General features: G+C 67.5%; 59 protein-coding genes and 1 pseudogene (1 of these 60 running past the window's edge). 48 read left to right on the plus strand and 12 right to left on the minus strand.

Annotation, left to right across the window (positions count from 1 at the left end; genetic code table 11):
* Positions 1-126: 126 nt before the first annotated feature.
* A complete protein-coding gene (locus SGCZBJ_RS17280) occupies positions 127-1,539 on the plus strand; it encodes a helix-turn-helix domain-containing protein (RefSeq protein WP_101719225.1) in 1,413 nt (470 codons plus the stop codon).
* Positions 1,540-1,542: 3 nt separating this feature from the next.
* Here the strand turns inward: SGCZBJ_RS17280 and SGCZBJ_RS17285 are convergent, their stop codons facing one another.
* The 5 genes from SGCZBJ_RS17285 to SGCZBJ_RS17305 all read right to left on the minus strand — a co-directional run bounded on the left by SGCZBJ_RS17285 (position 1,543) and on the right by SGCZBJ_RS17305 (position 6,265).
* Positions 1,543-1,752, minus strand: coding sequence for a hypothetical protein (locus SGCZBJ_RS17285; RefSeq protein ID WP_101719226.1), 210 nt, complete (start codon positions 1,750-1,752; stop codon positions 1,543-1,545).
* A gap of 40 nt (positions 1,753-1,792) precedes the next feature.
* The gene (locus tag SGCZBJ_RS17290) at positions 1,793-3,463 is read right to left on the minus strand and encodes an MFS transporter (RefSeq protein WP_101719227.1); all 1,671 of its coding nucleotides are present in this window, start codon (positions 3,461-3,463) and stop codon (positions 1,793-1,795) included.
* A 181-nt stretch (positions 3,464-3,644) separates the two neighbouring features.
* The gene (locus tag SGCZBJ_RS25720; RefSeq protein WP_165799355.1) at positions 3,645-4,355 is read right to left on the minus strand and encodes a gamma-glutamylcyclotransferase; all 711 of its coding nucleotides are present in this window, start codon (positions 4,353-4,355) and stop codon (positions 3,645-3,647) included.
* A gap of 3 nt (positions 4,356-4,358) precedes the next feature.
* Positions 4,359-5,060 carry an alpha/beta fold hydrolase gene (locus SGCZBJ_RS17300; protein ID WP_101719228.1) on the minus strand — a complete coding sequence of 234 codons (702 nt, stop codon included), beginning with the start codon at positions 5,058-5,060 and terminating at the stop codon, positions 4,359-4,361.
* The gene (locus SGCZBJ_RS17305) at positions 5,057-6,265 is read right to left on the minus strand and encodes an MFS transporter (protein WP_101719229.1); all 1,209 of its coding nucleotides are present in this window, start codon (positions 6,263-6,265) and stop codon (positions 5,057-5,059) included. Before SGCZBJ_RS17305 ends, SGCZBJ_RS17300 begins: the two co-directional genes overlap by 4 nt.
* Positions 6,266-6,340: 75 nt before the next feature.
* On the opposite strand from SGCZBJ_RS17305, the gene SGCZBJ_RS17310 reads away from it, so the two are divergent.
* From SGCZBJ_RS17310 to SGCZBJ_RS17330, 5 genes are all read left to right on the plus strand, one after another.
* A complete protein-coding gene (locus tag SGCZBJ_RS17310; protein WP_101719230.1) occupies positions 6,341-7,225 on the plus strand; it encodes a LysR family transcriptional regulator in 885 nt (294 codons plus the stop codon).
* Between the two features lie 86 nt (positions 7,226-7,311).
* Positions 7,312-8,673 (plus strand): glycoside hydrolase family 53 protein, encoded by a 1,362-nt coding sequence (locus SGCZBJ_RS17315; protein ID WP_101719231.1) that lies wholly within the window; start codon positions 7,312-7,314, stop codon positions 8,671-8,673.
* 204 nt (positions 8,674-8,877) lie between these two features.
* Positions 8,878-11,586 carry a TonB-dependent receptor gene (locus SGCZBJ_RS17320; protein WP_101719232.1) on the plus strand — a complete coding sequence of 903 codons (2,709 nt, stop codon included), beginning with the start codon at positions 8,878-8,880 and terminating at the stop codon, positions 11,584-11,586.
* Positions 11,587-11,798: 212 nt separating this feature from the next.
* Positions 11,799-14,312: a beta-galactosidase GalA gene (gene galA, locus SGCZBJ_RS17325; RefSeq protein ID WP_101719233.1), complete on the plus strand. Its 2,514-nt coding sequence runs from the start codon at positions 11,799-11,801 to the stop codon at positions 14,310-14,312.
* Between the two features lie 229 nt (positions 14,313-14,541).
* Positions 14,542-16,617, plus strand: a complete 2,076-nt coding sequence (locus tag SGCZBJ_RS17330) for a S9 family peptidase (RefSeq protein WP_101719234.1) — start codon at positions 14,542-14,544, stop codon at positions 16,615-16,617.
* Between the two features lie 208 nt (positions 16,618-16,825).
* On the opposite strand, the gene SGCZBJ_RS17335 is transcribed toward SGCZBJ_RS17330, so the two are convergent.
* Positions 16,826-19,684, minus strand: a complete 2,859-nt coding sequence (locus tag SGCZBJ_RS17335) for a TonB-dependent receptor domain-containing protein (RefSeq protein WP_101719235.1) — start codon at positions 19,682-19,684, stop codon at positions 16,826-16,828.
* Between the two features lie 345 nt (positions 19,685-20,029).
* Between SGCZBJ_RS17335 and fdhD the strand changes: the two genes are divergently transcribed.
* The 5 genes from fdhD to SGCZBJ_RS17360 all read left to right on the plus strand — a co-directional run bounded on the left by fdhD (position 20,030) and on the right by SGCZBJ_RS17360 (position 26,234).
* Positions 20,030-20,845, plus strand: coding sequence for a formate dehydrogenase accessory sulfurtransferase FdhD (gene fdhD / locus SGCZBJ_RS17340; RefSeq protein WP_101719270.1), 816 nt, complete (start codon positions 20,030-20,032; stop codon positions 20,843-20,845).
* A complete protein-coding gene (locus tag SGCZBJ_RS17345; protein WP_101719236.1) occupies positions 20,845-23,154 on the plus strand; it encodes an FdhF/YdeP family oxidoreductase in 2,310 nt (769 codons plus the stop codon). The genes fdhD and SGCZBJ_RS17345 overlap by 1 nt, the downstream gene beginning before the upstream one ends.
* Before the next feature lie 51 nt (positions 23,155-23,205).
* Complete coding sequence (locus SGCZBJ_RS17350) at positions 23,206-24,369, plus strand: GNAT family N-acetyltransferase (protein ID WP_165799356.1); 1,164 nt, start codon at positions 23,206-23,208, stop codon at positions 24,367-24,369.
* 16 nt (positions 24,370-24,385) lie between these two features.
* Positions 24,386-25,291 carry a transcriptional regulator gene (locus tag SGCZBJ_RS17355; RefSeq protein ID WP_240621550.1) on the plus strand — a complete coding sequence of 302 codons (906 nt, stop codon included), beginning with the start codon at positions 24,386-24,388 and terminating at the stop codon, positions 25,289-25,291.
* A gap of 103 nt (positions 25,292-25,394) precedes the next feature.
* Positions 25,395-26,234: a GIN domain-containing protein gene (locus SGCZBJ_RS17360; RefSeq protein ID WP_101719237.1), complete on the plus strand. Its 840-nt coding sequence runs from the start codon at positions 25,395-25,397 to the stop codon at positions 26,232-26,234.
* Between the two features lie 207 nt (positions 26,235-26,441).
* Here the strand turns inward: SGCZBJ_RS17360 and SGCZBJ_RS17365 are convergent, their stop codons facing one another.
* On the minus strand, positions 26,442-27,194 hold the full coding sequence (locus SGCZBJ_RS17365; RefSeq protein WP_101719238.1) for a hypothetical protein: 753 nt from the start codon (positions 27,192-27,194) through the stop codon (positions 26,442-26,444).
* Between the two features lie 625 nt (positions 27,195-27,819).
* On the opposite strand from SGCZBJ_RS17365, the gene rpsJ reads away from it, so the two are divergent.
* The 27 genes from rpsJ (at position 27,820) to rplQ (ending at position 42,291) form a co-directional block, all read left to right on the plus strand.
* Positions 27,820-28,128: a 30S ribosomal protein S10 gene (rpsJ, locus tag SGCZBJ_RS17370; protein WP_004616952.1), complete on the plus strand. Its 309-nt coding sequence runs from the start codon at positions 27,820-27,822 to the stop codon at positions 28,126-28,128.
* A gap of 14 nt (positions 28,129-28,142) precedes the next feature.
* Positions 28,143-28,907: a 50S ribosomal protein L3 gene (gene rplC / locus SGCZBJ_RS17375; RefSeq protein WP_101719239.1), complete on the plus strand. Its 765-nt coding sequence runs from the start codon at positions 28,143-28,145 to the stop codon at positions 28,905-28,907.
* A complete protein-coding gene (gene rplD, locus SGCZBJ_RS17380; protein WP_101719240.1) occupies positions 28,907-29,545 on the plus strand; it encodes a 50S ribosomal protein L4 in 639 nt (212 codons plus the stop codon). The genes rplC and rplD overlap by 1 nt, the downstream gene beginning before the upstream one ends.
* Positions 29,545-29,841 carry a 50S ribosomal protein L23 gene (locus SGCZBJ_RS17385; protein WP_058348433.1) on the plus strand — a complete coding sequence of 99 codons (297 nt, stop codon included), beginning with the start codon at positions 29,545-29,547 and terminating at the stop codon, positions 29,839-29,841. Before rplD ends, SGCZBJ_RS17385 begins: the two co-directional genes overlap by 1 nt.
* A 3-nt stretch (positions 29,842-29,844) precedes the next feature.
* A complete protein-coding gene (gene rplB / locus SGCZBJ_RS17390) occupies positions 29,845-30,681 on the plus strand; it encodes a 50S ribosomal protein L2 (protein ID WP_058348434.1) in 837 nt (278 codons plus the stop codon).
* A gap of 3 nt (positions 30,682-30,684) precedes the next feature.
* Positions 30,685-30,963, plus strand: a complete 279-nt coding sequence (rpsS, locus tag SGCZBJ_RS17395; protein WP_012285669.1) for a 30S ribosomal protein S19 — start codon at positions 30,685-30,687, stop codon at positions 30,961-30,963.
* A gap of 2 nt (positions 30,964-30,965) precedes the next feature.
* The gene (gene rplV, locus SGCZBJ_RS17400) at positions 30,966-31,346 is read left to right on the plus strand and encodes a 50S ribosomal protein L22 (RefSeq protein ID WP_058348435.1); all 381 of its coding nucleotides are present in this window, start codon (positions 30,966-30,968) and stop codon (positions 31,344-31,346) included.
* Positions 31,346-32,095 carry a 30S ribosomal protein S3 gene (gene rpsC, locus SGCZBJ_RS17405; protein WP_058348436.1) on the plus strand — a complete coding sequence of 250 codons (750 nt, stop codon included), beginning with the start codon at positions 31,346-31,348 and terminating at the stop codon, positions 32,093-32,095. Before rplV ends, rpsC begins: the two co-directional genes overlap by 1 nt.
* Before the next feature lie 12 nt (positions 32,096-32,107).
* The gene (rplP, locus tag SGCZBJ_RS17410) at positions 32,108-32,539 is read left to right on the plus strand and encodes a 50S ribosomal protein L16 (RefSeq protein WP_058348437.1); all 432 of its coding nucleotides are present in this window, start codon (positions 32,108-32,110) and stop codon (positions 32,537-32,539) included.
* A 5-nt stretch (positions 32,540-32,544) separates the two neighbouring features.
* A complete protein-coding gene (gene rpmC, locus SGCZBJ_RS17415; RefSeq protein WP_101715812.1) occupies positions 32,545-32,736 on the plus strand; it encodes a 50S ribosomal protein L29 in 192 nt (63 codons plus the stop codon).
* Positions 32,737-32,746: 10 nt separating this feature from the next.
* Complete coding sequence (gene rpsQ / locus SGCZBJ_RS17420; RefSeq protein ID WP_101715813.1) at positions 32,747-32,986, plus strand: 30S ribosomal protein S17; 240 nt, start codon at positions 32,747-32,749, stop codon at positions 32,984-32,986.
* 18 nt (positions 32,987-33,004) lie between these two features.
* Positions 33,005-33,373, plus strand: coding sequence for a 50S ribosomal protein L14 (gene rplN, locus SGCZBJ_RS17425; protein WP_058348440.1), 369 nt, complete (start codon positions 33,005-33,007; stop codon positions 33,371-33,373).
* Entirely contained in the window at positions 33,373-33,687 is a 315-nt protein-coding gene (rplX, locus tag SGCZBJ_RS17430; protein WP_101719241.1) for a 50S ribosomal protein L24, read from the plus strand. The genes rplN and rplX overlap by 1 nt, the downstream gene beginning before the upstream one ends.
* Positions 33,680-34,237, plus strand: coding sequence for a 50S ribosomal protein L5 (rplE, locus tag SGCZBJ_RS17435; protein ID WP_101719242.1), 558 nt, complete (start codon positions 33,680-33,682; stop codon positions 34,235-34,237). Before rplX ends, rplE begins: the two co-directional genes overlap by 8 nt.
* A 23-nt stretch (positions 34,238-34,260) precedes the next feature.
* Entirely contained in the window at positions 34,261-34,566 is a 306-nt protein-coding gene (gene rpsN / locus SGCZBJ_RS17440; protein ID WP_058348443.1) for a 30S ribosomal protein S14, read from the plus strand.
* Between the two features lie 10 nt (positions 34,567-34,576).
* Positions 34,577-34,975, plus strand: coding sequence for a 30S ribosomal protein S8 (rpsH, locus tag SGCZBJ_RS17445; protein ID WP_058348444.1), 399 nt, complete (start codon positions 34,577-34,579; stop codon positions 34,973-34,975).
* An 18-nt stretch (positions 34,976-34,993) separates the two neighbouring features.
* Positions 34,994-35,527, plus strand: a complete 534-nt coding sequence (rplF, locus tag SGCZBJ_RS17450) for a 50S ribosomal protein L6 (RefSeq protein WP_101719243.1) — start codon at positions 34,994-34,996, stop codon at positions 35,525-35,527.
* 3 nt (positions 35,528-35,530) lie between these two features.
* The gene (rplR, locus tag SGCZBJ_RS17455; protein ID WP_058348446.1) at positions 35,531-35,881 is read left to right on the plus strand and encodes a 50S ribosomal protein L18; all 351 of its coding nucleotides are present in this window, start codon (positions 35,531-35,533) and stop codon (positions 35,879-35,881) included.
* A 10-nt stretch (positions 35,882-35,891) separates the two neighbouring features.
* The gene (gene rpsE, locus SGCZBJ_RS17460) at positions 35,892-36,497 is read left to right on the plus strand and encodes a 30S ribosomal protein S5 (RefSeq protein ID WP_058348447.1); all 606 of its coding nucleotides are present in this window, start codon (positions 35,892-35,894) and stop codon (positions 36,495-36,497) included.
* 3 nt (positions 36,498-36,500) lie between these two features.
* On the plus strand, positions 36,501-36,686 hold the full coding sequence (gene rpmD / locus SGCZBJ_RS17465; protein WP_058348448.1) for a 50S ribosomal protein L30: 186 nt from the start codon (positions 36,501-36,503) through the stop codon (positions 36,684-36,686).
* Between the two features lie 130 nt (positions 36,687-36,816).
* On the plus strand, positions 36,817-37,302 hold the full coding sequence (rplO, locus tag SGCZBJ_RS17470; protein ID WP_101719244.1) for a 50S ribosomal protein L15: 486 nt from the start codon (positions 36,817-36,819) through the stop codon (positions 37,300-37,302).
* A gap of 295 nt (positions 37,303-37,597) precedes the next feature.
* Positions 37,598-38,956: a preprotein translocase subunit SecY gene (secY, locus tag SGCZBJ_RS17475; protein ID WP_101719245.1), complete on the plus strand. Its 1,359-nt coding sequence runs from the start codon at positions 37,598-37,600 to the stop codon at positions 38,954-38,956.
* 123 nt (positions 38,957-39,079) lie between these two features.
* Complete coding sequence (locus SGCZBJ_RS17480; protein WP_101719246.1) at positions 39,080-39,649, plus strand: adenylate kinase; 570 nt, start codon at positions 39,080-39,082, stop codon at positions 39,647-39,649.
* A 172-nt stretch (positions 39,650-39,821) separates the two neighbouring features.
* Positions 39,822-40,190, plus strand: coding sequence for a 30S ribosomal protein S13 (rpsM, locus tag SGCZBJ_RS17485; RefSeq protein WP_058348452.1), 369 nt, complete (start codon positions 39,822-39,824; stop codon positions 40,188-40,190).
* A gap of 13 nt (positions 40,191-40,203) precedes the next feature.
* Positions 40,204-40,593: a 30S ribosomal protein S11 gene (gene rpsK, locus SGCZBJ_RS17490; protein ID WP_058348453.1), complete on the plus strand. Its 390-nt coding sequence runs from the start codon at positions 40,204-40,206 to the stop codon at positions 40,591-40,593.
* A gap of 73 nt (positions 40,594-40,666) precedes the next feature.
* Positions 40,667-41,683, plus strand: coding sequence for a DNA-directed RNA polymerase subunit alpha (locus SGCZBJ_RS17495; protein ID WP_101719247.1), 1,017 nt, complete (start codon positions 40,667-40,669; stop codon positions 41,681-41,683).
* 194 nt (positions 41,684-41,877) lie between these two features.
* Positions 41,878-42,291, plus strand: a complete 414-nt coding sequence (gene rplQ / locus SGCZBJ_RS17500) for a 50S ribosomal protein L17 (RefSeq protein WP_101715823.1) — start codon at positions 41,878-41,880, stop codon at positions 42,289-42,291.
* Positions 42,292-42,354: 63 nt separating this feature from the next.
* On the opposite strand, the pseudogene SGCZBJ_RS17505 reads toward rplQ, so the two are convergent.
* The 4 genes and pseudogenes from SGCZBJ_RS17505 to SGCZBJ_RS17520 form a co-directional block, all read right to left on the minus strand.
* Positions 42,355-42,507, minus strand: a pseudogene (locus SGCZBJ_RS17505) (hypothetical protein); the annotation flags it as partial.
* Positions 42,504-43,118: a hypothetical protein gene (locus tag SGCZBJ_RS17510; protein ID WP_101719249.1), complete on the minus strand. Its 615-nt coding sequence runs from the start codon at positions 43,116-43,118 to the stop codon at positions 42,504-42,506. The gene SGCZBJ_RS17510 and the pseudogene SGCZBJ_RS17505, both read right to left, overlap by 4 nt.
* A gap of 50 nt (positions 43,119-43,168) precedes the next feature.
* A complete protein-coding gene (locus SGCZBJ_RS17515) occupies positions 43,169-43,975 on the minus strand; it encodes an ABC transporter permease subunit (RefSeq protein WP_101719250.1) in 807 nt (268 codons plus the stop codon).
* Entirely contained in the window at positions 43,965-44,867 is a 903-nt protein-coding gene (locus tag SGCZBJ_RS17520) for an ABC transporter ATP-binding protein (protein ID WP_101719273.1), read from the minus strand. Before SGCZBJ_RS17520 ends, SGCZBJ_RS17515 begins: the two co-directional genes overlap by 11 nt.
* A gap of 160 nt (positions 44,868-45,027) precedes the next feature.
* On the opposite strand from SGCZBJ_RS17520, the gene SGCZBJ_RS17525 reads away from it, so the two are divergent.
* The 10 genes from SGCZBJ_RS17525 to SGCZBJ_RS17570 all read left to right on the plus strand — a co-directional run bounded on the left by SGCZBJ_RS17525 (position 45,028) and on the right by SGCZBJ_RS17570 (position 53,560).
* Positions 45,028-46,293, plus strand: coding sequence for an alkaline phosphatase family protein (locus tag SGCZBJ_RS17525; RefSeq protein ID WP_101719251.1), 1,266 nt, complete (start codon positions 45,028-45,030; stop codon positions 46,291-46,293).
* Positions 46,294-46,406: 113 nt separating this feature from the next.
* Positions 46,407-46,850, plus strand: a complete 444-nt coding sequence (locus SGCZBJ_RS17530; RefSeq protein ID WP_101719252.1) for a VOC family protein — start codon at positions 46,407-46,409, stop codon at positions 46,848-46,850.
* A complete protein-coding gene (locus SGCZBJ_RS17535) occupies positions 46,847-47,188 on the plus strand; it encodes an MmcQ/YjbR family DNA-binding protein (RefSeq protein ID WP_101719253.1) in 342 nt (113 codons plus the stop codon). Before SGCZBJ_RS17530 ends, SGCZBJ_RS17535 begins: the two co-directional genes overlap by 4 nt.
* Entirely contained in the window at positions 47,185-47,511 is a 327-nt protein-coding gene (locus tag SGCZBJ_RS17540; protein ID WP_101719254.1) for an ArsR/SmtB family transcription factor, read from the plus strand. The genes SGCZBJ_RS17535 and SGCZBJ_RS17540 overlap by 4 nt, the downstream gene beginning before the upstream one ends.
* Complete coding sequence (locus SGCZBJ_RS17545) at positions 47,508-47,987, plus strand: SRPBCC domain-containing protein (protein ID WP_101719255.1); 480 nt, start codon at positions 47,508-47,510, stop codon at positions 47,985-47,987. The genes SGCZBJ_RS17540 and SGCZBJ_RS17545 overlap by 4 nt, the downstream gene beginning before the upstream one ends.
* A gap of 74 nt (positions 47,988-48,061) precedes the next feature.
* Positions 48,062-49,327: a TCR/Tet family MFS transporter gene (locus tag SGCZBJ_RS17550; protein ID WP_101719256.1), complete on the plus strand. Its 1,266-nt coding sequence runs from the start codon at positions 48,062-48,064 to the stop codon at positions 49,325-49,327.
* A 101-nt stretch (positions 49,328-49,428) separates the two neighbouring features.
* A complete protein-coding gene (locus SGCZBJ_RS17555) occupies positions 49,429-50,865 on the plus strand; it encodes a Do family serine endopeptidase (RefSeq protein ID WP_101719257.1) in 1,437 nt (478 codons plus the stop codon).
* A 66-nt stretch (positions 50,866-50,931) separates the two neighbouring features.
* Positions 50,932-52,233, plus strand: coding sequence for a replication-associated recombination protein A (locus tag SGCZBJ_RS17560; protein ID WP_101719258.1), 1,302 nt, complete (start codon positions 50,932-50,934; stop codon positions 52,231-52,233).
* 5 nt (positions 52,234-52,238) lie between these two features.
* Entirely contained in the window at positions 52,239-53,024 is a 786-nt protein-coding gene (locus SGCZBJ_RS17565; RefSeq protein WP_101719259.1) for an RluA family pseudouridine synthase, read from the plus strand.
* Between the two features lie 38 nt (positions 53,025-53,062).
* The gene (locus SGCZBJ_RS17570; protein WP_101719260.1) at positions 53,063-53,560 is read left to right on the plus strand and encodes a CC0125/CC1285 family lipoprotein; all 498 of its coding nucleotides are present in this window, start codon (positions 53,063-53,065) and stop codon (positions 53,558-53,560) included.
* A gap of 27 nt (positions 53,561-53,587) precedes the next feature.
* Here the strand turns inward: SGCZBJ_RS17570 and SGCZBJ_RS17575 are convergent, their stop codons facing one another.
* Positions 53,588-54,077, minus strand: partial view of a hypothetical protein gene (locus SGCZBJ_RS17575; RefSeq protein WP_101719261.1) — the end only. The gene runs 743 nt beyond the window's last position; the window shows 490 of its 1,233 coding nt (coding positions 744-1,233); its start codon lies off the right edge, out of view; the stop codon is at positions 53,588-53,590.

Genomic DNA, 54,077 nt, shown 5'->3' on the forward strand with positions numbered 1-54,077 from the left:
ACTCCGACCGGGCTGTGAACGTCGCAAAGAAGCAATTTTGCGTGGTGTTGGGCTTCTGTCTCAAGGAAATTGAGGCTCTGGCGAGGGCTTGCGAACTTGCATTTTGTGAAATAGCAAAGTTGCGAAATGGGAGAGAAGCTATTCATCGGGCCGCGTCTGCGGCTGCTGCGCCAGGCCAAGGGCTGGAAGCTGGAGGCCTGCGCGGCCCAGCTCGGCCTTTCGGCCAGCTACCTGTCGCAGATCGAGGCCAACCAGCGGCCGGTCACCGCCCGGGTGCTCATCGACGTCATGCGGGTGTTCGAGGTGGACGCCGCTTCGCTGGACGCAGCCGACGACCAGCGGCTGATCGCCGACCTGCGCGAGGCCACGGCCGACGCGCCCGTCGGCGGACCAATGGGGAACGATCCGCCGGCCCTGTCGGAGATCAAGGCGGCGGTGGCCAATACGCCCAACCTCGCCAAGGCCTATCTCGACCTGCACCGCGCCTATCGCCGTCTCGACGAGCGGCTGAAAGCGACCGAGGAGGCCGTATCGCTGGACGAGCGCGGGGCGGCCAGCGCACTCTTGCCCTACGAAGAGGTCCGCGACTTCTTCCACTACAAGAACAACTACATCCATAGCCTGGACGTCGCCGCGGAGGCTCTGGCGGTTGAGATCGGCGGAGGCGGCGAGCGGGCGCTGGAGGCCTATCTCGCCGACCGCCTGGGCGTGCGGGTAGTGCGCGGCGACGAGCCTGACCTGCTGCGCCACTGGGACGCCTCCTCGCGAACCGTGACCATCGGCGCGGCCCATCCGGAGGCGACGCGCAGCTTCCAGCTGGCCTATCAGATCGCCGCGCTCACCTTGTCTGACATCGTCGAGGCCGAACTGGCGGCGGCGGGCTTTCGCAGCGACAGCGCCGCCAAGGTCTGTCGTACGGGCCTGCTCAACTACGCCGCCGGCGCGCTCGTTTTGCCCTACGAGCGCTTCCGCGAGTCGGCGCGGGCGGCGCGGCATGACATCGAGCGCCTGGCGCTGTCGTTCCAGACCAGCCTGGAGCAGGTGTTCCACCGGCTCTCGACCTTGCAGCGACCGGGCGCCCGGGGCGTGCCGTTCTACTTCGTGCGGCTGGACCGGGCCGGCAACATCACCAAGCGCCACAGCGCCACGCGCCTGCAGTTCGCGCGCTTTGGCGGGGCTTGTCCGCTTTGGAACGTGCACGACGCCTTCGCCCGGCCCGACGCCTGGCTGGTGCAGCTGGCGCAGATGCCCGACGCCGTCCGCTATGTCTGCATCGCGCGGGGGGTGGTGAAGCCGTCGGGCGCCTATCGCCAGGCCGAGCGGCGCTATGCCCTGGGCCTGGGCTGCGAGGCCCGCTATGCCGACCAGCTGGTCTATGCCGACGGATTGGATCTTTCGGGACCGTCGGCGCCGATCGGGGTCAGCTGCCGGATCTGCGAGCGCGATGACTGCTCCCAGCGCGCCTTCCCGCCGGTGGACCGGGCCTTCGAGGTGTTCGAGGACGACCGCCGCTGGGTGCCGTTCTCGCTGAAGGGGTAGGCTTCAGTCGATCGCGTTCAGCAGGTCCTGGCCAGCCTGCGTCCAGGTTCCGCCGCGTCCGGACGGGGCGAGGAGGCCGTAGCCGACCAGCAGGTCCACGGCGCGTTCCCCGGCCGACATGGATTGATGGTCGAGCTCGCCGTCGCGATCCTCGAGATACTGGGCGCACATCCAGGCGAGGGCGGAAAGCAGGCGCTGTTCTTGATGGGTCATCCGCAGAGGATGTCGCCCGCGAAAAGCGCCCGCAAGCCGGTCAGGCCTCGATATCGACGTCCTTGGTTTCCTTCAGGAACAGCATGCCGATGATCGCCGTCACGGCGGCTACGACGATCGGATACCAGAGGCCGTAGTAGATGTTGCCGGTGGCCGCGACCATGGCGAAGGCCGTGGTCGGCAGGAAGCCGCCGAACCAGCCGTTGCCGATGTGGTAGGGCAGGCTCATCGAGGTGTAGCGGATGTTGGTCGGGAACAGCTCGACCAGCATCGCCGCCACCGGGCCGTAGACCATGGTGACGTAGATCACCAGCAGGGTCAGGACGAAGATCACCAGCGGCTTGTTGATCTTGGCCGGGTCGGCCTTCTCGGGATAGCCGGCGGTTTTCAGGGCTTCGGAGAGCTTGGCCTCCCAGGCCTTCTTCTCGACGGCGAACTGCTCCTTGGAGAGGGTCTCGCCGCGGAACGAGGGCAGGGTGGTCTCGCCGATGCGGACCTCGGCGATCTCGCCGGTCGCGATCGGTTGGTTCTCGTAGCTGACGCCGGCCCTGGCCAGGTAGGACTTGGCCAGGTCGCAGGAGGAGTTGAACACCGTCTTGCCCACGGGGTCGAACTGGAACGAGCAGTCGTCCGGGTCGGCGATGACCGTCACCGGGGCCGAGGCCGTGGCGGCGGCCAGTTGCGGGTTGGCGGCGCTGGTCAGGGTCTTGAACAGCGGGAAGTAGGTGAGGGCGGCCAGCGCGCAGCCCAGCATGATGATCGGCTTGCGGCCGATCTTGTCCGACAGCCAGCCGCAGACCACGAAGAACGGCGTGCCGATCAGCAGGGCGACGGCCACCAGGGTGTTGGCCACGGCGCCGTCGACCTTGAGCATCTTCTCCAGGAAGAACAGGGCGTAGAACTGGCCGGTGTACCAGACCACGGCCTGGCCGGCGGTCAGGCCGACGAGGGCCAGGATGACGATCTTCAGGTTGCCCCAGCGGGCGAAGCTGTCCTTCAGCGGCTGCTTGGTGCCCTTGCCCTCGCTGACCATCTTCTGGAACGACGGGCTTTCCGACAGTTGCAGGCGGATCCACAGCGACACGCCCAGGAGGGCGATCGAGATCAGGAACGGGATGCGCCAGCCGAAGGCCTGGAAGGCGTCCTCGCCGACGGTCGAGCGGGTGGCGAGGATCACCACCAGGCTCAGGAACAGGCCGAAGGTCGCGGTGATCTGGATGAAGCTGGTGTAGAAGCCGCGCCGGCCATGCGGGGCGTGCTCGGCCACATAGGTCGCCGCGCCGCCGTACTCGCCACCCAGCGCCAGACCTTGCAGCAGGCGCATCAGCACCAGCGCGATGGGGGCGGCGACGCCGATCTGCTCGTAGCTGGGCAGGAGGCCGACGACGAAGGTCGACAGGCCCATCAAGAGCATGGTGACGAGGAAGGTGTTCTTGCGACCCCATAGGTCGCCGAGGCGTCCGAACACCAGGGCCCCGAACGGGCGCACCGCGAAGCCGGCGGCGAAGGCCAGCAGGGCGAAGATGTAGCCCGTGGTCTCGTTCACGCCCGAGAAGAAGTGGTGGGTGATGTAGGTGGCCAGGGAGCCGTACAGGTAGAAGTCGTACCACTCGAAGACCGTGCCCACCGACGCCGCGCCGATGACCAAGGCGTCCTTGCGCTGAACGGTCTCTCCGTTCTTCGCGCCTGACGTCGCTACGGCGTCCGCCATACTCGTATCCTCCTCAAAAGCGTCGCCGCTTTGCGCGGCTGATCGTTGCGGGGGATGATGGCAGGCGCCTCGCGACTTACGTAAAGGGGAACTTTCGTGGAACGCAGGGTTGCGAACGACGATTTTCGGGGATTGAGCCGGCCGATGCTGCCACCGGTGGCATGACGAGCCCGCCAGGAAGTCAGGCCAGGACGTAGATCCAGGCTTCGACGGCGCCGGCGTCGGTTTCCACCGTGAGGCTTACCCTGCGGTAGCCGGCGCCCTCGAAGGCGTCGAGGCGGGCCCAGTGGGCCTCCAGCGCGCCGCTTTCCAGCACCTGCACCGCGATGGCCTCGCCGTCGGGATCGGGCACGAGGCCGGGGAAGCCGATGGCCGCGCCCCAACCCTCGGCGACCAGGCGGCCGCGCACGACGCCGGATGTCCAGGTCCCGCCCAGCGGCGCCAGGTGATGGTGGTTGGGGCGGCCGGGCGCGAGCGAGCCGTAGACCGCCAGACGTTGGAGGGGGCGCTCGGCGTAGCGGCTGATCTCGATCAGGTTCTGGTCGGGATCGCGAAAATAGACCGAGGTCATGGGCCCCAGTGCGCCGTTGCGATCCACCGTGCCGAGCTCGATGGCGACGCCGCAGCCGGCGAGGTGACCGAGCACGGCATCGAGCGGCTGGCGGGTTATCAGGCGGAAATCGCCGGCGCCGGCCAGGGCCCGCGCCGCCTTGGGCGTGAAGGGCGCGTCGGCCGGGTGGAGATTGATCTTCCAGCGGCCGAAGCGAACGGCCGTCGGCTTGCCAGGCGTGACGACCCGCTCGGCGCCCAGCACCTGCTCGTAGAAGGCGGCGCTGGCCTCGACGCTGGCCACGGTCAGCACGAAGTGGTCCAGACGATCGATCTCGATCATAGCTCAGGCCTCCGTCAGCCAGGCGCGCAGCAGGGCGGTCGTTTCTTCGGGGCGCTCTATGGCCGGCAGGTGGCCGCAGGCCTCGAACACGTGAAGGCGCGAGCCGGGGATCGCCTCGTGGATCGCGCGGGACTCCGTCGGCGGCGTCAGCTGGTCGGAATCGCCGACGGCCACCAGGGTGGGCATGGCGATGGAGGGCAGCAGCGGGCAGGAGTCGGGACGACCGAGAATGGCGTGCTGCTGGCGCAGGAAGGCCTGGCCGCCGACGCGGGCGGCCATCTCCTTGACCTCGGCGCCCAGCGGCTCGTCCAGGCGCGAGGCGTGCAGCAGTTGCGGCAGCATCCGCTGGGTGACGCCCAGGAACCGGCCGACCTCCAGCGCGGCCATGGCGCGGCGGCGGTTCTCGGCGCGGGCGGGGGTGTCGGGCGCGGCGCTGGTGGCCAGGAGGGCCAGGCGCTGGACCCGCTGCGGCGCCTGGCGCAGAATCTCGAAGGCGACGTAGCCGCCCATGGAGAGGCCCGCGAGGGCGAAGCGTTCTGGGGCGGCGGCCAGCACGCGGGCGGCCATGGCCGCGACGCTGTCGTCCAGGGTCAGGTCGGCGATGATCGGCTCGGCGATGTCGGCGAGGCCTTCTGCCTGGTCGCGCCACAGGCGGGCGTCGCACAGCAGGCCGGGCAAAAAGACGAGGGCTTGGCGATCGGTCATGACGGGTCTTCCCGAGGAATGCGCAAGGCCAGGGCGGCGCCGGCCAGGACGAGAACGGCGGTGAAGCCGGCGACGGCTGGCCAGGCGCCGTGTCGCCAGAACCAGCCGCCGACGGCGCCGGCCAGGCTCGAGCCGGCATAGTAGAACAGCAGATAGAGCGCAGCCGACTGGCTCTTGGCGGGGCCAGCGAGGCGTCCGATCCAGCCGCTGGCCACGGCGTGGGCGATGAAGAAGCCGGTGGTGACCATGGCGATCCCGGCGATGATGCTGGCGAGGCTGGTCGGCAGGGTCAGGGCGATCCCGGCCAGGATGACGGCCAGGCCGACCAGCAGGAGGCGGCGACGGCCGTAACGTTCGGCCAGTCGTCCGGCGGTCGAGGACGACCAGACCCCGAAGGCGTAGACCAGGAAGATCAGGCCGACCTGGGTCTGGCTGAGGTGATAGGGCGCGCCCTCAAGCCGGAACTCGACGTAGTTGAACAGGGCCACGAACACGCCGGTCAGGCAGAAGCCCAGGCCGAACAGCGCCAGCAGGCCGGGGCGGCGCCAGGCCTCGTTCCAGGTTCGCAGGCGATCGGAGAGGCGCTCGGGCGCGGGGGCGCGCACATGGCGGGGCCGGGGCAGCAGGGCGAAGAAGGCGAGGGCGGCGACGAGATCGATCGCCCCGATGGCGGCCATGGCCATGCGCCAGTCGAAGGTCGCCAGCAGCAAGCCCATGCCGACGCGGCCGGCCATGCCGCCGAAGGCCGTGCCGGCGACGTAGAGGCCCATGGCGGCGGCCAGCTCCGAGGCTTCGGTTTCCTCGGCCAGATAGGTCATTGCCACTGCGGGCACGCCGCCCAGCAGCAGGCCCTCGGCGGCGCGGGCGACCAGCAGCAGCGGCCAGGTCGGGGCCAGGGCGGCGGCGAGGTTGCAGCCGGCGGCCAGCACCATGGAGCTGAACATCAGCGTCTTGAGGTTCAGACGTTGGGCCGCGCCGCCGGCCATCAGTATGGCGATCGCCAGGGTGGCGGTGCTCAGCGACAGGGCCATGGCGCTCTGGGCGGGCGACAGGCCGAAGGTCCGCGCGAAGGTCGGCAGCAGGGGCTGCACGCAGTAGAGCAGGCTGAAGGTCGAGAAGCCGCCGAGGAACAGCGCCACTGACATTCGGCGCAGGCGCACCGCGTCCCTGGCGGGCGAGGCGGTGATGGTGGCGCAAGCGGTCATGGCGGTGATCTAGAACTCCGCCTTCCGACAGTCCAATATATGGCGAATGGATTTTCGATAGCTTTTGGAGATGATGTGGAGCTGCGTCACATCCGCTATTTCCTGGCCGTCGCCGAGGAAGGGCACTTTACGCGGGCGGCGGCCAGGATCGGCATCGGCCAGCCGCCGCTGAGCCAGCAGATCAAGGACCTGGAGGCCGAGCTGGGCGTGACCCTGTTCAAGCGCCTGCCGACCGGGGCCGAGCTGACCGAGGCGGGCAGGGCGTTCCATGCGGCCGTGCGCAACATGCCCGATCAGGCCAGGGCGGCGGCCGTCCAGGCCCAGAAGGCGGCGCGGGGCGAGAGCGGCTCGCTGCGCCTGGGCTTCACGGGATCGGCCGTGCTCAATCGCGCGGTGCAGGCCTCGGTGCGCACCTATCGCCGGCGCTATCCTGACGTCGAGCTGTCGCTGACCGAAACCAACAGCACCCACCTGGCGGCCGAGGTGGCGCAGGGGGCGCTGGACGCGGCCTTCCTGCGGCCGGGCGCCGTCGATCTTGCGGGCCTGCGGGTGCACGATCTGGATGGCGAGGAGATGGTGGCGGTGCTGCCGACCTCGCATCCGGCGGCGGCCGGCGAGGCGGTCGATCTCAATGACCTGCGGGCCGAGGCCTTCATCCTGACGCCGCGCGGGCTTGGCCCCACCGTCTTCGACGCCGCGGTCGAGGCCTGTCGGCGCGCGGGTTTCGAGCCGACCCTGGGCCAGCCGGCGCCTCAGATGCTGTCGCTGGTGGCGCTGGTCGCGGCCGAGCTCGGGGTGTCGATCGTGCCGGTCTCGATGGCGCGGCTGGCGCTGGACGGGGTGGTCTTCCGGCCCATCGCCGGCGGAACGCCGATCGCGCAACTCAGCCTGGTGACTGGGAAAACGCCGTCACCCGCGCTGCAAAACTTTGTCAGGATCGCGCTCGGTTCCGAGGGTTGATTTGTAATATCAATACGAAGATATTCCGCGCCGAAATCCCGGCCGGGCCTTCATTGGCCGGGAAAGACAGAACGGGAGCATTCGCCATGTCGGGACATCTTCGGAAGCTGGGCCTGGGACTCATCGCCGGCCTGATGGCCTCCACCGCCGCCGTCGCAGCGGAGCCCAAGACCTATCTCGGCGTCGACATCTCCTACGCCAACGAGATGGACGACTGCGGCGCGGTGTACCGTTCGGGCGACAAGACCGTCGAGCAGTACCAGTTCTTCAAGGACGCCGGCTCGAACATCGCCCGCATCCGCCTGTGGAACGACCCCAAGTGGACGAACTATTCCAACATCGCCGACGTCACCAAGAGCATCAAGCGCGCCAAGGCCGCCGGCCTGCAGGTGCTGCTCGACTTCCACTATTCGGACGACTGGGCCGACGGTGAGAAGCAGCTGGCTCCCAAGGCCTGGGAGAAGCTGTCGACGCCGGAGCAGGCCAAGGCCCTCTACGCCTTCACCTACGACACCCTGGTCAAGCTGGACGCCCAGGGCCTGATGCCCGACCTGGTGCAGGTGGGCAACGAGACCAATGGCGAGATCGTCTCGACGCTGGAAAAAGCCAAGGACCCGATCAACTGGGAGCGCAACGCGCTGCTGTTCAACGCCGGCATCAAGGCCGTGCGCGACGCCGGCGCCAAGGGCTCGAAGAACCCGCGGGTGATGCTGCACATCGCCCAGCCCGACACGGTCGAGGACTGGTTCGCGGCCGCGGCCAAGGCCGGCGTCACCGACTACGACATGATCGGCATCAGCTACTACAGCAAGTGGTCCAAGCGCTCGATGGCCCAGTTGGGCGAGTCCATCAACCGCCTGCGTCACACCTATTCGGCCGACGTGGTGGTGGTCGAGACGTCCTATCCCTTCACGACCGAAGGCGCCGACAGCTCGCCCAACCTGCTGGGCGAGGATTCCCTAATCCCCGGCTATCCGGCGACGCAGGAAGGCCAGAAGAAGTACCTGATCGACCTGACCCAGCTGGTCTTCGCCAATGGCGGCACGGGCGTCTTCTACTGGGAGCCGGCCTGGGTCTCGACTAAGTGCAAGACCCGCTGGGGCACGGGCTCGAACTGGGAAAACTCGACCCTGTTCGACTTCAAGGGCCAGCCGGTCCAAGGGATCAAGTGGCTGTCTTCGACCTACGTCATGCCCGTCGAGACGACCTTCAAGGTGGCGGCCGGCGACAAGGCCGCAGCGTTCATCGACGGCGACTTCCTGGGCGGGGCCGGGCCGCGCCCGATGGTCCGCGAGGGCGCCGACTTCGTCTACCGCACGCGCTTGATGCCGGGCGCCTCGGTGACCGTGGCGACCGCCCCGACGGCGGAGGCGGTCGAGGCGGCTTCGGCTGTTACCGCGACCATCTCGGCCAAGCCCAGCGCCGTGCGGTTGCCCGTCCAGCCCTGACGACTTGTCAGATGTGATTGATATGATAAATACCACTGGCGCGCCGGTCCGCAGAGCCGGCGCGTCAGCGTCCGTCAGAGACGCGGTTCCTTTGGCGCGGACCGTCGCGCCCCACTGATCCGGCCGTTTGACGCCGGTCCTCTCCACAAAACCAGAAGACAGCCACGCCCGCAGAAGGCGTTGCGTCCTAATTGGGGGAACTAGATGACCCGACAATCCATGCTGCTCGCCGCCGCCAGCGGTCTGAGCCTGCTCGCCGTTTCGTCCGCCGCCTGGGCGCAGGACGCGGCTCCCGCTTCCGACACCCAGGTCGAGGAAGTCGTCGTCACCGGCGTGCGCAAGAGCCTGCGCGACGCCCTGGGCGTGAAGCAAGGCTCCGACAAGGTGGTCGAGGCGATCTCGGCCAAGGACATCGGCCAGCTGCCCGACGTGACGATCGCCGAGTCGATCGCTCGCCTGCCCGGCGTGAACGCCACCCGCGACCGCGGCAACGACAGCCAGGCGGTGGTCCGCGGCCTGGGCGCCCGCCTCGTGCTGGGCACCATCAACAACCGTGAAGTCGCCTCGTCCGAGCCCGACCGCAACGTCCGCTGGGAAGTCTATCCCTCGGAAGTCGTCCAGGGCGTGCAGGTCTACAAGTCGCAGTCGGCCGACCTGATCGCCGGCGGCGTCGCGGCCACCATCAACATCCAGACGATCGACCCGCTGGACTACCGCGGTCCGTCGGTCGTTCTGCGCGCCGGCCCCGTCTACTATGACGGCGGCAAGGACATTCCGGACTACGGCCAGACCGGCTATCGCGCCAGCGGCTCGTTCGTGCACAAGTTCAACGACGACCTGGCCATGGTGCTGGGCCTGACCTCGCAGAAGCAGAAGAACGGCTATGTGTCGTTCCAAGGCTGGGGCTGGAACGACTCCAACATCCGCACCCCCGTCGGCGCTAGCGACTACAGCGGCGACCTGAACGGCGACGGCAAGACCGACGCCACCCCGTGGGGTCTGCAACTCGAGGTCAAGAAGCTCGAGCAGAAGCGTGACGGCGTTTCGACCGGCCTGCAATGGAAGCCGACCGACAACTTCGAACTGAAGTTCGACGCCCTCTACTCGAACATCAAGATCCGCGAAGACCAGGACCAGGCCGTCTACGCCCGCAACCGCGGCAACTGGAACAACGGCAACTGGGGCGACTACAACGGCGCCGGCGCGTCATACACGCTGGAAAACAACACCGTCGTCGCGGCGACCCTGCCGTATGCCTCGATCACCTCGATCCTGGCCCGCTACACCGAAGACAAGACCCTGTTCGCCACCGGCCTGAACGGCAAGTGGACCAAGGACCTGTGGACCGTGGCCGGCGACATCTCGTACTCGAAGGCCGAGCGCGAGAACAACTGGCGCGCCGTCCGCATGGACAGCTGGCCCTCGTCGCTGAGCTATGACGTCCGCGCCGGCGCCAAGCCGTTCGTGACCGCCTCGCAGGATCCGATCTCGCTGGCCCAGACGGTCCAGAGCGGCTCGGCCGGCAACAACGGCGGCCAGAACGACGGCCTGGAGCACCTGAACGACGAACTGGTCGCCGGGGCCCTGGACTTCACCCGCGACCTGAGCGGCACGTTCAAGAGCGTCCAGTTCGGCTTCCGCGTGTCGGACCGCACGAAGGACCACAGCCAAGGCCAGTGGTTCGTCTGCGCCAACCCGTCGAACCTGAGCAACATCTACGACGCCAGCCTGCAGGACGAGTGGGGCAACTGCCTGCAGTCGACCACCGTGCCGGCCAGCCTGCTGACCTCGTACAACATCGGCGGCTTCAACGTCCCGGGCGTCATCACCGGCGACCTCGACGCGGTGGCCCGCGCGATCTACGGCGACAACGCCTTCAACTACGCCAACGCCCGCGACAACCTGGCCCAGCGCTGGAAGGTCAACGAGAAGGTCGGCGAGGCCTACGCCAAGCTGAACTTCGCCGCCGACAGCTTCGCCGGCTCGTGGCTGACGGGTAACGTCGGCGTGCGCGTGGTCACCACCAAGACCAGCAGCGACGGCTATCGTCAGAACGCCGGCGCCAGCACCTTCACCGCCGTGACGGTCGACAACGACTACACCGACGTCCTGCCGTCGGCGAACGCCAAGTTCGACTTCGGCGAAGGCAAGGTCGTGCGCGTGGGCCTGTCGCAGGTGGTGGCCCGTCCGCCGCTGGACGAACTGCGCGCCAGCAAGACCCTCAGCACCTGGGCACCGTACACCGGCTCGGGCGGCAACCCGAACCTGAAGCCGTTCAAGGCCGTCCAGTTCGACCTGTCGGGCGAATGGTACTTCCGTCCGGAAGCCCTGGTGGCCCTGGCCTACTACTACAAGGACGTCGACACCTACATCGGCTGGACCCAGACGCCCGAGACCTACAACGGCACGACCTACGCGGTGGCCACCCCGGTCAACGGCGGCGGCGGTTACATCCAGGGCGTCGAGGCGACCTTCCAGACGCCGTTCTTCTTCCTGCCGTCGGGCCTGGACAAGTTCGGCATCTATTCGAACTACGCCTTCGTCGACTCCGACCTGAACGAGATGACGCCGTCGACCAAGCCGCTGTCGCTGACCGGCCTGGCCAAGCACACCGCGACGGTCGACCTGTGGTACTCCAACGGTCCGATCGAAGCCCGCCTGGGCTACAAGTACCACAGCCCGATGACCGTGATTTACGGTTGGAACGGCTCGGAACTGCAGACCCTGGGCGCTGAAAAGACCCTGGACTTCAGCACCTCGTACCAGATCAACGACATGGTCGGCGTGCGCTTCCAGGCCAACAACCTGACCAACCGCGCCATGCGCACCTACCGCGACGGCGACGAGAACCGTCTGGGTCGCTACGACATCTATGGTCGTCGCTTCCTGATGGACGTCACGGTGAAGTTCTAAGACGTTCAGAGGCCTTGCGTGGACCTCGCCTTTCGACAAGCTCGGGGTGAGGTCCATTGCATCGCTTCGGCATTCGAAATCCTCGTCCTGAGCTCGTCGAAGGGCCAGGGTTTCGCACTCATTCCAGGACGTCACTCCTCCCCGACGATCCTTTGCTAGGGGAGGGAGCCTCGCCGCTTCCTCCCCTTTCTTTTGCTTATGAGAGGTCCCCGATGGTCGAGTTCAGCCGCCGGCAAGCCCTGGCCGCCACTGCTGGCGTCGCCGCCTTCGCCGCCGCGTCTTCCGCCCGCGCCGCCAAGCCCGCCGCAGCTCCCGCCAAGAAGGCGGCCCCGGTCGTCGTCGACCTGGGCCCGCGCGAGCGCACCAGCCTGGACTTCGACTGGAAGTTCCACCTCGGCCACGCCCAGGATCCGGCCCGCGACTTCGGCTATGGCGCCAACCAGCGCACCTACGCCAAGGCCGGCGCCGACGCGCCCAACTGGTGGGTGGCCGCCGCCGCCCAGAAGGACTTCGACGACAGCGCCTGGACCCCCGTGACCGTGCCGCACGACTGGGCCGTCACCCTGCCGTTCGAGAACAACCCCGACTACAAGCCTAGCGGCAAGCCCGATGACGAGGACCTGCGCGCCGCCCACGGCTACAAGGCCATCGGCCGCGAGTTCCCCCAGAACAGCATCGGCTGGTACCGCAAGAAGTTCACCCTGCCGGCCGTCGAGACCGGCACGCGCCTGTCGATCGAGTTCGACGGCGTGATGCGCGACGCCGTGGTGATGGTGAACGGCTATGTCCTCGAGAGCGAGGAAAGCGGCTACGCCAGCTTCCGCGTCGACATCACCGACATCGCCAATGTCGGCGGTGAGAACCTGATCACCGTGCGCGTCGACGCCAGCCTGGGCGAAGGCTGGTTCTACGAGGGCGCGGGCATCTATCGCCACGTCTGGCTGGTCAAGACCGCCCCGGTGCACGTGCCCCAGTGGGGCGTGTTCGTGAAGTCCAAGGTCGACGGCACGCTGGAGATCGAGACCGACCTGATCAACGAGGGCGACGAGGCCGTCGAGTTCAGCCTGGTCCACACCGTGCTCGACGGCGCGGGCAAGCCGGCCCTGGCCGTGGCCCCGGCCGCCGGGCGCTTGCCGGGCTGGCAGCGCCAGTCGCTGTCGCAGACCGTGACCCTGGCCAATCCGGTGCTTTGGTCGCTGGATAACCCGCACCTCTACACCCTGGTGACCGAGGTAAAGCTCGGCGACGCGGTGGTCGACCGCTACGCCACGCCGTTCGGCGTGCGCTCGGTGCGCTTCGACCCGAAGGAGGGCCTGTTCCTCAACGACAAGCACGTCAAGCTGCAAGGGACCTGCAACCACCAGGACCACGCCGGCGTCGGCGCGGGCATCCCCGACACCCTGCAGACCTGGCGGATCGAGCAGTTGCAGTCGATGGGCTGCAACGCCTATCGCGCCTCGCACAACCCGGCCACGCCCGAGCTGATGGACGCCTGCGACCGTCTGGGCATGCTGTTCATCGCCGAGACGCGCCGCATGTCCAGCGATCCCACCTCGCTGGACGAGATGGAGCGGCTGATCCGCCGCGACCGCAACCACCCGTCCATCATCCTGTGGTCGATCGGTAACGAGGAGCCCCAGCAGGGCACGGCGCGCGGCCGCAAGGTGGCCAAGACCATGAAGCGCCTGGTCAACCGCCTCGATCCGACCCGCGGCGTCACGGCCGCCATGGACTCGGGCTTTGGCGACGGCATCACCGCCGAGCTCGACGTCATCGGCTTCAACTACCGCCACGAGAAGATGGACGACTTCCACGCCCGCTTCCCGAACCTGCCGATCATCGGCAGCGAGAGCGGCAGCACGGTCACCACGCGCGGCGAATACCTGCGCAGCGACGCCAAGAGCTATGTCCCGGCCTATGACACCGACCACCCCTGGTGGGCGACCACGGCCGAGAAGTGGTGGAGCCACGCGGCCGACCGTCCGTGGATGGCCGGCGGCTTCATCTGGACCGGCTTCGACTATCGCGGCGAGCCGACGCCCTTCAACCGCTGGCCCAGCATCAGCTCGCACTTCGGGGCGCTCGACACCTGCGGCTTCCCGAAGGACAACTATTACTACTACCGCGCCTGGTGGCGGAAAGAGCCGCTGCTGCACCTGTTCCCGCACTGGAACTGGGAAGGCCAGGAAGGAAAGCCGGTTCCGGTCTGGGTCCACAGCAACTGCGACAAGGTCGAGCTGTTCCTGAACGGCAAGAGCCAGGGCATCCGCGTTGTAACCCCCAACCATCATGTTGAATGGTCTGTCCCGTATGTGGCTGGGACGATCGAGGCCCATGGCTACAAGGACGGCAAGGTGATCCTGCGCCAGCGTCGCGAGACGGCCGGTCCCGCCGCCGCCGTGCGCCTGTCCACCGATCGCTCGGCCCTCACCGCCGACGGTCAGGACGTCGGCATCCTCAAGGTCGAGGTGGTCGACGCCAAGGGTCGCGTGGTGCCGAAGGCCGAGGACCTGGTCGCCTTCTCGGTGACCGGTCCGGGCGAGGTGATCGGCGTCGGCAACGGCAACCCGACCAGCCACGAGAGCGACGTCGCCAGCCAGCGCAAGGTCTTCAACGGCCTGGCCCAGGTGATCGTCCGCACCAAGCGCGGCCAGGCCGGCGAAGTGCGGGTGCTGGCCTCGGCTCCCGGCCTGAAGCCGGCCTCGCTGGCGCTGAAGGCGGGCTGACCGCGAGAACGAAATCCTCGCCCTTCGACGGGCTCAGGGTGAGGATTTCTACTGCAAGGCCTGCAATCTGGTCCTCATCCTGAGCTTGTCGAAGGACGAGGACCACGCGCGAGCAACTCAGGCTGGTAAGGCGCAAGATCCTTGCGCGAGGCGCGGAATTAGGGGTGGACGCTGGGCGCTAGCGCGGCAGTATCCACCCCCTCTTTCGCAAGCTTCGCCAGGATCGCCCATGCGCCGCCCGCCCAAACTGCTGCTCGTTTCGCTGCTGGCCCTGGCGGCGGCGAGCCCGATGGCCGGCGTCGCCGCCGTTCGCGAGGCGCCCCAGGCGCTGTTCACCGGCCGCGACCTGTTCGGCCTGGAAGTCGCGTCCGACCCCCAGATCCGCCCCGACGGCGACCTGATCGCCTATGTCCGGGCCTCCAACGACATCATGGTCGACCGCGCCGTGCGCTCGATCTGGCTGATCGACGCCAAGACCGGCGCCCAGACGCCGCTGGTCTCTGGTCCCGGTTCGGCCATGTCGCCCCGCTGGTCGCCAGACGGCCAGCGCCTGGCCTATGTGCAGGTGACGCCCGACGCCGGCGCCCAGCTCTATGTGCAATGGGTCGCCACCGGCCGCACCGCGCGCCTGGCCACGCTGGTCGAGGCGCCCAGCGACCTGACCTGGTCGCCCGATGGCAAGACCATCGCCTTCACCATGCTGACCGCAGACGACGGCGCCAAGCTCGGCTCGGCCCCCGAGGGCAAGCCCGAGAACGCCAAGTGGGCGCCGCCGCTGACCGTAGAGACCCGCGTCACCTTCCGCGGCGATGGCGAGGGGACGCTGAAGGCCGGCTTCTCCAAGATCTACACCGTCTCGGCCGAGGGCGGCGCGCCGCGCCAGCTGACCTTCGGCAAGTTCGACGACCGCGGGCCGCTGTCCTTCACCAAGGACGGCCGCTACCTGCTGTTCTCGGCCAATCGCGCCGAGGGCTGGGAGCGCAATCCGGCCGAGGCCGAGGTCTGGCGCCTGACCCTGGCCGACGGCTCGCTGAAGGCCTTGACCACCCGCGTCGGTCCCGACGCCAATCCGGTGGTGTCGCCCGACGGCCGGCAGGTGGCCTATGTCGGCTATGACGACGCCCGCCGCCGGGGCTACGAAAACACCCGCCTCTATGTGATGGACATCGACGGCGGGAACAGCCGCGTGCTGACCGGCGACCTCGACCGCTCGATCGACAATCCGGTGTGGTCGGCAGACGGCCGCAGCCTTTACGTCTCCTACGACGAGAACGGCTCGGTGCGCGTGGCTCGCGTCGACCTGTCGGGCAAGGTCGAGACCGTCGTTACGGGCCTGACCGGCGCCGGCCTCGACCGCCCCTACAGCGGCGGCGCCTTCAGCGTGGCCCGCGACGGGACGGTGGCCTTCACGCAAGGCTCGACCAGCCGTCCCTCCGATATCGCCGTCGCCAGGAAGGGCGGCGAGGCCAAGCGGCTGACGGCCCTCAACGCCGACCTCCTGGGCGCCAAGACCCTGGGCAAGGTCGAGGCCCTGCCGGTGAAGTCGTCCTTCGACGGCAAGGACATCGGCGCCTGGATCGTCACCCCGCCCAACTTCGATCCGGCCAGGAAGTATCCGCTGATCCTCGAGATCCACGGCGGTCCGTTCTCGGCCTATGGCCCCAGCTTCTCGACCGACAACCAGCTCTATGCGGCGGCCGGCTATGTGGTGGTCTACGCCAACCCGCGCGGCTCGACGTCGTACGGCGAGGCCTTCGCCAACGAGATCGACCGCAACTATCCCAGCCACGACTACGACGACCTGATGAGCGCGGTCGACGCGGCTGTCGCCAAGGGTTTCGTCGACACCGACCGTCTCTATGTCACCGGCGGTTCGGGCGGCGGCGCCCTGACAGCCTGGATCGTCGGCAAGACCAACCGCTTCGCCGCGGCCGCCACCCAGAAGCCGGTGATCAACTGGTCCAGCCAGGTGCTGACCACGGATGCGTACAGCTTCATGGCCTCGTACTGGTTCGGGAAGATGCCGTGGGAGGACCCGCAGGGCTATTGGGCGCGCTCGCCGCTGTCGCTGGTCGGCAACGTCAAGACGCCTACGCTGGTGGTCGTCGGCGATCAGGACCTGCGCACGCCGGTCGCCGAGTCCGAGCAGTACTACCAGGCCCTGCAACTGCGCGGCGTGCCCACGGCCCTGGTCAAGGTGCCCGGCGCCAGCCACGGCGGTCTGGCCGTGCGGCCGTCGCAGTCGGCTGCCAAGGCCTCGGCGATTCTGGCCTGGTTCGAAAAGTTCCAGACGCCGCCGAAGTAGAAGAGAACCTCCCCTGTGGGGGAGGCGGCCGAAGGCCGGTGGGGGGATGCTTTCAGCTGCCAGAGCTTGCGCCGATATGGTCGCTACGCCCCCAACCGATCGCTGCGCGATCGCCTCCTCCACGGGGGGAGGTTCCTGCGGATTACCCAAAGAAAAAGCGGCGGGGCCTTTCGACCCCGCCGCCTGATTTCATCCTAGACCCGAAGGCTTAGAACTTGGCCTTCACCGCCACGTAGAAGCGGCGGCCGAGCACGTCGTAGGTCGACGGATCGGTGTTGGCCTGCACGTACGAGGTGAAGTACGGCGGCTGCTTGTCGGTCAGGTTGGTGACGCCGCCCCGGATCGAGTAGGTGTCGTTGATCTGCCAGCTGCCGTTCAGGTCGAAGTAGTCGACGGCGTCGATCTTCTCCGAGGAGTCGGCCGCGTCGACCATCTTGCCGATGTGGCGCCAGCGCACGCCGACGTCCACCGGACCCACGACCCAGCTGGTCGAGGCCGCGAACTTCCACTCGGGGTGGGAGACGGCCACCGAGCTGATCGAGGTGTTGCCGATCGTGCCCTTCAGCTCCTGGAATTCCTCGCCGGCCAGGCTCTGGACCTTGAAGCTGTCGAGGTAGTTGCCCACCACGTTGAACTTCAGCATGCCGTACTTGTCGTCGAGGCCGACCGCGCCCAGGCCGAAGGCCCAGTCCGCCTGGAAGTCGACGCCGGTGGTCTTGTAGCGGGCCAGGTTCAGGTTGGTCAGGGTGAGGGTGTCGATCTCGCCCGTCGAGCTGTTGCGCGAGAACAGGCTGCAATAGTAGGCGCTGTTAGCGTCGCCGTTGTAGCACTTGTCCAGCACGGTCGAGGCGTCGATGGTGCCGATCGCGTCCTTGATGTCGATCGAATAGTAGTCGACCGACAGCGACAGGCGTTCGAACAGCGGGTTGTCGAAGCGCGGCGACCAGACGAAGCCGACATTATAGGTGTTGGCGGTTTCTTCCTTCAGGTCCGGGTTGCCGCCGGTCAGGGCGTTCACCTGGCTGTTGGCGTAGGTGTAGCTGTCGAGGATCGCCGACGGCACGCCTTGCGACAGGCAGAGCGTGCGGACGCTGGCGGCGTTGGAGCCGGTCCGGTAGCTGCTGTTGTAGGCGCAGGGGTCTTCGCTGATCGACGGGTAGTCCTGGTTCTGCGGCGAATAGAGTTCGCCGATCGACGGCGCGCGGACGGCGCGCTGGTAGCCGCCGCGGATGCGGAAGCCGTCGACGACTTCCCAGTCGCCGTCGACCTTGTAGGCGCCGACGGTGCCGATGGTCTGATAGTCCGACATCCGGTAGCCGGCGTCGAGGTTCAGCGACTTGATGAACGGCAGGTCCTTGAGGACCGGCACCAGGATTTCGCCGTACAGTTCATAGACGTCGGTCGAGGCGTCGATGGCGTCGGCGGCGTTGAAGCCGACCACGTCGCCGGTCGAGAGCAGGCTGTCGGGCACGTACTGGAAGCTGTCGAACTTGTAGTCCGCGCCCCAGGCGCCGCGCACTTCACCGGCCGGCAGGTTGAACAGGCCGCCTTGGAAGTTCAGTTCGACCATGCGCTGTTCGGCGGCCGTCCAGTTCTTGGTCGTGCGCGAGATGTACGAGCGGCACGAGTCCGACAGGGCGTTGTTGCCGAACGGGTCATAACCGCCGGTGCAGATGCTGGCGCCGCCGTCGGCCGCGTCCAGCAGGGTCTGCACGGCCGAGTGGCTGACGTTGCCCGACTGGGTCTCGTTCTGCTCCGAACGACCGAACGAGGCGTAGAGGTCGTAGGTCCAGTCCTTGAAGCCGGTCGCGCCGCGGACGCCGCCGGCCAGCTGGAAGACGTTGAAGGTGGTTTCCGAGATGCGAGAGCCGACGTCGGTGAAGCGCTTGCGCAGCAGGAAGTCGGCGGTCGGGTCGGCGCGGCTGGCCAGGATGGTCGACAGGTCGGTCGGGATGAAGGGGTTGGTGACCGGGACCGAGAAGCCCGTCGAACCGGCCGCTGGCGACGGCGCGAGGATGGTGCGCGAGTCGTAGTGGGTGAAGTTGAACGAGCCATAGACCTCGGCGTGCTCGTTGACCTCGTACTCGGTGGCCGCATAGGCCGAGTAGCGGGTCAGCGGCAGTTGCAGCAGGTTCAGGGCGCCGGTGTTGTAGGTGCCGTTCACCGGGATCGTCGAATAGTCGATCGCGTCCGAGCCGGTGTAGTTGACGCCATTGTAGAACAGCGTGCCGTCGTCGTTGAAGCCGAGGTTGGCCGAGCGGCCGACGGAGCCGGCGGCATAGCCGTACTTGGCGAACACGGCGTCGATGGCGGCCTGGCTGGGCAGGTTGGTGCCGGTGGCGTCATAGCGGCCGTACGGAGTGGTCGACGAGGCGCCGGAGACCTTCGCGAAGTCGCGGGCGGCGTTGTAGACCTCGCCGCGCTGCGAGTAGCTGACCGAGAACACGGCGTGGCCCTTGTCCTCGGCGTACTTGCCGCCGGCGGTCAGGCTGAGCGAGCTTTCCTTGCCGTCGCCCTGCTCGGTGATCCCGTACTGGGCGTCCATCTGCAGGCCGGTGAAGTTCTTGTTGAGCTTGAAGTTCACCACGCCCGACAGGGCGTCCGAGCCGTAGGTCGCCGAGGCGCCGCCCGAGATCACTTCGATGTTCTGGATCAGGGCCGAGGGGATGATGTTGACGTCGACGGTGCCGTCCGAGTTGGACGGAACCACGCGGTGGCCGTCGATCAGCACCATCGTGCGCTGCGTCCCCAGGCCGCGCAGGTCGATGTTGGCCTGGCCGCCGTTCGACGGGTTGTTCGAGGTCGACGACACGGCCGGCACGAACTGCGGCATCTGGTTGAGCAGGGTGTCGACCGTGACCGAACCGGTCTTCTCGATCGCTTCCTGGCCCATGGTCACGATCGGGCTGTTGGAGACGTAGTCGCGGCGCGCGATGCGCGAGCCGGTGACCACGACTTCTTCGACGGCGGAGGCGTCGTCGGTCGTCTGGGCCTGCGCCAGCATCGGCGCGGTCGTCATGGCGATGACGAGCGCGGAAGCGCCCAGCAGATAGGTATTTCTAGCCATTCATAGTCCCCAGTATTCGCCAAGGCTTCGCGGCCAAGGCCATGGTGGCGGAATAAAATTTCGCCGTGGGGCAGGGATGGGCGGGGTTTGTTTCGCGATTGTGAGGTGAAAGTTCTGTAACGTTCGGATGAATTACCGGAACGTCGGGATGTGGTTTGTCGCCAATCGTATGCCGCAGACTTTCGGTCGGATCGGATATCTGTCGGAAACCTAGGGCGCGATCTTTGAAGCAAACCGCCGTTTTGTGTTGTGCTTGACGCAAACCGGCCGCGTGGCCCGGCAGCCACACCCCGTGTTCGTCTTTCGCCATGGCGGCGCAGGCGCCCAAACTGTAGTCTTTTGACCATGTCCGATGCTTCCGCCCGCCTTCGCCCTGCCTTGGAATGGCGCGCGCCCGGGCGCGCCGCGCCGATCGAGCGCTGGGCCCCGACCGAGGTCGCCGTGGGGCTGTCCTTCGACGGTCGACCGCACACCGTTCTGATGGCGACGCCGCGCGACGTGGCCGACCTGGCGCGGGGCTTCACCATCACCGAGGGCGTCGCCGCGCCCGGTGAGATCGCCTCCGTCGAGGTTCGGAAGGAAGAGCTTGGCCTGCTGGTCGACGTGCGCCTCGTCGAGGGCGCGGCCCGTCGCAAGGCCAGGCCGCGCAAGCTGGAAGGACGGTCGAGTTGCGGCCTGTGCGGGGTGCAGCGGCTGGCCGACGCGGTGCGGCCCCTGCCGCCGGCGGCGGCCGGCGTCGCCGTCGCCCATGCGGCGGTGCCGGCGGCCCTGGCCGATCTCGAAGCTGTCCAGGCCCTGGGGCGCAGCACCCGCGCCACCCATGCGGCCGCCTTCTGCGATGTCGACGGCCGGGTGCAGCTGCTGGCCGAGGACGTGGGCCGTCACAACGCCCTGGACAAGCTGGCCGGGGCCATGGCCCGCGAGGGGCGCGACGCCGGAGCGGGCTTTGTTCTGGTCACAAGTCGCTGCTCGTTCGAGATGGTCGAGAAGGCCGTGCGCATGGGCGCCGGCATGATCGTGGCGGTGTCGGCCCCGACCGACCTGGCCGTGCGGCGAGCCGAGGAGGCGGGTCTGACCCTGGTCGCCCTGGCCCGGCCCGACGGCCACATGGTGTTTTCCCGTCCCGACCGGCTGGTCGAGGCGGCGCGGGAGGTTGCGTGATGGCTGATGATTCCAATCCGGTCGGGGGCAAGATCCCGGGCGTGAAGCCCTATGACGCGCCGGCCGGCGGCTGGGGCGCGCTGAAGGCCGTGGCCGGGGCCCTGGCCGACCAGGAGACCATCGTCGAGGGCGGCAAGACCCTGATGCGCGCCAACCAGCCCGAGGGTTTCGACTGCCCCGGCTGCGCCTGGCCCGATCCCAAGCACACCTCGTCGTTCGAGTTCTGCGAGAACGGGGCCAAGGCCGTGGCCTGGGAGGCGACGGCCAAGCGCGCCACGCCCGAGGTCTTCGCCGCCCACACCGTCAGCGAAATGCTGACCTGGAGCGACCACGCCATCGAGGACCTGGGCCGCCTGACCCATCCCATGGCCTATGACGCCGCCAGCGACCGCTACCTGCCGATCGCATGGAGCGAGGCCGTCGCCCGCACCGGCGCGGCGATCCAGGCGCTGGAGAGCCCCCACCAGGCCGAGTTCTACGCCTCGGGCCGGGCCAGCAACGAGGCGGCCTTCCTGTTCCAGCTGCTGGGCCGCAAGGTCGGCACCAACAATTTCCCCGACTGCTCGAACATGTGCCACGAGCCGACCAGCGTCGGCCTGCCGGACTCGATCGGCATGGGCAAGGGCTCGGTCAGCCTGGAGGACTTCGACCACGCCGACCTGATCCTGTGCTTCGGCCACAACCCGGGCACCAATCACCCGCGGATGATGGCGACCCTGCGTGAAGCCTCGCGCAGAGGCGCGACGATCATGGCCTTCAACCCGCTGGTCGAGCGGGCCCTGGAGCGGTTCGCCTCGCCGCAGGACCCGGTCGAGATGGCGACCCTGTCGTCGACCCCGATCGCCTCGCGCTATTATCAGGTGAACGTCGGCGGTGACGCGGCCGTGGTGCAGGGGCTGATGAAGGCCGTGCTGGCCTTCGACCGCACTGCGCGGGGCGCTGACGAGCCGGCCGTCCTCGACGACGACTTCATCGCCGAGCACACAGCGGGCTTCGACGCCCTGGCGGGCCACCTCGACGCCCTGTCCTGGGACGAGATCGTCAGCGTCGGCGGCCTGTCGCGGGCCGAGATCGAGGAGGCCGCGGCCATTTACGCCCGGTCCAGCGCCACGATCCTCTGCTACGGCATGGGCCTGACCCAGCACCGCAATTCGTCCAGCACGGTGCAGCAGCTGGTGAACCTCTTGCTGCTGCGCGGCAACATCGGCCGGGCGGGGGCGGGGATCTGTCCGCTGCGGGGCCACTCCAACGTCCAGGGCGACCGCACGGTCGGCATCTGGGAAAAGCCGTCGGCGGCCCTGCTCGACTCCCTGGCCAAGGTGTTCGGCTTCACGCCGCCCCGCGAGCATGGCCACACCGTGGTCGAGGCCATCGAGGCCATGGGCGCCGGCGAGACCAAGGTGTTCGTCGGCCTGGGCGGCAACTTCGCCGTCGCCGCGCCCGATCCGGTCCGCACCCATGCGGCCATGCGGATGGTCGACTTCGCGGCCCACATCGCCACCAAGCCCAACCGCACCCACCTGCTGGTCGGCCGCGAGGCGTTGCTGCTGCCGTGCCTGGGCCGCACGGAAATGGACCTGCAGGGCGGGGTGCGCCAGTCGGTGACGGTCGAGGACTCGATGTCGATGGTCCACGCCTCGCGCGGCCTCAACCCTCCCGCCTCCGAGCACCTGATGTCCGAGCCGGCCATTGTCGCCGGCATCGCCCGCGCCGCCCTGGGCGTCGATGACGCCACCGACTGGGAGGGGCTGACGGCCGACTACGACAAGATCCGCGACCTGATCGAGCAGGTCTTTCCGACCCAGTTCACCGACTACAACGCGCGCGTCCGCCAGCCGGGCGGCTTCCGTCTGCCGGTGCCGCCGGCCGAGCGCAAGTGGACCACGCCGTCGGGCAAGGCCAACTTCCTGCCGCACACGGGGCTGGACGATCCGCGCCGGGGCGACGCCTCGGTGATGCTGCTGACCACCCTGCGCAGCCACGACCAGTACAACACCACCATCTATGGCGAGAACGACCGCTATCGCGGGGTCTTCGGCCGGCGCGACGTGGTCTTCGTCAATCCAGAAGATCTGGCGGCGATGGGCGTGACAGAGGGCCAGCGCATCGACCTAGCGGCCGCCTTCGATGAAACCGGCGCGCGAGTCGTGCGCGGCTTCACGGCCGTGGCGCGAAAAATTCCGCGTGGGTGCGTGGCCGCATACTATCCGGAAACCAATGCTCTAGTAGCACTTGAGGATCACGACCGGCGTAGTGGTACGCCGGCCTACAAGTCGGCGCCTGTGCGGTTAACCCTGCACGGCGGCTGACGGAGGGCCGCTGATCCACGCCCGGCGTAGTCCGCAAGGACGGGGAGCAGGGTGCTGGACACGGGATTGCAGGCACGGGTCATCGAGGTCGCCGACCTCAACGCCGCCGAGCGCGCGCGCTGGAACGCCCTGCGCGCCGCCGAGCCGGCGCTGGGCGGCCCGTACTTCGATCTCCGCTATGTCGAGGCGGCCGCGGCCTGCGCGCCCGGCTCGCGGATCGCCGTGCTGGAGCGCGCCGGCCGCGTCGTCGGCTTCCTGCCTTTCCAGCGACGCGGCTCGTCGATCCAGCCGCTCGGCGCGCCGATGAGCGATTTTCACGGCCTGATCGCCGAGCCCGACGTCTGCCTGCCCGCCGTCCTGGCCCTGCTGGGCGTCGAGCGCATGCGGGTCAGCGGCCTGATCTCGCCCGTACCCTTGCCCGAGCTTTCGGTGCGCTACGCCATGGCCGCCGACCTGTCGGGCGGCTTCGAGGCCTACCAGGCGACCCGCAGCTCCGCCTTCCTGAAGGACAAGCGCCGCCGCGCCCGCGCCCTGGAGCGCGACCACGGCCAGATGGTCTTCACCTTCCAGCGGCCGGCGCTGGACCTGCTGGCCTGGCTGGTCGCCCAGAAGCGAGCCCAGATCCGTCGCACCCACCAGCACGACATCTTCGCCTGCGGCTGGACCATCGATCTCCTCAACCGCCTGGCCGAAAGCGACGCGCCCGACTTCGGCCTGCGCCTGGCCGTGCTGCGCGCCGGCGGGACGATCGTGGCGGCCGAGCTTGGCCTGACCGCCGGCGACCGCCACCACCTGTGGTTCCCGATCTACGATCCGGCCTTCGCGCGCTACTCGCCGGGGGCGTTGATGACGCTGGAGACCCTGCGGGTGGCGGCCGAGCGCGGGATCGCCCGCGTCGACTTCGGGCCCAGCGAGGAAGCCTACAAGGAAGACTTCGCCGTGCCGATGGAGCCGGTGCTGGAGGGCGCGGTGGCCATGCGGCCGTCGCTGATGACCCACCTGCGCGGCGCACCCGGCGTCGACCGTATCGACGAGGTCGGCAAGCGTCTGGCCCGCCGTCTCGACCGCATCGCCGCCTGCGAGCCCGGCTTGATCGGCCGGGTCAAGGGCGGCGCCAGTTTCGTCACCGGCCTTGGCCGGCGTCACCCGGCCGTCGGCGCTGGAATCGGCGTCGGCATCGGTCTTGGCTTGAGTCTCGGCCTGCTGGCCGACTGAGGGAGGAGCAAGGCTTATGACCCGTCTCGTCGCGCCCTGGTCGGACGACCAGGTTGGAAGCTTCCGCAAGAGCCCGATCACCTTCCGTCACAACCTGGCGGAAACCGGACTGTTCGACGACGACGCCCTGGCGCGCCTGCTCGACGCCTATCCGGCCGAGCTCTACGACATCAACCTGTTCGACTTCGACGCTGAGGGGCAGTCGACCATGCGCACCGGCGCGCGGGGCCGGTTGCCGGGCCGCGAAGTGCTGGAAGGCGTCAAGCAGGGGCGCATCTGGGTGCAGTTGCGCCGGGCCGAGGCCTGGTACCCGGCCCTGACGCCGCTGATGAAGCAGGCCTTCGACGAGATCGGCGGGCAGGCGAGGGGCTTTTCGCCCGTCCAGCTGAACGGCCAGCTGATCATGTCGGCCCCGGGCGCCAAGGTTCCGTTCCACGCCGACGCGCCGGGCGTCATCCTGTTCCACCTGCGCGGTTGCAAGCGGATCTGGATCTATCCGGTCGACGAGGACCACATGCCCCAGCAGGGCATGGAGAACATCATGCTCAAGCAGCAGACCGAGGACTTGCCGTACCGCCGCGACATGGACGCGGCCGCGGCGGTGTTCGACCTGGAGCCGGGCATGGCCGCCAGCTGGCCGCTGCATGCGCCGCACCGGATCGAGAACCTCGGCACCTTCAACGTCTCGCTGTCGATCGACTACCAGACCTGGGGTTCGCACCTGACCAACGGCGCGCACTTCGCCAACGGCGTGCTGCGGCGCTGGGGCCTGCCCATCGCGGCCATGGACAAGACGCCGATGGCGGCGCGCGCCGGCCTCTGGGCCGCCTCGCTGGGCCTCAAGCGCCTGCGGCTGGTCGAGGACAGGATCAAGGGCCTCGAGCGCAGCTTCGAGATCGGCGACGCCCAGAAGGCGGCCTGATCGGCTTCGTGACAACAGCGTCATGACCTCGAATTAAGTCGTGCGACGCAGCCTCGCCGACTAGCGTTCCCTCAACGCAAAGCCATCCGAGGGGACTAAAAAGATGCGCGCACTTATCAGCCTGGCCGCCGGCGCGGCCGTTGTCGCCCTGGCCGGCGCGGCCGCCGCCGAGCCGACGGTGAAGATCAAGGACGCTGTCGCCCGCGTCACCATCATTCCCGAAGCCCGCAGCGACGTGAAGGTCGAGTTCCTGACCACCAACGGCGGCCTGCCGCTGGAGGTGCGCAAGGTGGGCGGCCAGACGATCATCGACGGCAACCTCCGCCTCAAGCGCATCCAGAGCTGCAACAGCCGGGGAGAGGGCTCCGCGGTCCGGGTCCGCGACCTGGGCGAGGTCCAGTGGAAGGACATTCCGCAGGTGGCGATCCGCGTGCCGCTGAACGTCTCGGTCGGCGCTTCGGGCGCGGTCTATGGCAGCGTCGGCCGCAGCGACAGCGTCGAGCTGGCCAATGCCGGCTGCGGGGATTGGACCGTCGCCAACACCCGCGGCAAGCTGGAGATCAGCCTGGCCGGCTCGGGCGACACCAAGGCCGGCAACGCCGCCAAGGCCGAGATCAATCTGGCTGGCGCGGGCGACATCAGCCTGCAGGAAGTGTCGGACCTGGAGGTTTCGATCGCCGGTTCGGGCGACGTGAAGGCCGCGGCGCTGCGCGGCGGCGACCTCGATGTCAGCATCGCCGGATCGGGCGGGGTCAAGATCGCCGGCGGTCGGGCCCGCGACATCGACGTCAGCATCATGGGCTCGGGCGACGTGAACTTCGGCGGCGAGGCCGACCGGGTGTCGCTGTCGGTGGCCGGCTCGGGCGACATCCGCGTGGCCAAGGTCAACGGCTCGGTCAAGAAGTCGGCCATGGGCTCGGGCAACATCTACATCGGCCAGTGAGCCAGTGAGCCAGTGAGCCAGTGAGCCCGGGCGCCGTTCGGCGCACACCGGTACGCGCGTATATATAAAGAGAACGCCCCCGGAGCTTTCGCTTCGGGGGCGTCTTGCTTTTCGTTGGAACCCGCCTGGATAGGAGGGGAGGGCGGGTTCCTTGAAACGCTGTCCGTGATCTTCCGGTGGGCGCCGGAAGACCACGAAGCTTCCGGCTTAGCGGGCCAGGAAGCCGAACAGGTCGCTGCCGGTGGCCAGGTCGGCGCCGGCGGCGTTGCGGGCCTTCAGGCTGCCGCCGAAGGTGTAGCGCAGGCCAACCTTCACGGCGTCCGACTTCAGGTCGGCCAGGTCATCGGCTTCGCTGTGGGTGTACTTGGCGAAGGTCGACCAGCCGGTGTTGGCGAACTTGTATTCGCCACCGACGTTGATGTCCCAGATGTCGGCGTCGACGAGGCCGTCAACGTTCGACCAGCCGAGGCCGGCGTCCAGACGGAAGTCGTCCGAGACGAAGTAGTTGGCGCCGGCGCGGACGGTCCACAGGTCGGCGTCCAGGTCGTTCGACTGACCGTAGGCGGCGAGACCCGTCAGGGTCACGTTGCCGAGGTACTTTTGGGCTTCGCCACCGACGGCCCACAGGGTGTCGTTCGACGGACGCGACAGGGCGGTGAAGCCGCCGATGCGCAGGCCGTTGCCGACGACGGTCGTGGCGTGCACGGCGCCGGTGGCGACGGTGCGTTGCGAGACGTCGCTGTCGGCGATCGAGACGTCGGCGGCGCCGGTGATCGTCCACGAACCGGTCGGGATGGCGACCGAGCCGTCGATGACGACCGAGGTGCCGTCGGCGTCGCCGGCGCGGGTGTCGAGGTTGTTGTAGTCAACGGCGGCGCCGACCGAACCGATGTTCTGGGCGAAAGCGGGAGCCGAGACGGCGACGGCCAGCACGGCGGCGGCGAACAGTTGGGTCTTCATAGTGGGTAATCCCCTTACTCATGTGGTCTCGACGGCGGTCGGTCGTTTTGGGGAGGGCCTCCCTACCGTCGAGCGGGGCGGATCTATGAAGGTTCGATGACGGCCGCAAGGCTCTGTCAGACCGTTCGAGGCGTTATGGTGCGCAAATACTACACTTGCAGGAACGAATTGAGTTTCTATACGCGCGTGTCGCGCACAAAGATTGTGTGTATCGGGCTCAGGTCGGTGAACATTGCTTTTTGGTCAGCCGCGTTTTGGCCATAAGTGTTAAGCTGTCGTGCTCGGATCGGCGGCTTTACGTCTTGTTAAACAAGCCGTCGCGAAAGCCCTCCGGGACCGCTTGACGAAACCGATTCAGGCACGTAAAAGCGCCCCTCTGTTGGACCGGCTGTGAGCTCTAGGGCTCAAACGCGGTTCGCAAGCGACCCGTAACCAGGCGTCCTTCTCATCCAGAGGAGGGTTCTCCTCGGAGGACGGCGTGGTTGCGGATCACCGGCCCTCGCAAGCGATTGCGCGGGCCAATTTGTTTTGCGGACGCTGCGTTCGGAGTTCTCGAAAGAGGAGTCCGGGTTGGTCTTTGAAATGGTTCGAGACGCGGGCGCAGCCCACTAGGAAACCGAGCGATATGGATCGTCAGAACATCCGCATCCGGCTCAAGGCCTTCGATCACCGCGTGTTGGATCATTCCACGCGCGAGATCGTGAACACGGCCAAGCGCACGGGTGCGACGGTGCGGGGCCCCATCCCCCTGCCCACGCTTATCGAAAAATTCACCGTCAACCGTTCGCCGCACGTCGACAAGAAGTCGCGCGAGCAGTTCGAGATCCGTACGCACAAGCGCGTCCTCGACATCGTTGACCCGACTCCGCAGACCGTGGACGCGCTGATGAAGCTCGACCTGTCGGCCGGCGTTGACGTCGAAATCAAGCTGTAAGGAGGGCCGAACTGATGACTCTCCCCGCTAACCGCACCGGCCTGATCGCCAAGAAGCTCGGCATGACCCGCTTCTTCGACGAAGCCGGTCAGCACGTGCCGGTCACCGTCCTTTCGCTCGACGGTTGCCAGGTCGTTGCTCAGCGCACCGTCGAGAAGGACGGTTACACCGCCCTGCAACTCGGCGCCGGCGCCAAGAAGCCCAAGAATACCTCGAAGGCCGAGCGCGGTCACTTCGGCAAGAACTCGGTCGAGCCCAAGCGGATCGTCGCCGAGTTCCGCGTCGACGAAGCCGCTCTGATCGAAGTGGGCGCGGAATTCACCGCCGACCACTACGTCGCCGGCCAGAAGGTCGACATTCAGGGCGTCACCGTCGGTAAGGGTTTCGCCGGCGCCATGAAGCGCTGGAACTTCGGTGGTCTTCGCGCCACCCACGGTGTCTCGGTCTCGCACCGTTCGCACGGTTCGACCGGTAACCGCCAGGATCCGGGCCGTACGTTCCCGGGCAAGAAGATGGCTGGTCACCTGGGTCAAGAAACCGTCACCACCCTCAACGTCACCGTCTGGAAGGTCGACGTCGAGCGCGGCCTGATCCTGGTCAAGGGCGCCGTCCCGGGCCACGAAGGCAGCTACGTGAAGATCCGCGACGCCGTGAAGAAGGCCGCTCCGGCCGACCTGCCGCGTCCGGGCGCCTTCCGTAAGGCTGGCGAGGCTGCTCCGGCTGCTGAAACCCCCGCTGAAGAGGCCCCCGCGGCGACGACCGAAGAGGGCGAAGGCTAATGAAACTCGACGTCATCAAACTTGACGGCGGCAAGGCCGGCTCCGTGGATCTCGACGACGCCATCTTCGGCATCGAAGACATCCGCGGCGACATCCTGCAGCGCGTCGTCACCTGGCAGCTGGCCAAGCGCCGCTCGGGCAACCACAAGATTCAAGTCCGCAACGAGGTCTCTCGTACGGGCAAGAAGATGTACAAGCAGAAGGGCACCGGCGGCGCTCGTCACGGCTCGCGTCGTGCGGCTCAGTTCGTCGGCGGCGCCAAGGCTCACGGCCCGGTCGTCCGCAGCCACGCCTTCGATCTTCCCAAGAAGATCCGGGCCCTGGCTCTGCGTCACGCCCTGTCGTCGAAGGCCAAGGCCGGCTCGCTGCTCGTTCTCGACAGCGCCGTTCTGACCGAAGCGAAGACGGCCGCCCTGCGCGCCAACTTCGACAAGATCGGCCTGAAGAACGCCCTGGTCATCGCTGGTCCGGAAGTGGACGCGAACTTCAAGCTCGCCGCCCGCAACATTCCGAACGTGGACGTGCTGCCGAACGCCGGCCTGAACGTCTACGACGTGCTGCGTCGCCACACCCTGGTCCTGACCAAGGACGCGGTGGAAGCGATCTCGGCTCGTTTCGCTGAGAAGGAAGCCGCGTAATGGCCGCTACCGCCCGCCACTACGACACGATCCTGTCGCCGGTGATCACCGAAAAGACGACCCTGCTCAGCGAGCAGAACAAGGTTGTCTTCAAGGTGGCCGCCGATGCGTCGAAGGACGAAATCGCCGCCGCAGTCGAAGAGCTGTTCAAGGTCAAGGTCACCAAGGTCAACACCCTGGTCGCCAAGGGCAAGACCAAGCGCTTCCGTGGCATCGTCGGTCGCCGCACCGACGTCAAGAAAGCGATCGTGACCCTGGCCGAAGGCCAGTCGATCGACATCACGACGGGGCTCTAAGACATGGCCTTGAAGCACTTTAACCCGACCAGCCCCGGCCAGCGCGGCCTGGTGCTGATCGATCGCAGCGAACTCCACAAGGGTCGCCCGGAAAAGAAGCTCGTTGAGGGCCTCTCGAAGTCGGGCGGTCGTGGCGGCAACGGCCGTATCGCCGTTCGCTTCCGCGGCGGCGGCGCCAAGCGCCTCTACCGTCTGGTGGACTTCAAGCGTCGTAAGCAAGGCACGGCCACGGTCGTTCGCCTCGAGTACGATCCGAACCGCACCGCGTTCATCGCCCTGATCAAGTATCAGGACGGCGAGCTGGCCTACATCCTGGCCCCGCAACGCCTCAAGGCCGGCGACGAAGTCGTCACCGCCGAAAAGGTCGACGTGAAGCCGGGCAACGCCTCGCCGCTGCGCACGCTGCCGATCGGTACGATCATCCACAACGTCGAGCTGAAGCCCGCCAAGGGCGGCCAGATCGCCCGCTCGGCTGGCGCCTACGCCCAGCTGGTCGGTCGTGACGCCGGCTACGCCCAGATCCGCCTGAACTCGGGCGAGCTGCGCATGGTCCTCGACACGTGCATGGCCACCGTCGGCGCGGTTTCGAACCCCGACCACATGAACGAAAACCTCGGCAAGGCCGGTCGTGTTCGTCACATGGGTCGTCGCCCGCACGTCCGCGGCGTCGCCATGAACCCGGTCGACCACCCCCACGGTGGTGGTGAAGGCCGCACCTCGGGCGGTCGCCATCCGGTGACCCCGGCTGGTAAGCCGACCAAGGGCGCCAAGACCCGCGTCAACAAGGCCACGGACAAGTTCATCATCCGTTCGCGCCACAAAGCGAAGAAGGGCCGCTAAGCCATGACCCGCTCCGTCTGGAAAGGCCCGTTTGTCGACGGGTACCTCCTGAAGAAGGCCGACGCCGCTCTCGCGTCGGGCCGCAAGGACGTCATCAAGACCTGGTCGCGTCGTTCGACCATCATGCCGCAGTTCGTCGGCCTGGTGTTCGGCGTGCACAACGGCCAGAAGCACGTCCCGGTCTCCGTGTCGGAAGACATGGTCGGCATGAAGTTCGGCGAGTTCGCTCCTACGCGTAACTTCCCGGGCCACGCCGCCGACAAGAAGGCCAAGAGGAAGTAATCATGGCCAAGCAAAAGCAAGCTCGCCGCCTTGAAGGCGTTGAGGCGATGGCCAAGGTGCGCACCCTGCGCACCAGCGCCCGCAAGCTGAACCTGGTCGCTCAGTCCATTCGTGGCCTGAACGTCCAGCGCGCTCTGAACGAGCTCGAGTTCAGCCACAAGCGCATCGCCCAAGACGTCCGCAAAGCGCTGTACTCGGCGATCTCGAACGCCGAGAACAACCACAACCTCGACATCGACTCGCTGGTCGTGTCCGAGGCCTATGTGGGCAAGAACCTGGTGATGAAGCGCTTTTCGCCCCGCGCCCGCGGTCGTGCGACGCGCGTGGAAAAGCCGTTCTCCGAGATCACGATCGTGGTCCGCGAACTGGGTGAGGCCGCCTAATGGGTCAGAAAGTCAATCCGGTCGGGCTGCGGCTCGGCGTCAACCGCACCTGGGACAGCCGTTGGTTCTCCGACGGCGACCAGTACGGCAAGATGCTTCACCAGGACCTGGCCATCCGCGCCGCCCTGAAGAAGCGTCTGTACCAAGCTGGCGTCTCGCGCATCATCATCGAGCGCCCGCACAAGAAGTGCCGCATCACGATCTATGCCGCTCGTCCGGGCGTCATCATCGGCAAGAAGGGCGCTGACATCGAGAAGCTCCGCAAGGACCTCTCGGTGATGACCGAAGGCGAAGTCCACCTGAACATCGTCGAGATCCGCAAGCCGGAAACCGACGCTCAGCTGGTCGCCGAGTCCATCGCTCAGCAACTCGAGCGCCGGATCGCCTTCCGTCGTGCGATGAAGCGTTCGATCCAGTCGGCCGTGCGTCTCGGCGCCAAGGGCGTCCGGATCAACGTCTCGGGCCGCCTCGGCGGCGCCGAAATCGCCCGCATGGAATGGTACCGCGAAGGTCGCGTTCCGCTGCACACCCTGCGCGCGGACATCGACTACGGTTTCGCTGAAGCCAAGACCACCTACGGCATCATCGGCGTGAAGACCTGGATCTTCAAAGGCGAAGTGCTGGAGCATGACCCGATGGCGCTGGATAAGCGTCTCGCTTCCGAATCCGGCCCGGCCGGTGAAGGCGGTGGACGTGAGCGCGGCGATCGCCCGGACCGCGGCGACCGCGGCCGCCGCAATCGGGACTAAGGATAGAGCGCTATGCTGTCACCGAAGAAAACCAAGTTCCGCAAGCAGTTCAAGGGCCGCATCCACGGCGCTTCGAAGGGCGGCACCCTGCTGAACTTCGGCTCCTACGGCCTCAAGGCCGTTGAGCCGGAGCGCATCACGGCTCGCCAGATCGAAGCTGCTCGTCGCGCCATCACCCGCCAGATGAAGCGTCAAGGCCGCGTCTGGATCCGTATCTTCCCCGACGTGCCGGTCACCGGCAAGCCGGCCGAAGTCCGGATGGGTAAGGGCAAGGGCGCCGTCGATTACTGGGCCGCTCGCGTGGCCCCCGGCCGCATCATGTTCGAGATCGACGGCGTGCCGGACGATATCGCGCGTGAAGCGCTGCGCCTCGGCGCGGCGAAGCTGCCGATCCGCACTCGTGTGGTCACCCGCCTCGACGCGGGCGTGGCCGTGGAGGCTTGAGGCTCATGAAGATCGCCGACATCCGGGGCCTGACCCCCGATCAACTCGCCGAAACCCTGATCAACCTGAAGAAAGAGCAGTTCAACCTGCGCTTCCAGGCCGCCACGGGTCAGGTCGAGAAGACCCACCGCGTGAACGAAATCCGCAAGGATATCGCGCGGATCAAGACCGTGCTGCGCGCCAAGGCCGCGGCGTAAGGAGAACGATATGCCCAAGCGTATCCTCGAAGGGGTCGTCGTCTCCGATAAGGGTGACAAGACCGTTGTGGTGAAGGTGGAACGCACCATCGTTCACCCCCTTCTGAAGAAGATCGTGCGCCGCTCTAAGAAGTACCACGCGCACGACGAAGCCAATGTGTACAAGACGGGCGAAACCATTCGCATCGTCGAGTGCGCTCCGAAGTCCAAGCTGAAGACCTGGGAAGTCCTTCCCAAGGCTTCGGCCTAAGTCTGGAAGGTCTAAACCATGATCCAGATGCAAACTAACCTGGACGTCGCCGACAACTCTGGCGCTCGCCGGGTCATGTGCATCAAGGTGTTGGGCGGCGCAGGCCGTCGCTACGCCAGCGTTGGCGACGTCATCGTCGTCTCCGTGAAGGAAGCCATCCCGCGCGGTCGCGTGAAGAAGGGTGACGTTCTGCGCGCCGTCGTGGTTCGCGTGAACCAAGGCCTGAAGCGCAAAGACGGTTCGATGATCCGCTTCGACAAGAACGCGGCCGTCATCGTCAACAAGCAGAGCGAGCCGGTCGGCACGCGGATCTTCGGCCCGGTTCCCCGCGAACTGCGCGCCAAGAACCACATGAAGATCATCTCCCTCGCGCCGGAGGTGCTGTAATGGCTGCTAAGATCAAGAAGGGCGACCGCGTCGTCGTTCTGGCCGGTAAGGACAAGGGCAAGCAAGGCGCTGTGACCCAAGTCCTGCCGAAGGAAAACCGGGTTGTCGTGGAGGGCGTGAACATGGTCGCCCGCCACACCAAGCCGACCCAAGCCGACCCCCAGGGCGGCATCAAGCACAAGGAAGCCGCGCTGCACGTCTCGAACGTCGCCGTCGTGGATTCCAACGGCAAGCCCACCCGCGTCGGCTTCAAGATCGAAGGCGACAAGAAGGTGCGCGTCGCCAAGACGACCGGCGAGGTGATCAATGGCTGATCAAGCTTACGAGCCCCGGCTGAAGACCGTCTACCGCGAGCGCATCCGCGCCGCGCTGAAGGAGCAGTTCGGCTACACCAACGAAATGCAGATCCCCAAGCTGGACAAGATTGTCCTGAACATGGGTATCGGCGAAGCGGTGGCCGACTCCAAGAAGGCTCAGCTGGCCCTGAAGGAACTGGAAGCGATCGCCGGCCAAAAGCCCGTCGCGACCCGCGCCCGCAAGTCCATCGCCGGCTTCAAGCTGCGCGAAGGCATGGTGGTCGGCGCGAAGGTCACCCTTCGCAAGGACCGGATGTTTGAATTCCTCGACCGCCTGGTCACGATCGCGCTGCCGCGCGTGAAGGACTTCCGTGGTCTGAACGGCAAGAGCTTCGACGGCCGTGGCAACTACGCCATGGGCCTGAAGGAGCACCTGGTGTTCCCGGAAATCAACTATGACCAGATCGAACAGATCTGGGGCATGGACATCATCGTCTGCACCACTGCGAAGTCCGACCAGGAAGCCAAGGCTCTCCTGAAGGAATTCCAGTTCCCGTTCGTCAACTAAGAGAGCGGGAAGGGAAAGAAACCATGGCCAAGAAAAGCGCCGTCAACCGCAACGAAGCCGTCAAGGCTCTCGTCAAGCAATACGCCGAAAAGCGCGCCGCGCTGAAGGCGATCGCCAACGACGAGACCCTGCCGCTCGAGGAACGCTTCGAGGCTCGCCTCAAGCTGGCGAAGCTGCCCCGCAGCAGCTCGCCGATCCGCATCCGCAACCGCTGCGAAGTCACGGGCCGTCCGCGCGCCTATTACCGCAAGCTTAAGATGAGCCGTGTGGCCCTTCGCGAACTCGGTTCGCAAGGCCTGATCCCCGGCCTCGTCAAGTCGAGCTGGTGAGGACGATCAGATGTCGATGAACGACCCCCTGAGCGACATGATCGCTCGCATCAAGAACGCCGCCCTGCGCAAGCGCAACAAGGTCTCGACGCCGGCTTCCAAGCTGCGCGCCCGCGTCCTCGACGTGCTGGCCGACGAGGGCTACATCCGCGGCTACTCGCTGGTCGAGAAGCCCGGCGCGTTCCCCGAATTCGAGATCGAGCTCAAGTACTTCGACGGTGAGCCCGTGATCGCCGAGATCAGCCGCGTGTCCAAGCCTGGCCGTCGCGTCTATTCGTCGATCAAGGACCTCAAGCCGATCAAGAACGGCCTGGGCATCTCGATCCTGTCGACGCCGAAGGGCGTCATGTCGGACACCGCTGCACGCGACGCTAACGTCGGCGGCGAAGTCCTCTGCCGCGTCTACTAGGCGCGGGAGGGAAAGAGCATGTCACGTATCGGTAAGAAAGCCGTCGCAATCCCCTCGGGCGTGCAAGTCACGCTCGCGGGTCAGACGGTCACGGTGAAGGGCCCGAAGGGTCAACTCTCGTGGACGATCGCCGACGAAGTCGAAGTCAAGCAAGAGGGCGCTGAGCTCCTGCTGACTCCGCGCGTCGACACGAAGCGCGCCAAGGGCATGTGGGGTCTGTCCCGCACTCTGGTGGCCAACATGGTGCACGGCGTCACCGCCGGCTTCGAGGAAAGCCTCGAGCTGGTCGGCGTCGGTTACCGCGCCGCCATGAAGGGCACCGCCCTGAGCCTCCAACTCGGTTTCAGCCACGACGTGGACGTTGAGGCTCCGGCCGGCGTCACCTTCGCTGTGCCGAAGCAAACCGAAATCAAGATCGCCGGCATCGACAAGCAGGCGGTCGGCGAGATTGCCGCGAAGATCCGCCGCATTCGTCCGCCTGAGCCGTACAAGGGCAAGGGCGTGCGCTATGCTGGCGAGAAGGTTCGCCGCAAGGAAGGCAAGAAGAAGTAAGCCATGGCGCTCTCTCCTCGTGAATCGGCGGCCAAGCGCGCTCAGCGCAACCGGACCCGCCTCAAGTCGCTGGCCAACGGCCGTCCGCGTCTGTCGGTCTTCCGCTCGTCCAAGAACATCTACGCTCAGGTCATCGATGATGAACGCGGCGTGACCCTGGCGTCGGCTTCCACCCTGGAAGCCGAAGGCAAGGGCGCGGATAAGGACGCTGCGGCCGCCGTCGGCAAGCTCGTCGCCGAGCGCGCGATCGAAAAGGGCGTCAAGGACGTCGTCTTCGATCGTGGCGGCTACATCTTCCACGGACGGGTGAAAGCCCTGGCCGACGCCGCGCGCGAAGCCGGCCTGAACTTCTAAGGGAAACACAATGGCTCGTGGTGACCAACAGCGCGGTGAAGGCGGTCAACGCCGTGACCGTCGCGACCGCAACGCCCCCGAAGAGCGGGTCGACAGCGACATCGTCGAAAAGCTCGTCCACATCAACCGCGTCGCCGCCACCGTGAAGGGCGGCCGTCGCTTCAGCTTCGCCGCTCTGATGGTCGTTGGCGACCAAAAGGGCCGCGTCGGCTTCGGTCATGGCAAGGCGCGTGAAGTGCCGGAAGCCATCCGCAAGGCGACCGAAGAAGCCAAGAAGACCATGATCCGCGTCCCGCTCCGCGAGTCGCGCACCCTGCACCACGACGGCGCTGGCCGTTGGGGCGCTGGTAAGGTCATGATGCGCGCTGCCCCTCCCGGCACGGGCGTCATCGCCGGTGGTCCGATGCGTGCGGTTCTCGAAACCCTGGGCGTCCAGGACGTCGTGGCCAAGTCGACGGGTTCCTCGAACCCGTACAACATGGTCCGCGCCACGTTCGAAGCCCTGAAGGTCCAGTCGTCGCCCCGCCAGATCGCCGCCAAGCGCGGCAAGAAGGTTGGCGACATCCTCGGCCGTCGCGCCGACGGCGCTTCGTCGCCGGAAGCCATCGAGGGCTAAGTCATGGCTGAAGCTAAGCAAGTCACGGTCCGCCAAACCGGCAGCCCGATCCGTCGCGAAAAGGACCAGCGCGCCACGCTCGCCGGTCTGGGTCTCAACAAGCTGGGCCGCGTGTCCACGCTGGAAGACACCCCGTCGGTCCGCGGCATGATCCGCAAGGTCGCGCACCTGCTGGAAATCGTCGAGTAAGTCTGTTACACGACGACCCAAGATCGCCACCCCGGTGAAAGCCGGGGTGGTTTTCGTTTGAAGAAACCGCCCGAAAGGGCAGCCGAGTCCGGCCTCTTGGCCGGGCGCAGATCTCCAAGGAGAGGCACATATGACCAAGCTGAACGAACTGGCTCCGGCTCCCGGCTCCACCAAGGGCCGCATGCGCGTCGGCCGCGGCCCGGGCTCGGGCAAGGGCAAGACCGCCGGTCGCGGTGTGAAGGGCCAGAAGGCGCGCTCGGGCGTCGCCATCAACGGCTTCGAAGGCGGTCAAATGCCGCTGCACATGCGCATGCCGAAGCGCGGCTTCAACAACCCCTTCCGTCTCGAGTTCGCTGAAGTGAACCTGTGGCGCCTGGAACAAGCCGTCGAAGCCGGCAAGCTGAAGGCCGGCGCTGACGTCTCGGTCGCCGACCTAGTCGCCGCCGGCGTCATCCGTCGCGAACTCGACGGCGTGAAGCTGCTGGGCAAGGGCGAAATCAAGTCGGCCCTGAAGCTGACCGTCTACTCGGCCACCGAAGCCGCCATCAAGGCCGTCGAGGCCGCCGGTGGTTCGGTCACCGTGACCAAGAAGGCCAAGGCGCAAGCCGAAGCCTAAGACCACAGAGTCATCCCGAGCCGCCCAGCCAGATCGTCCTGGCGGGCGGCCCGGGAGCCGGGCGGGGTAGGGGCCTTTGCGCACCAGCTCGCCATAAAGCCCCATCGGGATGACGTTCTTTCGAGGCTCGCCGTGACATCACGGCGAGCCTCACCTATGTGTGGCTCCGCACTGGGGCCTACGCCCAGCGATCGGCGATTCCGCCGGCGCTTCGGCCAGGCCCCGTACAATACTTGGAGCGCGCTCCGCCTCGTCGCCTTCGACGGTCGGCCGCGCTCTTGTCGTGGGGAATTGAATGGCCTCGGCCGCCGAACAGCTCGCAGCCAACATGAACTTCGGGTCCTTCCAGAAGGCCACCGAACTTCACAAGCGCATCTGGTTTACGCTCATCGCCCTGGTGGTGTTCCGCCTGGGCACCTACGTGCCGATCCCGGGCATCAACCCGGACGCCTTCGCCAGCGCCTTCGCCGGCCAGTCGAAGGGCATCCTGGGCATGTTCAACATGTTCTCGGGCGGCGCCGTCGAGCGGATGGCCATCTTCTCGCTGAACGTGATGCCCTACATCAGCGCATCGATCATCGTGCAGCTGATGGGCTCGGTGTATCCGCCGTGGGAAAAGCTGAAGAAGGAAGGCGGCGAAGCCGGCCGAAAGACCCTCAACCAGTACACCCGCTACCTGGCGGTCATCCTGGCCCTGGTGCAGTCGTTCTCGATCGCCGTCGGCCTGCAGAGCCAGCCGAACCTGGTCTATTCGGAACTGCCGGGCTGGTTCTTCGTCCTGTCGACCGTGGTCTCGCTGACCGGCGGCACCCTGTTCCTGATGTGGCTTGGCGAGCAGATCACCAGCCGCGGCGTGGGTAACGGCGTCAGCTTGATCATCTTCGCCGGCATCGTCGCGGCCCTGCCGCGCGGTCTTGGCCAGCTGTTCGTCACCGCCCAGAACACCGGCAACTACTTCCCGCTGATGGTGATCTTCGTGCTCGCCGTGGCGGTGATCTTCGCCATCGTGTTCATGGAGCGCTCGCAGCGCCGCCTGCTGGTGCACTATCCCAAGCGCCAGCAAGGCAACCGCATGGTCGGTGGCGACAGCTCGTTCCTGCCGCTGAAGATCAACACCGCGGGCGTGATCCCGCCGATCTTCGCTTCCAGCTTGCTGCTTCTGCCGACGACCGCCATGCAGTTCCTAAATCCGGCGAACCTGCCGAGCTGGGGCCAGTGGTTGCCGTCCGTGGTCGGCGCCATGCAGCACGGCCAGCCGCTGTTCATGGCCAGCTATGCAGGCCTGATCATCTTCTTCTCGTTCTTCTACACCTCGGTGGTGTTCAATCCGGACGAGACGGCCGAGAACCTGCGCAAGTACGGCGGCTTCCTGCCGGGCATCCGTCCGGGCAAGCGCACTGCCGAGTACCTCGACTACGTGCTTACCCGCCTGACGGTGATCGGCGCGGCTTACATCACCGCCGTCTGTCTTTTCCCGGAAATCCTCATGGGCGCTCTTGGCAACAAGAACTTCGCCCTGGGCGGCACCTCGATCCTGATCGTAGTGACGGTGACCATGGACACCGTGGCGCAGATCCAGTCCCACCTGCTGGCGCACCAGTACGAGGGCCTGATCAAGAAGTCGAAGTTGCGCGGCGGCCGCGGCGGTCGCTGACGCAAGCGTGAAACCACCCGGAAGCCGGATTGTCACAATCCGGCTTCCGTTTTCTTTGAACGCATTCTAGGTCTGCCCTCGGTGAGGGGCGTCAGACCCTGGGAAACGCGTGAAGGGGCTTTTATGAACTTGATCCTGTTTGGCCCTCCCGGGGCGGGCAAGGGCACCCAGGCCAAGCGACTGGTCGAGCAACGCGGCATGGTCCAGCTGTCGACCGGCGACATGCTGCGCGCCGCCATCGCCTCGGGCTCCGAGCTCGGGCAGAAGGTCAAGGGCGTGCTGGATCGCGGCGACCTGGTCACCGACGAGATCGTCATCGCCCTCATCGAAGAGCGCCTGCCCGAGGCCGAGGCGGCCGGCGGCGCCATCTTCGACGGCTTCCCGCGCACCGTGGCGCAAGCCGAGGCGCTGGACGTCATGCTGGCCAAGCGCGGCCAGAAGATCGACTCCGTCGTGCGACTCGAAGTAGACGAGCCCGCCTTGATCGAGCGGATCACCAAGCGATACGCGGAGCAGGGGCGGTCTGACGACAACCCCGAAACCTTCGTGAACCGTCTGGCCCGCTACAACGCCGACACCGCGCCGCTGCTCCCGTACTATCGCGAGCAGGGCAAGCTGGTGGAAGTGGACGGCATGGGGGCGGTGGAAGCCGTCGCCGCTTCGATCGACGCGACCCTCACGGTCGTGGCGTAAGTTTTAATGGAATCCGTTCCCAGAACGGATTCCGCCATTGACGGATGCGCAACGATCCCTATAACGGGGCGCTTCCGCGAAAGGGCGCGATCTGTGCGCGTCGGTCTGGGTCTTCGGATCGGGCCGAGCGCGCCGTTCGCGTCTTTGGTGCGTGACTAGGAGAACATTAGACGTGGCCCGTATCGCAGGCGTCAACATCCCGACGAACAAGCGCGTTGTCATCGCGCTTCAGTACATTCACGGCATCGGCCCGAAGTCCGCGCGTGACATCGTCACGACCGTGGGCATCGAGGACGCCCGTCGCGTCAATCAATTGACCGACGCGGAAGTCCTTCAGATCCGTGAGACGATCGACCGTGATTTCACCGTGGAAGGCGACCTGCGTCGCGAAAACTCGATGAACATCAAGCGTCTGATGGACCTGGCCTGCTACCGCGGCCTGCGTCACCGCAAGGGCCTGCCGGTCCGCGGCCAGCGCACCCACACGAACGCTCGTACCCGCAAGGGTCCGGCCAAGCCGATCGCCGGCAAGAAGAAGTAAGGTAGCCTGACCGATGGCCAAGGAACCGGGTCGCGTTAAAAAGCGCGAACGCAAGAACATCACCTCGGGCGTGGCGCACGTGAACGCCTCGTTCAACAACACCATGATCACCATCACGGACGCTCAGGGGAACACCATCTCCTGGTCGAGCGCCGGCATGATGGGCTTCAAGGGCTCGCGCAAGTCGACCCCGTACGCCGCTCAGATGGCCGCCGAAGACGCGGGCAAGAAGGCTGCGGAACACGGCGTGAAGACCCTGGAAGTCAACGTTTCGGGTCCGGGTTCGGGTCGCGAGTCGGCTCTGCGCGCTCTGCAGGCCGTCGGCATGACCATCACGACGATCCGCGACGTCACGCCGATCCCGCACAACGGCTGCCGTCCGCCCAAGCGCCGTCGCGTCTAGTATTTTTTAGATCCAATTCTCCTTCGCCGGCTGCGTCAAACGCGGCCGGCGAGTCGCGTTCAAGGGACACCACGTGATCGAAAGAAACTGGAACGAGCTGATCCGTCCTGAGAAGCCGCAGATCGAAACCGGCGCCGACGCGACCCGCAAGGCTCGTATCGTCGCTGAACCGCTCGAGCGTGGTTTCGGTGTGACGCTCGGCAACGCCCTGCGGCGCGTTCTCCTCTCGTCGCTGCAAGGCGCCGCCGTCACCGCCATCCAGATCGATGGCGTGGTGCACGAGTTCTCCTCGCTCGAGGGCGTTCGTGAAGACGTCGTCGACATCGTTCTGAATATCAAGCAACTCGCCGTGCGCATGCACGCCGAGGGCCCCAAGCGCATGACCCTGCGCGCCTCGGGCGCCGGTCCGGTCACCGCTGGCCAGATCGAAACCCCGGCCGACATCGAAATCCTCAACCCCGACCACGTGCTCTGCACGCTGGACGAGGGCGGTTCGGTGCGCATGGAGTTCACGGTCAACACCGGCAAGGGCTACGTCCCGGCCGACCAGAACCGTCCGGAAGACGCGCCGATCGGCCTGATCGCCGTCGACGCCCTGTACTCGCCGGTGAAGCGCGTGGCCTACAAGGTCGAGCCGACCCGCGAAGGCCAGCGCCTGGACCGTGACAAGCTGACCCTGGAAGTCGAGACCAACGGCGCCGTCACCCCGGTGGACGCCGTGGCCTACGCCGCTCGCATCCTGCAAGACCAGCTGCAGATCTTCATCACCTTCGAAGAGCCCAAGGCCAAGGCCGCGGACGAAACGAAGCCCGAGCTGCCGTTCAACCCGGCCCTGCTCAAGAAGGTCGACGAGCTGGAACTGTCGGTCCGTTCGGCTAACTGCCTGAAGAACGACAACATCGTCTACATCGGCGACCTGATCCAGAAGACCGAAGCCGAGATGCTCCGCACCCCGAACTTCGGTCGCAAGTCGCTGAACGAAATCAAGGAAGTGCTCGCCGGCATGGGTCTGCACCTCGGCATGGACGTGCCGAACTGGCCGCCGGAAAACATCGAAGACCTGGCCAAGAAGTTCGACGACCAGATCTAAGATCGAGACTTTCGCGCTGAATCCGGGCCGCCTTTCAATCCCTCGGGACCGGAAGGCGGCCTGGGCCTTTTGAAGCCGCTACGCGGCGGAGGGCCCCGGCGCATCGCTCTGAACTCGGCCGGGACGAGGCTGGGATTGGTGACCACCAGGCGCTTCATTCGCGCCGCTCGGGCTTAGAGCCCAGGAGATAGAAAATGCGTCACGGCTACGCCCACCGCAAACTCGGCCGCACCTCGGCCCACCGCACCGCCATGTTCGCCAACATGTCGGCTTCGCTGATCAAGCACGAGCAGATCGTCACCACCCTGCCGAAGGCCAAGGAACTGCGTCCGATCGTCGAAAAGCTGGTCACCCTGGCCAAGCGCGGCGACCTGCACGCTCGTCGTCAGGCCATCAGCTCGGTTCGCGACGTCGAGCAAGTCGGCAAGCTCTTCGCCGTGCTCGGTCCGCGATACAAGGACCGTCAGGGCGGCTACATCCGCGTCCTGAAGGCCGGCTTCCGCTACGGCGACAACGCCCCGATGGCCGTGATCGAGTTCGTCGATCGCGACGTCTCGGAAAAGGGCAAGGACTCGGGTCCGGTCTACGCCAACGAAGCCGAAGACTAATCTTCAGCTCAGGCTGAAACGAGAAGGCCCCGGAGCGATCCGGGGCCTTTTTGCTGTTCGGAGTACGACCCCTCTCTCTTTGAGAGAGGGAGGGGCCCGCCGCGCAGCGGTGGGAGGGTGAGAGGTTACGAGGTTGGACGATGTGCCGGGGCTCCGTCTGACGCCGTAACCCCTCACCCCGACCCTCTCCCTTTGGGAGAGGGAGCATGCAATCACCGGCTGACGATGATCCCGTCGAACTCGGGCAGCGCCAGCTTCAGCTTCTCGCGCGCGAAGGCGCCCGCCGTCAGCGGGCCGTGCATCTTGCCTGGGCCGTCGGGCTGGGCTTTGACGTAAAAGAACAGCGGCGTCTCGTCGGGGAGGTCGCGTCGGGCGATGACGACGTAGCGCTCGTCGCCGCCGTACTGGTCGATGCGCGGGCCCAGCACCGTTTCGCATGTGAGGGCGTCGCGCTCCCAGCACAGGCGCAGGGCCTCGCCGCGAGCGTCCGAGGCCAGGCGGTAGCGACCGGCGACGATCTCGTAGGTCCCCTGGAAGTCCAGCCAGCCCACGCCGCCCGCGCCGCGCACGTAGCGGGCGTCGCGCTCGACCCACTTGCCTTGCAGCTTCACCTTCTCGCGGCACAGCGCGACGTCGGCGATGGAGGTCATCCGGCAGGCGGCGGGCTTGCGCTCGGCGGGGGAGGGTGGCGGCGTCGGGGCCGGCAGCCTGCGCGCCTCGGCCAGGGCCGCCTCGCGGGCGATGGCGGCCTTCTCGATGGTCGCCTGCTGCTCGGGCGAGAGCGTGAAGTCCGGCTGAGCGGCGCAGGCGGCGCCGGCGATCGCCATGAAGGCCGCCGCCCACGAAAGCCGGGCGACGGGGAGGGAAACCGATTTCGTCATTCCCGCGTCAGGTCCTGCCGCTGGAAGAGGGCCAGGGCCGCCGCCGACAGGCCGGCCAGCCAGGCTGCGAGGAAACCAAGCGCCAGGCCCCAAGGGGCCGGTTCGTCGACGACGCTGCGCGGGGTCAGCAGCACGGTCTTCAAGAGGTCGCCCGAGAAGGCCGGGATCGCCAGGGCCTTCAGGCTGGGCTCATGCAATTGGCTTGCGAGGATCGACTGGACGGCGGCGAACACCAGCCCGACGATCAGCGCGCCCATGGTCGAGCGGGTGACGACGCCCACCACGGCCGACAGCGCCACCAGCACCATCAGCTGCAACCAGCTGACCGCGAAGGTGCCGATCAGGTCGACGCCCGCCGAGCCGCGATAGGGCACGAGAGCGCCGCCGCTGGTGGCGGCGCTGAACAGCCCGCCCAGGGCCGCGGCCAGGGCGTAGAGCACGAGGCTGACCGCCACCGCGCCCGCCACCGTCGCCAGCTTGGCCAGCAGCAGGTTCACGCGGCCGTTGCGCGGGGTCAGCAGCCGCCAGGTCTCCCAGCGGTAGTCGCCGGCCAGCACCGCGGTCGACAGGATCAGCACGAACAGGCCCACCACCGGCGAAGCGCCGCCGGCCAGCGCCTTGACCATGCGCCCGACCAGGTCGACCGGAATGGGCGGGGCGCCCTTCATCAGGCTGCGCGCGAAAAGCTCGCCGCCGATGTTGAGGGCCAGGCCCGCGATGGGGGCGAACAGCACGCCCCAGAACAGCGTGCCGCGGTCCTTGAGCAGCCGGAAGCGTTCGGCCGAGATGGCGTCAGCGAGCATCGGCCGGCTCCTTGGCTTGCAGGATGTCGAGATAGGCGCTTTCCAGGTCGGCCTCGCGCCAGCGGGCCTCGAGGATGTCGACGCCGGCGTTCACGAGCGCACGGATCAGGGGCGGGGCTTCGTGACGTTCGATATTGGCCAGAACGGCGTCGGGCCCGTCGAGCGCGCCTTGCTCGCCCAGCAGTTCCAGCACCTGGGCGACGGGACTGGCGACCAGGCGCAGTGCGGGCTTGTGGCCGGCCAGGGTCTCGACCGGGCCCTCGGCGACCAGCTTGCCCTTGGCCAGGATCGCCACGCGGTCGCAGACGCGCCGCACCTCGTCCAGCTGGTGGCTGGCCAGGATGATGGTCGCGCCTTCCTCGGCGGCCAGACGGCGGATCAGCTCGCGGATCTCCTGGATGCCGGCCGGGTCCATGCCGCTGGTCGGCTCGTCCAGGATAGCCAGGGTAGGGCGGGTGAAGAACACCGCCGCCAGGCCCAGCCGCTGCTTCATGCCCACCGAATAGGTCGAGGTCTTGCGGTCGGCCGCGCCCGACAGGCCCACGCGATCCAGCCAGCCGTCGATGTCGACGTCGCGGGCGCCGCTCTGCAGGGCCAGCATCTTCAGCGCGTCGCGGGCGGTCAGGTACGGCGGATAGCGCGGCGTCTCGATCATCGCGCCCACCTGGCGCAGCGAGGAGGCGTGGCCGGCCGGCGAGCCCGACAGCCGCGCAACGCCCGAGCTCGGCCGCACCAGGCCCATGGCGATGCGGAAGAGGGTGCTCTTGCCCGCGCCGTTGGGGCCCAGCACGCCGAACACGCCGCCGGCGGGGATCCTCAAGGTCAGGTCGTCCAGCGCCCGCACGGCGCCGTAGGTCTTGGTCAGCCCTTCGGCCTCGAGCGCGAAACTCATGCGGCGCAGGCCTGGCGCGGCGACATCGGACGACTCCCTTATGAACTTGGCGCGACTATGGGCGATGGAACGCAGGTCGGCCAAGTTGTTTGGCGACTGCAATACGAATTGTCGCCGAGCTGTCCTATAGGGGCGGGACTCCTTGCTTCAGGGCCCGGCCATGACCGTTCTTTCCCGCTTCGCCGCATTCCTGGCGATCGCCGTCCTCTCCGGCTGCGCGACCGCGCCGCGCCCCGTGGCCGAAGGCCCGCCGGTCCAAGCCTCTGCGGCCAAGGCGCCGCTGACCATCCTGATCTCGATCGACGGCTTCCGCGCCGACTACCTGGACCGCGGCGACACCCCGGCCATGAAGGCCCTGGCCGACGACGGCGTGCGCGCGGCCATGCGTCCGTCGTTCCCCTCGCTGACCTTCCCCAACCACTACACCCTGGTCACCGGCAAGCGCCCCGACCACAACGGCATCGTCGGCAACACGATGGAGGATCCAGAGATCCCCGGCGTGACCTTCACGCTCAGCAACCGCGACGCGGTGACCGACAGCCGCTGGTGGGAGATGGCCAAGCCGATATGGGTCAGCGCCGAGCAGCAGGGCGTCAAGACCGGCACCATGTTCTGGCCGGGTTCGGAAGCCCAGATCGACGGCGTGCGCCCGACCAAGTGGGCCGTGTTCGACCAGAAGAAGCCGTCCAACGACCGCGTCGACACCCTGCTGTCGTGGATCGACGAGACCAAGGACGCGCCCCTGGGCCTGGGCACCCTCTATTTCGACGTCGTCGACAGCGCCGGTCACCGCTACGGCCCGGACTCGGCCGAGGTCCGCAAGGCAGCCGCCGATGTCGACGCCGCCATCGCCCGCCTGGTCGAGGGCCTGAAGGCCCGCGGCCTCTATGAGACCACCAACATCGTCATCGTCGCCGACCACGGCATGGCCCCGCTGCCGGGCAAGCAGCGCGTGGTGCTGAACGAGGCGGTCGACCTCTCCAAGCTGCGCTATGTGGGCCTGGGCGCCATCGCCGGGATCTATCCCAACAAGGGCGAAGAGGCCGCCGTCGTCGCCGCCCTGACCAAGCCTCAGGCGCACATGACCTGCTGGGAAAAGGGCAAGATCCCGGCCCGCCTGCACTATGGAACCAACCGCCGCATCGCCCCGATCGTCTGCTCGGCCCAGACCGGCTGGTACATCACCACCGCCGAGTCCCAGGCCAAGCGCACCAGCCCCGAGCGCGACGGCGGCGCTCATGGCTTCGACAACGCCGATCCCCTGATGCAGGCGGTGTTCGTGGCCCACGGTCCGGCCTTCAAGTCGGGCAAGACCCTGCCGGTGTTCGACAATGTCGACGTCTATCCGTTGCTGGCCAAGGTGACGGGCGTGCGCCCCGAGAAGGTCGACGGCCAGCTGGCCCCGGTGGCCGGTGCGCTGCGCTGATCCATCGGCAATGATCGAAGCGAAAGGGCGGGGCATCGGCTCCGCCCTTTTTGCTTGCCCATATAATTGCGTTATGCGTTAAATATTGCGTCGAAACGCAATGGGAGGCGCGCATGACCCGCCTGACTTCGGCTCTCTGCTACAAGGATCCCAAGGCCGCCCTGAAATGGCTGGAGGCGGCGTTCGGCTTCGAACTGGTGCTGCTGATCGAGGACGGCGACGGTAATCTCGCCCACTCGCAGATGACGTTGGGCGAGGCCAACGTGATGGTCGGCAACGAGTGGAGCGCCGACCACGCCAGCCCGGCTTCGCTGGGCGGCAAGAACACCCAGACCGTGCATATCCACATCGAGGACGACGTCGACGCCCACTGCCGGCGAGCCCGCGCGGCGGGGGCCGAGATCCTGATGGAGCCGGCCACCCAGTTCTATGGCGACCGCACCTATCGCTGCCGCGACCTCGAGGGCCACATCTGGACGGTCGGCCAGACGGTGAAGGCCGTCACCCGCGAGGAGGCCGAGGCCGCCACCGGACTGAAGATCCAGGGCTGGGCGTGAGCCCCGACGACTTCCGGCGCCTGGCGCTGGCCTTGCCCGGCGTGGTCGAGGGCGCGCACATGGGCACAACCGATTTCCGCGTCGGGCGGATCTTCGCCACCCTGGGCTATCCCGACGCCGGGTTCGGCATGGTCCAGCTGACGCGTGACCTGCAGGAGATGCTGGTCGCCGCCGAGCCGGCCGCCTTCGTTCCGGTCAAGGGCGGCTGGGGCCTGAAGGGGGCGACCAATGTCGTGCTCGACGCCGTCGACGAGATCACGCTGAAGAGCGCTCTCGAACAAGCCTGGCGGCTGAAGGCCGGCAAGAGGCTGCTGGCCGAACTGGACGGCCGGGCGTGAGTCTCGACCGCACCCTGGCGGCCCTGGCCGAGCCGCATCGCCGGCGGACGGTGGAGCTGCTGGCCGACGGTCCGCGCCGGGCCGGCGACCTTGCCGAGGCGCTCGGCCTGTCGCCGCCGGCCATGAGCCGCCACCTGCGGGCCCTGCGCGAGGCGCGGCTGGTCGAGGAGAGCCACCCGCCGTTCGACGCCCGGGTGCGGGTCTACGCCCTGCGGCCCGAGCCGATAACGGAACTCAAGGCCTGGGCCGCCGCCGCCGAGGCGCTGTGGAGCGACCAGCTTCTGGCGCTGAAGGCCCATGTCGAGGAAATGAGTGAGACATGAGCGCCCGCATCCTCGTGGCCCTGCGCATGAAGGCCGCGCCTGAGCGGGTGTTCGACGCCTTCGTCGGCGAGATCGGCGCCTGGTGGCGCCCCAATCCCTTGTTCTCGTTCACCCCGCGCTCGCCGGGCGTGCTGGCCTTCGAGGGGGAAGGGGAGGGCGCGCGCCTGGTCGAGCGCCTGGCCTCGGGCAAGACGTTCGAGATCGGCTGCGTGCAGGTCTGGTCACGCGGCCAGCGGCTGGTGTTCGGCTGGCGGCAGGCGGCGTTCGCGCCCGGCATGGACACCGAGGTCGAGGTCATCTTCGAGGCGGTCGGCGCGGAGACGCGGGTGACAGTCCAACATCGCGGCTGGGAGACCGTTCCCGCCGAGCACGTGGCCCGGCACGGCTTCCCCGACCAGGTGTTCCTGCTGCGTCACGGCCAGTGGTGGACGGGGCTGCTGGAGGGATTGGCCGGCCATCTAACTCCTCCCCCGTGAAACGGGGGAGGAGCACGCAGCCCCCTTGCCGACTATCCGACACGCGGTCAAACATCCCGCCCCCGGGAGGTCCCATGTCCGAACCTATCGCCCATCCGGCCCGCAAGGCGGCGCTGGGCTTCATCTTCGTCACCGCTCTGATGGACGTGCTGTCGCTGGGCCTGATGATCCCGGTGCTGCCCAGCCTGGTGAAGCAGATGGCCGGCGGCCAGACCGACATGGCGGCCCAGTGGACGGCGGCTTTCGGCATGGTCTGGGGGACGATGCAGTTCTTCTGCTCGCCGATCCTGGGCATGATGTCCGACCGCTTCGGACGGCGGCCGGTGATCCTGATCTCGATCTTCGGTCTCGGGATCGACTACATCTTTATGGCCCTGGCCCCGACCCTGTGGTGGCTGTTCGTCGGGCGCATCATTCATGGGGCCACGGCGGCCAGCTTCTCGGCGGCGGGCGCCTATATCGCCGACGTCACGCCCGAGAAGGGGCGGGCCAAGGCCTTCGGCCTGATCGGGGCGGCCTGGAGCGTCGGCTTCATCGCCGGCCCGGCGCTGGGCGGCCTGCTGGGCAAGATCGACCTTCACCTGCCGTTCTGGGTGGCGGCGGGCATGGCCCTGCTGAACTGGCTGTACGGCCTGCTGGTGCTGCCCGAATCCCTGCCGCCGGAAAAGCGCATCGCCCGCTTCGACTGGAAGAAGGCCAATCCCGTCGGCTCGCTGAAGCTCCTGGGCTCGCACCCCGACCTGCCGCGCCTGGGCGTGGTCAGCTTCCTGATGCAGCTGGCGCATAACGCCTATCCCAGCGTCTTCGTGCTCTACACCGGCTATCGCTATGGCTGGGACACCGCCCAGATCGGCCTTCTGATGATGCTGTCGGGCATACTGGGCGTGATCGTCCAAGCCCTGCTGATCGGGCCGATCGTCGATCGCCTGAAGGAGCGCGGCGCGGTGATCGTCGGCCTCGTCTGCTTCGTCGTGTCGTTCGCGGTGTTCGCCTTCGCGCCCAACGGCTGGATCTTCGCCTCGGGCCTCGCCGTCAGCGCCTTCGCCGCCCTGATCCAGCCCGGCCTGATGGGCATGATGACCAAGCGCGTCGGCCCCAGCGAGCAGGGCCAGCTGCAAGGCGCCAACTCGGCGATCATGGGGCTGACGGCGATCATCGGTCCGGCGCTCTACGGCCTGTCGCTGGCCTTCGCCGTGCGCCACGAGCAGACCCTGCACCTGCCGGGCCTGCCGCTGGTCATCGCCGGCCTGCTGGCCCTGGGCGGCCTGATGGTGATCCTGAACACCCGCCGCGCCCGTCCGGCGGCGGTCGCGGAACCGGGCCTTGATCCCGCGCGCTGAACGCCTTGATTGCGCCTGAAAACTTCGCTGTTTAAGGGGCGAGAGCGCGTGCCTGGCTCTCGCAGGCCGGGCGCGCCGCAAGATCTGACGGAGCCATCGACTTGTCCAAGCCCGCCCTTCGCGTCCTGCTTCCGACCCTGGCCCTGCTGGCCGCCTGCTCGGATCCGGCCTCGCGCAGCCAGGCCCAGTCCATCCCGGAACTCGCCCAGCCCACCCGCAAGGCGCCCACTGATCCGGGCTCGATGAAGTCGTCCTTCGCCCCGGTGGTGAAGAAGACGGCCCCGGCCATCGTCAATGTCGCCAGCCGCCGCGTGGTGCAGCGCCAGCAGTCGCGCGACCCGTTCTGGGACTTCTTCATGGGCGGCGGCGGCGGCACGCCGCGCGCCCAGGTGCAGGGCTCGCTCGGTTCGGGCGCCATCGTCCGCGCCGACGGGGTGATCATCACCAATCACCACAACATCGAGAACATGAGCGACATCACCGTGCAGCTCGCCGACCGGCGCGAGTTCCCGGCCACGGTACTGCTCGACGACCCGCGCTCGGACCTCGCCGTCCTGAAGATCGACACCAAGGGCGAGCGCCTGCCGACCATCGCCATCGACGACCAGGAACAACTGGAGGTCGGCGACCTGGTGCTGGCCATGGGCAACCCGTTCGGCGTCGGCCAGACCGTGACCAACGGCATCGTCTCGGCCCTGGCCCGCACCGACGTCGGCGCGGCCGAGTTCGGCAGCTACATCCAGACCGACGCGGCCATCAATCCAGGCAACTCCGGCGGCCCGCTGGTCGACATGGACGGTGACCTGATCGGCGTGAACACCTTCATCATCTCGCGTTCGGGCTCATCCAGCGGCGTCGGCTTCGCCATCCCGGCCGCCGTCGTCCGCCAGGTGGTTTCGACCGCGCTGGGCGGCGCCCACAGCGTCGTGCGGCCGTGGCTGGGTGTGCGCGGCCAGCCGGTCACCGGCGATCTGGCCAAGAGCCTGGGCATGACCACCCCGCGCGGCGTGCTGGTCTCGGACGTCTATCCTGGCGCCTCGGCCGACAAGGGCGGCATCAAGGAAGGCGACGTCATCCTGTCGATCGACGGCCAGGCGGTGAACGACGAGGGCGGCGGCGCCTTTGCCATCGGCACCCACAAGATCGGCGACCGCGTGCCGGTGGTGATCCGCCGTGGCGACCGCGAGCAGACCCTGACCATCCGCGCCGAGGCCGCCCCCGAAACGCCGGCCAAGGACGAGCGCACGATCAGCGGCCGCAACCCCTTCGACGGCGCGACGGTGATGAACCTGTCGCCCGCCGCCGCCCAGGACGTCGGCGCCGACGCCTTCGCCGGCAAGGGCGTTCTGGTCACCAAGGTCGGCCAGGGCTTCGCCCTGAACGCCGGCCTGCGCCCCGGCGACTTCGTGCGCGAGGTCAACGGCAAGGCCATCAACACCACCGCCGACCTCGCCGCCGCCACGCGCGGCGACGCGGCGACCTGGAACGTCGTCATCGAGCGCAACGGCCAGCGCATCGCCGCGCGCTTCCGGACCTGACGCCTTCGACCCTCTCCCTTCGGGGAGAGGGTTTCCGAGGGGGCGCGAACCCCCTAAACCTCTCCCATGTCCGATCTCTTCCAAGCCGCCGGCATCGCGCCCCATGCGCCCGCGCCGCTGGCCGACCGCCTGCGTCCGCAAAGCCTCGACGAGGTCGTCGGCCAGGAGCATCTGCTTGGCCCCGACGGCCCGATCGGCCGGATGGCGGCCGCCCATCGCCTGGCCTCGATGATCCTCTGGGGGCCGCCCGGCACCGGCAAGACCACCATCGCGCGCCTGCTGGCCAAGGCCGGCGGCTACGAGTTTATGCAGATCTCGGCCGTTTTCTCCGGCGTCGCCGACCTGAAGAAGGCTTTCGAGCAGGCCCGCATGCGTCGCCAGTCGGGGCAGTCGACGCTGCTGTTCGTCGACGAGATCCACCGCTTCAACCGCGCCCAGCAGGACGGCTTCCTGCCGTTCGTGGAGGAGGGGATCGTCACCCTCGTCGGCGCCACGACCGAGAACCCCTCGTTCGAGCTCAATGGCGCCTTGCTGTCGCGCTGCCAGGTGTTCGTGCTCAAGCGCTTGGACGAGGTCTCGCTGGAGGCCTTGCTGGCCAAGGCCGAAGCCGCCGAGAACCGCAAGCTGCCGGTCGACGCCGAGGCCCGCCAGGTGCTGATCGCCATGGCCGACGGAGACGGCCGCTATCTCCTGACTCTGACCGAGACCCTGCTGTCGATCGGCACGGACACGCCGTTGAACCCGACCCAGCTGGGCCAGCTGCTCCAGAAGCGCCGCCCGGCCTACGACAAGGACCGGGAAGAGCACTACAACCTCATCTCGGCCCTGCATAAGTCGGTGCGCGGCTCCGATCCCGACGCGGCCCTCTATTGGCTGGCGCGGATGCTTGAGGGCGGCGAGGACCCGTTGTTCATCGCCCGTCGCCTGGTGCGCATGGCCTCGGAAGACATCGGCGCGGCCGATCCGCTTTCCTTGCTGCTGACCACCGCCGCCAAGGACGCCTACGACTTCCTGGGCAGCCCGGAAGGCGAGCTCGCCTTGGCCCAGGCGGTGGTGCACATGGCCAGCGCGCCCAAGTCCAACGCCGTCTACACCGCCTACAAGGCCGCGCGCCGCGCCGCCAAGGAGACCGGCAGCCTGACGCCGCCGGCCCATATCCTCAACGCGCCGACCAAGCTGATGAAGACCCTCGGCTATGGCGACGGCTACGCCTACGACCACGACGTCGAGGGCGGCGTCTCGGGCCAGAACTACTTCCCCGACGGCATGGCCCGTCCGAAATTCTACGAACCCAAGCCGATCGGCGCCGAGGCGAAGGTCAAGGAGCGCCTTGACCACTGGAGCCAGCTGCGCCGGGGCGGTAAGTGACGGCGATGTCCAAGCCGCCCCGCCGCCCGCCCGCCGCTCCCAAGCCCAAGGCCTCCGACACCCCGATCGAGCTGACGCCCGACGAGGTCGCCTTCACGCGCTCGCTGGTGATCCACGAGGACGACAGCGTCTTCGTACTGAACAAGCCCGCCGGCCTGTCCAGCCAGGGCGGCCGGATCAAGGCCCATACCCTGGACGACCTGCTCTGGGCCCTGGCCCGGCGCGACCGGCCGCGTCCGCGCCTGATCCATCGCCTGGACCGCGACACCTCGGGGGTGATCCTCACGGCCCGCACCAAGCCGGCGGCGACCTTCCTGGGCAAGGCCCTGATGGGCAAGCGCTTCCGCAAGACCTACCTGGCCATCGTCGCGCCCGGCGCGCCCGAGCCGCGCGGCGGCCGGATCGACAGTCCCCTGCGCCGCGAGTCGATCGGCCGCGAGGCCTATATGCGGGTCTGCGAGCCCGATCACCCGGACGCCGAGGCAGCCCGCAGCCGCTATCGCACCCTGGCCGCCAACGGCCAGGCCGCGCTCGTCGAGCTGAGCCCCGATACCGGCCGCATGCACCAGCTGCGTGTCCACATGGCCTCGATCGGCCGGCCGATCGCCGGCGACAGCCGCTATGGCGGAACGCTGATGCTGGCCGGCGCGCCGGTGCCGCGCCTGATGCTGCACGCCGCCAGGCTGGTGTTTCCGCATCCCGAAGGCGACGAACTGCGCATCGAGGCCCCGCTGCCCGACGATTTCAAGGCCGTGCTGGAAAGGCTGGACTTGGCGCTTCCGGAACGCTGAACTTGGCCGGGCCGTTTGAGAGGCAAGGGAGAAACGCCATGAAGACTCCGCTCGCTCTTGTCGCCTGCGCCCTCATCCTCGGGGCCTGCGCCACCGCCCAGCCCACCATCTATCGCCCGCAGGCCAACGCCAGCGACGTCGGCTTCACCCAGTACAAGATGGAGGACGGTCGTTATCGCGTGACCTTCCGCGGCGGCTCCGGGGCTCCGGTGGGGCAGGTGACCGACTACGCCCTGCTGCGGGCGGCCGAACTGGCCCTCGCCGACGGCTATTCCTGGTTCCGCGTCGCCGACCGCATCACCCAGTCGACCGGGGGAGGGGGCGGCCCCACCTTCTCGGTCGGCGGCGGCTCGGGCAGCTATGGCCGCCGCTCGTCGGTGGGCCTGGGCGTCGGCACGAGCTTCAATCTCGGCCCCAAGCCCGTGCTCAGCACGACGCTGGAAGTCGTGTTCGGCAAGGGGCCGCGCCCGCCGGGCGAGGCCTATGACGCCCAAAGCGTCGTCAACACGATCGGCAAGGGCATGGGCCGGATCTGAGACCGCTGGCCGGTCTCAGCGGGTTTGCTAAGCCGCGTTGCGCGCCGCGTAGGGGTGCGTGGCCCGCAGCGAGGCGTGGGTGAGGCCGGCGGTCTCGGCGGCGGCGAAGTAGCCTTCCGCCGGCAGGCCTTGCAGGCTGACCATCGGCGCCAGGCCCCGGGCCTCGCGGCCGAAGGCCATGATGTCCATGGCGATCTTCTCGGCCGGGCCGCCCAGGTCGCAAGCGTCCAGCGTCAGGCCGGCCAGGCGCGCGTCGCGCAGGTGCTTGAAGGCTTCCTTGTCGGGCGGCACGCGGGCGATGACGCCGCGGGTCAGGGCCTTGAGCAGGCCGACCACTTCCAGCAGGCGCCCGGCGGGCGTGCCGCGGGTGACGTCCACCAGCTCGATCATCACGCCGCCGCGCAGCAGGGCCAGCGACAGGCCCGAGGTGCCGGTCAGCAGGTCGCGGCCGCGCTGGGTGCCCAGGGTGCGGAACGAGGCCGGCAGCACCAGTTCGGGCTTCTCATTACCCTGGGCC

The sequence above is a fragment of the Caulobacter zeae genome (assembly GCF_002858925.1).
GTDB classification, from domain to species: Bacteria; Pseudomonadota; Alphaproteobacteria; order Caulobacterales; family Caulobacteraceae; genus Caulobacter; species Caulobacter zeae.

Excerpts from the sequence above, each read along its gene's own strand:
- rpsH (WP_058348444.1), top strand. The coding sequence starts at position 34,577 with ATGTCGATGAACGACCCCCTGAGCGACATGATCGCTCGCATCAAGAAC.
- SGCZBJ_RS17365 (WP_101719238.1), bottom strand. The coding sequence starts at position 27,194 with ATGAAGACCCAACTGTTCGCCGCCGCCGTGCTGGCCGTCGCCGTCTCG.
- fdhD (WP_101719270.1), top strand. The coding sequence starts at position 20,030 with ATGTCCGATGCTTCCGCCCGCCTTCGCCCTGCCTTGGAATGGCGCGCG.
- SGCZBJ_RS17280 (WP_101719225.1), top strand. The coding sequence starts at position 127 with ATGGGAGAGAAGCTATTCATCGGGCCGCGTCTGCGGCTGCTGCGCCAG.
- SGCZBJ_RS17525 (WP_101719251.1), top strand. The coding sequence starts at position 45,028 with ATGACCGTTCTTTCCCGCTTCGCCGCATTCCTGGCGATCGCCGTCCTC.
- rplB (WP_058348434.1), top strand. The coding sequence starts at position 29,845 with ATGGCCTTGAAGCACTTTAACCCGACCAGCCCCGGCCAGCGCGGCCTG.
- rpsS (WP_012285669.1), top strand. The coding sequence starts at position 30,685 with ATGACCCGCTCCGTCTGGAAAGGCCCGTTTGTCGACGGGTACCTCCTG.
- rpsJ (WP_004616952.1), top strand. The coding sequence starts at position 27,820 with ATGGATCGTCAGAACATCCGCATCCGGCTCAAGGCCTTCGATCACCGC.
- SGCZBJ_RS17560 (WP_101719258.1), top strand. The coding sequence starts at position 50,932 with ATGTCCGATCTCTTCCAAGCCGCCGGCATCGCGCCCCATGCGCCCGCG.
- SGCZBJ_RS17510 (WP_101719249.1), bottom strand. The coding sequence starts at position 43,118 with ATGGCGATCGCCGGCGCCGCCTGCGCCGCTCAGCCGGACTTCACGCTC.
- SGCZBJ_RS17305 (WP_101719229.1), bottom strand. The coding sequence starts at position 6,265 with ATGACCGCTTGCGCCACCATCACCGCCTCGCCCGCCAGGGACGCGGTG.
- SGCZBJ_RS17570 (WP_101719260.1), top strand. The coding sequence starts at position 53,063 with ATGAAGACTCCGCTCGCTCTTGTCGCCTGCGCCCTCATCCTCGGGGCC.
- rplO (WP_101719244.1), top strand. The coding sequence starts at position 36,817 with ATGACCAAGCTGAACGAACTGGCTCCGGCTCCCGGCTCCACCAAGGGC.
- rpsN (WP_058348443.1), top strand. The coding sequence starts at position 34,261 with ATGGCCAAGAAAAGCGCCGTCAACCGCAACGAAGCCGTCAAGGCTCTC.
- rplC (WP_101719239.1), top strand. The coding sequence starts at position 28,143 with ATGACTCTCCCCGCTAACCGCACCGGCCTGATCGCCAAGAAGCTCGGC.
- rpsK (WP_058348453.1), top strand. The coding sequence starts at position 40,204 with ATGGCCAAGGAACCGGGTCGCGTTAAAAAGCGCGAACGCAAGAACATC.
- SGCZBJ_RS17480 (WP_101719246.1), top strand. The coding sequence starts at position 39,080 with ATGAACTTGATCCTGTTTGGCCCTCCCGGGGCGGGCAAGGGCACCCAG.
- SGCZBJ_RS17285 (WP_101719226.1), bottom strand. The coding sequence starts at position 1,752 with ATGACCCATCAAGAACAGCGCCTGCTTTCCGCCCTCGCCTGGATGTGC.
- SGCZBJ_RS25720 (WP_165799355.1), bottom strand. The coding sequence starts at position 4,355 with ATGATCGAGATCGATCGTCTGGACCACTTCGTGCTGACCGTGGCCAGC.
- rplP (WP_058348437.1), top strand. The coding sequence starts at position 32,108 with ATGCTGTCACCGAAGAAAACCAAGTTCCGCAAGCAGTTCAAGGGCCGC.
- SGCZBJ_RS17530 (WP_101719252.1), top strand. The coding sequence starts at position 46,407 with ATGACCCGCCTGACTTCGGCTCTCTGCTACAAGGATCCCAAGGCCGCC.
- rplR (WP_058348446.1), top strand. The coding sequence starts at position 35,531 with ATGGCGCTCTCTCCTCGTGAATCGGCGGCCAAGCGCGCTCAGCGCAAC.
- SGCZBJ_RS17520 (WP_101719273.1), bottom strand. The coding sequence starts at position 44,867 with ATGAGTTTCGCGCTCGAGGCCGAAGGGCTGACCAAGACCTACGGCGCC.
- SGCZBJ_RS17355 (WP_240621550.1), top strand. The coding sequence starts at position 24,386 with ATGACCCGTCTCGTCGCGCCCTGGTCGGACGACCAGGTTGGAAGCTTC.
- rplQ (WP_101715823.1), top strand. The coding sequence starts at position 41,878 with ATGCGTCACGGCTACGCCCACCGCAAACTCGGCCGCACCTCGGCCCAC.
- secY (WP_101719245.1), top strand. The coding sequence starts at position 37,598 with ATGGCCTCGGCCGCCGAACAGCTCGCAGCCAACATGAACTTCGGGTCC.
- rpsE (WP_058348447.1), top strand. The coding sequence starts at position 35,892 with ATGGCTCGTGGTGACCAACAGCGCGGTGAAGGCGGTCAACGCCGTGAC.
- SGCZBJ_RS17300 (WP_101719228.1), bottom strand. The coding sequence starts at position 5,060 with ATGACCGATCGCCAAGCCCTCGTCTTTTTGCCCGGCCTGCTGTGCGAC.
- SGCZBJ_RS17315 (WP_101719231.1), top strand. The coding sequence starts at position 7,312 with ATGTCGGGACATCTTCGGAAGCTGGGCCTGGGACTCATCGCCGGCCTG.
- rplN (WP_058348440.1), top strand. The coding sequence starts at position 33,005 with ATGATCCAGATGCAAACTAACCTGGACGTCGCCGACAACTCTGGCGCT.
- SGCZBJ_RS17360 (WP_101719237.1), top strand. The coding sequence starts at position 25,395 with ATGCGCGCACTTATCAGCCTGGCCGCCGGCGCGGCCGTTGTCGCCCTG.
- galA (WP_101719233.1), top strand. The coding sequence starts at position 11,799 with ATGGTCGAGTTCAGCCGCCGGCAAGCCCTGGCCGCCACTGCTGGCGTC.
- SGCZBJ_RS17545 (WP_101719255.1), top strand. The coding sequence starts at position 47,508 with ATGAGCGCCCGCATCCTCGTGGCCCTGCGCATGAAGGCCGCGCCTGAG.
- rpsQ (WP_101715813.1), top strand. The coding sequence starts at position 32,747 with ATGCCCAAGCGTATCCTCGAAGGGGTCGTCGTCTCCGATAAGGGTGAC.
- rplF (WP_101719243.1), top strand. The coding sequence starts at position 34,994 with ATGTCACGTATCGGTAAGAAAGCCGTCGCAATCCCCTCGGGCGTGCAA.
- SGCZBJ_RS17320 (WP_101719232.1), top strand. The coding sequence starts at position 8,878 with ATGACCCGACAATCCATGCTGCTCGCCGCCGCCAGCGGTCTGAGCCTG.
- SGCZBJ_RS17385 (WP_058348433.1), top strand. The coding sequence starts at position 29,545 with ATGGCCGCTACCGCCCGCCACTACGACACGATCCTGTCGCCGGTGATC.
- SGCZBJ_RS17330 (WP_101719234.1), top strand. The coding sequence starts at position 14,542 with ATGCGCCGCCCGCCCAAACTGCTGCTCGTTTCGCTGCTGGCCCTGGCG.
- rplV (WP_058348435.1), top strand. The coding sequence starts at position 30,966 with ATGGCCAAGCAAAAGCAAGCTCGCCGCCTTGAAGGCGTTGAGGCGATG.
- rplX (WP_101719241.1), top strand. The coding sequence starts at position 33,373 with ATGGCTGCTAAGATCAAGAAGGGCGACCGCGTCGTCGTTCTGGCCGGT.
- rpmC (WP_101715812.1), top strand. The coding sequence starts at position 32,545 with ATGAAGATCGCCGACATCCGGGGCCTGACCCCCGATCAACTCGCCGAA.
- SGCZBJ_RS17565 (WP_101719259.1), top strand. The coding sequence starts at position 52,239 with ATGTCCAAGCCGCCCCGCCGCCCGCCCGCCGCTCCCAAGCCCAAGGCC.
- rplD (WP_101719240.1), top strand. The coding sequence starts at position 28,907 with ATGAAACTCGACGTCATCAAACTTGACGGCGGCAAGGCCGGCTCCGTG.
- SGCZBJ_RS17515 (WP_101719250.1), bottom strand. The coding sequence starts at position 43,975 with ATGCTCGCTGACGCCATCTCGGCCGAACGCTTCCGGCTGCTCAAGGAC.
- SGCZBJ_RS17290 (WP_101719227.1), bottom strand. The coding sequence starts at position 3,463 with ATGGCGGACGCCGTAGCGACGTCAGGCGCGAAGAACGGAGAGACCGTT.
- rpmD (WP_058348448.1), top strand. The coding sequence starts at position 36,501 with ATGGCTGAAGCTAAGCAAGTCACGGTCCGCCAAACCGGCAGCCCGATC.
- SGCZBJ_RS17335 (WP_101719235.1), bottom strand. The coding sequence starts at position 19,684 with ATGGCTAGAAATACCTATCTGCTGGGCGCTTCCGCGCTCGTCATCGCC.
- rplE (WP_101719242.1), top strand. The coding sequence starts at position 33,680 with ATGGCTGATCAAGCTTACGAGCCCCGGCTGAAGACCGTCTACCGCGAG.
- rpsC (WP_058348436.1), top strand. The coding sequence starts at position 31,346 with ATGGGTCAGAAAGTCAATCCGGTCGGGCTGCGGCTCGGCGTCAACCGC.
- SGCZBJ_RS17550 (WP_101719256.1), top strand. The coding sequence starts at position 48,062 with ATGTCCGAACCTATCGCCCATCCGGCCCGCAAGGCGGCGCTGGGCTTC.
- SGCZBJ_RS17345 (WP_101719236.1), top strand. The coding sequence starts at position 20,845 with ATGGCTGATGATTCCAATCCGGTCGGGGGCAAGATCCCGGGCGTGAAG.